The organism is Moheibacter sp., from assembly GCF_049672845.1.
Lineage (GTDB): Bacteria > Bacteroidota > Bacteroidia > Flavobacteriales > Weeksellaceae > Moheibacter.
This window is the reverse complement of sequence record NZ_JBATWT010000011.1, coordinates 288,358-344,790: the sequence shown is the minus strand read 5'-3', so window position 1 is coordinate 344,790 and position 56,433 is coordinate 288,358. Positions and strand designations below refer to the sequence as shown.

The 56,433-nt window shown below is 38.0% G+C and carries 62 protein-coding genes; 38 read left to right on the top strand and 24 right to left on the bottom strand.

Annotated elements, in window-relative coordinates; translation table 11 throughout:
* The 9 genes from WBF63_RS05695 to WBF63_RS05655 all read left to right on the top strand — a co-directional run bounded on the left by WBF63_RS05695 (position 1) and on the right by WBF63_RS05655 (position 4,583).
* Complete coding sequence (locus tag WBF63_RS05695; RefSeq protein WP_424368735.1) at positions 1-420, top strand: VOC family protein; 420 nt, start codon at positions 1-3, stop codon at positions 418-420.
* 451 nt (positions 421-871) lie between these two features.
* Positions 872-1,264, top strand: a complete 393-nt coding sequence (locus WBF63_RS05690; RefSeq protein ID WP_424368734.1) for a DUF1801 domain-containing protein — start codon at positions 872-874, stop codon at positions 1,262-1,264.
* Positions 1,265-1,281: 17 nt separating this feature from the next.
* On the top strand, positions 1,282-1,695 hold the full coding sequence (locus tag WBF63_RS05685; protein ID WP_424368733.1) for an SRPBCC family protein: 414 nt from the start codon (positions 1,282-1,284) through the stop codon (positions 1,693-1,695).
* Positions 1,676-2,053: a nuclear transport factor 2 family protein gene (locus tag WBF63_RS05680; protein ID WP_424368732.1), complete on the top strand. Its 378-nt coding sequence runs from the start codon at positions 1,676-1,678 to the stop codon at positions 2,051-2,053. Before WBF63_RS05685 ends, WBF63_RS05680 begins: the two co-directional genes overlap by 20 nt.
* A gap of 9 nt (positions 2,054-2,062) precedes the next feature.
* Positions 2,063-2,515, top strand: a complete 453-nt coding sequence (locus WBF63_RS05675) for an SRPBCC family protein (RefSeq protein ID WP_424368731.1) — start codon at positions 2,063-2,065, stop codon at positions 2,513-2,515.
* Positions 2,516-2,911 carry a VOC family protein gene (locus WBF63_RS05670; RefSeq protein WP_424368730.1) on the top strand — a complete coding sequence of 132 codons (396 nt, stop codon included), beginning with the start codon at positions 2,516-2,518 and terminating at the stop codon, positions 2,909-2,911.
* Between the two features lie 13 nt (positions 2,912-2,924).
* Positions 2,925-3,593, top strand: a complete 669-nt coding sequence (locus tag WBF63_RS05665; RefSeq protein WP_424368729.1) for a DinB family protein — start codon at positions 2,925-2,927, stop codon at positions 3,591-3,593.
* A 2-nt stretch (positions 3,594-3,595) separates the two neighbouring features.
* Positions 3,596-4,153, top strand: coding sequence for a YdeI/OmpD-associated family protein (locus WBF63_RS05660; protein ID WP_424368728.1), 558 nt, complete (start codon positions 3,596-3,598; stop codon positions 4,151-4,153).
* A 1-nt stretch (position 4,154) separates the two neighbouring features.
* Positions 4,155-4,583 carry a DUF1801 domain-containing protein gene (locus tag WBF63_RS05655; RefSeq protein ID WP_424368727.1) on the top strand — a complete coding sequence of 143 codons (429 nt, stop codon included), beginning with the start codon at positions 4,155-4,157 and terminating at the stop codon, positions 4,581-4,583.
* A 61-nt stretch (positions 4,584-4,644) separates the two neighbouring features.
* Here WBF63_RS05655 and WBF63_RS05650 read toward each other — a convergent pair whose 3' ends face one another.
* Positions 4,645-5,223, bottom strand: a complete 579-nt coding sequence (locus WBF63_RS05650; RefSeq protein ID WP_424368726.1) for a PhnA domain-containing protein — start codon at positions 5,221-5,223, stop codon at positions 4,645-4,647.
* A 40-nt stretch (positions 5,224-5,263) separates the two neighbouring features.
* The gene (locus WBF63_RS05645) at positions 5,264-6,349 is read right to left on the bottom strand and encodes a M42 family metallopeptidase (protein WP_424368725.1); all 1,086 of its coding nucleotides are present in this window, start codon (positions 6,347-6,349) and stop codon (positions 5,264-5,266) included.
* Between the two features lie 121 nt (positions 6,350-6,470).
* On the opposite strand from WBF63_RS05645, the gene WBF63_RS05640 reads away from it, so the two are divergent.
* The 4 genes from WBF63_RS05640 (at position 6,471) to WBF63_RS05625 (ending at position 9,906) form a co-directional block, all read left to right on the top strand.
* Complete coding sequence (locus tag WBF63_RS05640; protein ID WP_424368724.1) at positions 6,471-7,046, top strand: DUF4294 domain-containing protein; 576 nt, start codon at positions 6,471-6,473, stop codon at positions 7,044-7,046.
* A gap of 79 nt (positions 7,047-7,125) precedes the next feature.
* Positions 7,126-8,112, top strand: coding sequence for a 6-phosphofructokinase (gene pfkA / locus WBF63_RS05635; protein ID WP_424368723.1), 987 nt, complete (start codon positions 7,126-7,128; stop codon positions 8,110-8,112).
* Positions 8,113-8,132: 20 nt separating this feature from the next.
* Positions 8,133-9,137 carry a type I glyceraldehyde-3-phosphate dehydrogenase gene (gene gap / locus WBF63_RS05630; protein WP_424368722.1) on the top strand — a complete coding sequence of 335 codons (1,005 nt, stop codon included), beginning with the start codon at positions 8,133-8,135 and terminating at the stop codon, positions 9,135-9,137.
* 178 nt (positions 9,138-9,315) lie between these two features.
* Positions 9,316-9,906, top strand: coding sequence for an RNA polymerase sigma factor (locus WBF63_RS05625; RefSeq protein ID WP_424368721.1), 591 nt, complete (start codon positions 9,316-9,318; stop codon positions 9,904-9,906).
* Positions 9,907-10,166: 260 nt separating this feature from the next.
* Here WBF63_RS05625 and WBF63_RS05620 read toward each other — a convergent pair whose 3' ends face one another.
* Positions 10,167-10,760, bottom strand: coding sequence for a DUF937 domain-containing protein (locus WBF63_RS05620; RefSeq protein ID WP_424368720.1), 594 nt, complete (start codon positions 10,758-10,760; stop codon positions 10,167-10,169).
* 111 nt (positions 10,761-10,871) lie between these two features.
* Here WBF63_RS05620 and WBF63_RS05615 point away from each other — a divergent pair, with 111 nt between their 5' ends.
* Both WBF63_RS05615 and uvrA read left to right on the top strand, forming a co-directional pair.
* Complete coding sequence (locus WBF63_RS05615) at positions 10,872-11,900, top strand: GyrI-like domain-containing protein (RefSeq protein ID WP_424368719.1); 1,029 nt, start codon at positions 10,872-10,874, stop codon at positions 11,898-11,900.
* Positions 11,901-11,981: 81 nt separating this feature from the next.
* On the top strand, positions 11,982-14,804 hold the full coding sequence (uvrA, locus tag WBF63_RS05610; protein WP_424368718.1) for an excinuclease ABC subunit UvrA: 2,823 nt from the start codon (positions 11,982-11,984) through the stop codon (positions 14,802-14,804).
* A gap of 56 nt (positions 14,805-14,860) precedes the next feature.
* Here uvrA and rmuC read toward each other — a convergent pair whose 3' ends face one another.
* Positions 14,861-16,378: a DNA recombination protein RmuC gene (gene rmuC / locus WBF63_RS05605; RefSeq protein ID WP_424368717.1), complete on the bottom strand. Its 1,518-nt coding sequence runs from the start codon at positions 16,376-16,378 to the stop codon at positions 14,861-14,863.
* A 123-nt stretch (positions 16,379-16,501) separates the two neighbouring features.
* Between rmuC and obgE the strand changes: the two genes are divergently transcribed.
* A complete protein-coding gene (gene obgE / locus WBF63_RS05600; RefSeq protein ID WP_424368761.1) occupies positions 16,502-17,497 on the top strand; it encodes a GTPase ObgE in 996 nt (331 codons plus the stop codon).
* A gap of 403 nt (positions 17,498-17,900) precedes the next feature.
* Here obgE and ctlX read toward each other — a convergent pair whose 3' ends face one another.
* The 4 genes from ctlX to WBF63_RS05580 all read right to left on the bottom strand — a co-directional run bounded on the left by ctlX (position 17,901) and on the right by WBF63_RS05580 (position 21,377).
* Complete coding sequence (gene ctlX, locus WBF63_RS05595; protein ID WP_424368716.1) at positions 17,901-18,836, bottom strand: citrulline utilization hydrolase CtlX; 936 nt, start codon at positions 18,834-18,836, stop codon at positions 17,901-17,903.
* Positions 18,837-18,929: 93 nt separating this feature from the next.
* Positions 18,930-19,412, bottom strand: a complete 483-nt coding sequence (locus tag WBF63_RS05590; protein ID WP_424368715.1) for a hypothetical protein — start codon at positions 19,410-19,412, stop codon at positions 18,930-18,932.
* Between the two features lie 5 nt (positions 19,413-19,417).
* On the bottom strand, positions 19,418-20,332 hold the full coding sequence (locus WBF63_RS05585) for a dimethylarginine dimethylaminohydrolase family protein (protein WP_424368714.1): 915 nt from the start codon (positions 20,330-20,332) through the stop codon (positions 19,418-19,420).
* 70 nt (positions 20,333-20,402) lie between these two features.
* Positions 20,403-21,377 (bottom strand): amidohydrolase family protein, encoded by a 975-nt coding sequence (locus WBF63_RS05580; protein ID WP_424368713.1) that lies wholly within the window; start codon positions 21,375-21,377, stop codon positions 20,403-20,405.
* 113 nt (positions 21,378-21,490) lie between these two features.
* On the opposite strand from WBF63_RS05580, the gene WBF63_RS05575 reads away from it, so the two are divergent.
* Entirely contained in the window at positions 21,491-22,012 is a 522-nt protein-coding gene (locus WBF63_RS05575; protein WP_424368712.1) for a hypothetical protein, read from the top strand.
* A gap of 77 nt (positions 22,013-22,089) precedes the next feature.
* Here the strand turns inward: WBF63_RS05575 and WBF63_RS05570 are convergent, their stop codons facing one another.
* On the bottom strand, positions 22,090-22,671 hold the full coding sequence (locus WBF63_RS05570; RefSeq protein ID WP_424368760.1) for a tRNA-(ms[2]io[6]A)-hydroxylase: 582 nt from the start codon (positions 22,669-22,671) through the stop codon (positions 22,090-22,092).
* 80 nt (positions 22,672-22,751) lie between these two features.
* Between WBF63_RS05570 and WBF63_RS05565 the strand changes: the two genes are divergently transcribed.
* From WBF63_RS05565 to WBF63_RS05550, 4 genes are all read left to right on the top strand, one after another.
* Positions 22,752-24,017 (top strand): glycosyltransferase, encoded by a 1,266-nt coding sequence (locus WBF63_RS05565; protein WP_424368711.1) that lies wholly within the window; start codon positions 22,752-22,754, stop codon positions 24,015-24,017.
* Between the two features lie 108 nt (positions 24,018-24,125).
* A complete protein-coding gene (locus tag WBF63_RS05560; protein ID WP_424368710.1) occupies positions 24,126-24,371 on the top strand; it encodes an AbrB/MazE/SpoVT family DNA-binding domain-containing protein in 246 nt (81 codons plus the stop codon).
* Positions 24,365-24,685 (top strand): type II toxin-antitoxin system PemK/MazF family toxin, encoded by a 321-nt coding sequence (locus WBF63_RS05555; protein ID WP_424368709.1) that lies wholly within the window; start codon positions 24,365-24,367, stop codon positions 24,683-24,685. The genes WBF63_RS05560 and WBF63_RS05555 overlap by 7 nt, the downstream gene beginning before the upstream one ends.
* A gap of 93 nt (positions 24,686-24,778) precedes the next feature.
* Entirely contained in the window at positions 24,779-30,952 is a 6,174-nt protein-coding gene (locus WBF63_RS05550) for an alpha-2-macroglobulin family protein (RefSeq protein WP_424368708.1), read from the top strand.
* A gap of 62 nt (positions 30,953-31,014) precedes the next feature.
* On the opposite strand, the gene WBF63_RS05545 is transcribed toward WBF63_RS05550, so the two are convergent.
* Positions 31,015-31,272 (bottom strand): hypothetical protein, encoded by a 258-nt coding sequence (locus WBF63_RS05545; RefSeq protein ID WP_424368707.1) that lies wholly within the window; start codon positions 31,270-31,272, stop codon positions 31,015-31,017.
* A gap of 252 nt (positions 31,273-31,524) precedes the next feature.
* On the opposite strand from WBF63_RS05545, the gene WBF63_RS05540 reads away from it, so the two are divergent.
* Positions 31,525-32,091 (top strand): DUF4256 domain-containing protein, encoded by a 567-nt coding sequence (locus WBF63_RS05540; protein WP_424368706.1) that lies wholly within the window; start codon positions 31,525-31,527, stop codon positions 32,089-32,091.
* Between the two features lie 50 nt (positions 32,092-32,141).
* On the opposite strand, the gene WBF63_RS05535 is transcribed toward WBF63_RS05540, so the two are convergent.
* The gene (locus WBF63_RS05535; RefSeq protein WP_424368705.1) at positions 32,142-32,468 is read right to left on the bottom strand and encodes a YegP family protein; all 327 of its coding nucleotides are present in this window, start codon (positions 32,466-32,468) and stop codon (positions 32,142-32,144) included.
* 111 nt (positions 32,469-32,579) lie between these two features.
* On the opposite strand from WBF63_RS05535, the gene WBF63_RS05530 reads away from it, so the two are divergent.
* Positions 32,580-32,918, top strand: a complete 339-nt coding sequence (locus tag WBF63_RS05530) for a DUF6150 family protein (RefSeq protein ID WP_424368704.1) — start codon at positions 32,580-32,582, stop codon at positions 32,916-32,918.
* Between the two features lie 53 nt (positions 32,919-32,971).
* Here WBF63_RS05530 and WBF63_RS05525 read toward each other — a convergent pair whose 3' ends face one another.
* Together WBF63_RS05525 and WBF63_RS05520 are read right to left on the bottom strand one after the other, a co-directional pair.
* On the bottom strand, positions 32,972-33,778 hold the full coding sequence (locus WBF63_RS05525; RefSeq protein ID WP_424368703.1) for an enoyl-ACP reductase FabI: 807 nt from the start codon (positions 33,776-33,778) through the stop codon (positions 32,972-32,974).
* A gap of 66 nt (positions 33,779-33,844) precedes the next feature.
* Positions 33,845-34,255 (bottom strand): hypothetical protein, encoded by a 411-nt coding sequence (locus tag WBF63_RS05520; protein ID WP_424368702.1) that lies wholly within the window; start codon positions 34,253-34,255, stop codon positions 33,845-33,847.
* A 28-nt stretch (positions 34,256-34,283) separates the two neighbouring features.
* On the opposite strand from WBF63_RS05520, the gene WBF63_RS05515 reads away from it, so the two are divergent.
* The 6 genes from WBF63_RS05515 to WBF63_RS05490 are packed head-to-tail and all read left to right on the top strand — an operon-like array spanning position 34,284 to position 37,966.
* Positions 34,284-34,802, top strand: coding sequence for a methyltransferase (locus tag WBF63_RS05515; protein ID WP_424368701.1), 519 nt, complete (start codon positions 34,284-34,286; stop codon positions 34,800-34,802).
* Entirely contained in the window at positions 34,786-35,664 is an 879-nt protein-coding gene (locus tag WBF63_RS05510; RefSeq protein ID WP_424368700.1) for a glycosyltransferase family 2 protein, read from the top strand. Before WBF63_RS05515 ends, WBF63_RS05510 begins: the two co-directional genes overlap by 17 nt.
* A gap of 56 nt (positions 35,665-35,720) precedes the next feature.
* The gene (locus WBF63_RS05505) at positions 35,721-35,999 is read left to right on the top strand and encodes a hypothetical protein (protein ID WP_424368699.1); all 279 of its coding nucleotides are present in this window, start codon (positions 35,721-35,723) and stop codon (positions 35,997-35,999) included.
* Positions 36,000-36,788: a hypothetical protein gene (locus WBF63_RS05500; protein ID WP_424368698.1), complete on the top strand. Its 789-nt coding sequence runs from the start codon at positions 36,000-36,002 to the stop codon at positions 36,786-36,788.
* A 37-nt stretch (positions 36,789-36,825) separates the two neighbouring features.
* On the top strand, positions 36,826-37,605 hold the full coding sequence (locus WBF63_RS05495) for a HipA family kinase (protein ID WP_424368697.1): 780 nt from the start codon (positions 36,826-36,828) through the stop codon (positions 37,603-37,605).
* Positions 37,583-37,966, top strand: coding sequence for a DUF3037 domain-containing protein (locus tag WBF63_RS05490; protein WP_424368696.1), 384 nt, complete (start codon positions 37,583-37,585; stop codon positions 37,964-37,966). The genes WBF63_RS05495 and WBF63_RS05490 overlap by 23 nt, the downstream gene beginning before the upstream one ends.
* Before the next feature lie 36 nt (positions 37,967-38,002).
* On the opposite strand, the gene WBF63_RS05485 is transcribed toward WBF63_RS05490, so the two are convergent.
* Entirely contained in the window at positions 38,003-38,332 is a 330-nt protein-coding gene (locus tag WBF63_RS05485) for a hypothetical protein (RefSeq protein ID WP_424368695.1), read from the bottom strand.
* A 203-nt stretch (positions 38,333-38,535) separates the two neighbouring features.
* Here WBF63_RS05485 and lpdA point away from each other — a divergent pair, with 203 nt between their 5' ends.
* Positions 38,536-39,927: a dihydrolipoyl dehydrogenase gene (lpdA, locus tag WBF63_RS05480; protein ID WP_424368694.1), complete on the top strand. Its 1,392-nt coding sequence runs from the start codon at positions 38,536-38,538 to the stop codon at positions 39,925-39,927.
* Between the two features lie 284 nt (positions 39,928-40,211).
* Complete coding sequence (locus tag WBF63_RS05475; protein ID WP_424368693.1) at positions 40,212-41,573, top strand: pyridoxal-phosphate dependent enzyme; 1,362 nt, start codon at positions 40,212-40,214, stop codon at positions 41,571-41,573.
* A gap of 135 nt (positions 41,574-41,708) precedes the next feature.
* Here WBF63_RS05475 and WBF63_RS05470 read toward each other — a convergent pair whose 3' ends face one another.
* The 3 genes from WBF63_RS05470 to WBF63_RS05460 form a co-directional block, all read right to left on the bottom strand.
* Complete coding sequence (locus tag WBF63_RS05470) at positions 41,709-43,166, bottom strand: MFS transporter (RefSeq protein WP_424368692.1); 1,458 nt, start codon at positions 43,164-43,166, stop codon at positions 41,709-41,711.
* Positions 43,167-43,261: 95 nt separating this feature from the next.
* Positions 43,262-43,774 (bottom strand): META domain-containing protein, encoded by a 513-nt coding sequence (locus WBF63_RS05465; RefSeq protein ID WP_424368691.1) that lies wholly within the window; start codon positions 43,772-43,774, stop codon positions 43,262-43,264.
* Positions 43,771-44,064 (bottom strand): hypothetical protein, encoded by a 294-nt coding sequence (locus WBF63_RS05460; protein ID WP_424368690.1) that lies wholly within the window; start codon positions 44,062-44,064, stop codon positions 43,771-43,773. The genes WBF63_RS05465 and WBF63_RS05460 overlap by 4 nt, the downstream gene beginning before the upstream one ends.
* A gap of 108 nt (positions 44,065-44,172) precedes the next feature.
* Between WBF63_RS05460 and dnaN the strand changes: the two genes are divergently transcribed.
* The 3 genes from dnaN (at position 44,173) to WBF63_RS05445 (ending at position 48,244) form a co-directional block, all read left to right on the top strand.
* Positions 44,173-45,291 carry a DNA polymerase III subunit beta gene (gene dnaN, locus WBF63_RS05455; RefSeq protein ID WP_424368689.1) on the top strand — a complete coding sequence of 373 codons (1,119 nt, stop codon included), beginning with the start codon at positions 44,173-44,175 and terminating at the stop codon, positions 45,289-45,291.
* 83 nt (positions 45,292-45,374) lie between these two features.
* On the top strand, positions 45,375-47,810 hold the full coding sequence (gene pheT, locus WBF63_RS05450; RefSeq protein ID WP_424368688.1) for a phenylalanine--tRNA ligase subunit beta: 2,436 nt from the start codon (positions 45,375-45,377) through the stop codon (positions 47,808-47,810).
* 11 nt (positions 47,811-47,821) lie between these two features.
* Positions 47,822-48,244, top strand: a complete 423-nt coding sequence (locus WBF63_RS05445) for an META domain-containing protein (RefSeq protein WP_424368687.1) — start codon at positions 47,822-47,824, stop codon at positions 48,242-48,244.
* Between the two features lie 63 nt (positions 48,245-48,307).
* Here WBF63_RS05445 and WBF63_RS05440 read toward each other — a convergent pair whose 3' ends face one another.
* Genes WBF63_RS05440 through rlmD form a run of 3 tightly spaced genes read right to left on the bottom strand, consistent with a single transcriptional unit; the run spans position 48,308 to position 50,889 of the window.
* On the bottom strand, positions 48,308-49,024 hold the full coding sequence (locus WBF63_RS05440) for a DUF6048 family protein (RefSeq protein WP_424368686.1): 717 nt from the start codon (positions 49,022-49,024) through the stop codon (positions 48,308-48,310).
* Positions 48,984-49,469 carry a DUF6452 family protein gene (locus WBF63_RS05435; protein ID WP_424368685.1) on the bottom strand — a complete coding sequence of 162 codons (486 nt, stop codon included), beginning with the start codon at positions 49,467-49,469 and terminating at the stop codon, positions 48,984-48,986. The genes WBF63_RS05440 and WBF63_RS05435 overlap by 41 nt, the downstream gene beginning before the upstream one ends.
* A 4-nt stretch (positions 49,470-49,473) precedes the next feature.
* On the bottom strand, positions 49,474-50,889 hold the full coding sequence (gene rlmD / locus WBF63_RS05430; protein WP_424368684.1) for a 23S rRNA (uracil(1939)-C(5))-methyltransferase RlmD: 1,416 nt from the start codon (positions 50,887-50,889) through the stop codon (positions 49,474-49,476).
* 152 nt (positions 50,890-51,041) lie between these two features.
* On the opposite strand from rlmD, the gene WBF63_RS05425 reads away from it, so the two are divergent.
* The 3 genes from WBF63_RS05425 (at position 51,042) to WBF63_RS05415 (ending at position 52,499) form a co-directional block, all read left to right on the top strand.
* The gene (locus WBF63_RS05425) at positions 51,042-51,479 is read left to right on the top strand and encodes a hypothetical protein (RefSeq protein ID WP_424368683.1); all 438 of its coding nucleotides are present in this window, start codon (positions 51,042-51,044) and stop codon (positions 51,477-51,479) included.
* 8 nt (positions 51,480-51,487) lie between these two features.
* The gene (pncA, locus tag WBF63_RS05420) at positions 51,488-52,078 is read left to right on the top strand and encodes a bifunctional nicotinamidase/pyrazinamidase (RefSeq protein ID WP_424368682.1); all 591 of its coding nucleotides are present in this window, start codon (positions 51,488-51,490) and stop codon (positions 52,076-52,078) included.
* A gap of 67 nt (positions 52,079-52,145) precedes the next feature.
* Positions 52,146-52,499 carry a hypothetical protein gene (locus tag WBF63_RS05415; protein ID WP_424368681.1) on the top strand — a complete coding sequence of 118 codons (354 nt, stop codon included), beginning with the start codon at positions 52,146-52,148 and terminating at the stop codon, positions 52,497-52,499.
* Here WBF63_RS05415 and pepE read toward each other — a convergent pair.
* Positions 52,496-53,209: a dipeptidase PepE gene (gene pepE / locus WBF63_RS05410; RefSeq protein ID WP_424368680.1), complete on the bottom strand. Its 714-nt coding sequence runs from the start codon at positions 53,207-53,209 to the stop codon at positions 52,496-52,498. The genes WBF63_RS05415 and pepE overlap by 4 nt on opposite strands.
* Positions 53,210-53,279: 70 nt before the next feature.
* Here pepE and WBF63_RS05405 point away from each other — a divergent pair, with 70 nt between their 5' ends.
* Positions 53,280-54,173 (top strand): DUF6268 family outer membrane beta-barrel protein, encoded by an 894-nt coding sequence (locus WBF63_RS05405; protein WP_424368679.1) that lies wholly within the window; start codon positions 53,280-53,282, stop codon positions 54,171-54,173.
* On the opposite strand, the gene WBF63_RS05400 is transcribed toward WBF63_RS05405, so the two are convergent.
* The 3 genes from WBF63_RS05400 to WBF63_RS05390 all read right to left on the bottom strand — a co-directional run bounded on the left by WBF63_RS05400 (position 54,170) and on the right by WBF63_RS05390 (position 56,429).
* Positions 54,170-55,327: an FAD-dependent monooxygenase gene (locus WBF63_RS05400; RefSeq protein ID WP_424368678.1), complete on the bottom strand. Its 1,158-nt coding sequence runs from the start codon at positions 55,325-55,327 to the stop codon at positions 54,170-54,172. The genes WBF63_RS05405 and WBF63_RS05400 overlap by 4 nt on opposite strands.
* Positions 55,328-55,540: 213 nt before the next feature.
* Entirely contained in the window at positions 55,541-56,002 is a 462-nt protein-coding gene (locus tag WBF63_RS05395; protein ID WP_424368677.1) for an RES family NAD+ phosphorylase, read from the bottom strand.
* Positions 55,995-56,429: an antitoxin Xre/MbcA/ParS toxin-binding domain-containing protein gene (locus WBF63_RS05390; RefSeq protein ID WP_424368676.1), complete on the bottom strand. Its 435-nt coding sequence runs from the start codon at positions 56,427-56,429 to the stop codon at positions 55,995-55,997. Before WBF63_RS05390 ends, WBF63_RS05395 begins: the two co-directional genes overlap by 8 nt.
* Positions 56,430-56,433: the final 4 nt, after the last annotated feature.

The following is a 56,433-nucleotide window of genomic DNA, read 5'->3' as shown; positions in this document are numbered from 1 at the left end:
ATGATATTAAATCCTTATTTAAATTTTGCGGGAAATGCAGAAGAAGCTTTTCGTTTTTATCAGTCTGTTTTTGGTGGCGAACTTTTTATTCAGAAAATGAGCGATGCTCCGGGAACAGAAAATCTTTCCGAACATGAGCGTGATTACGCCATGCATATTGCTTTGCCAATTGGAGACGGACAATTTCTGATGGCATCTGACTGTTTGGATTCCATGGGACATAAACTCATTCCTGGAAACAATAATTACATTTCCATCACGCCCGATAGTCGTGAAGAAGCTAACCGGATTTTTAACGGACTTTCTGCAGATGGTGAAATTGAGATGCCAATGGAAGACATGTTTTGGGGCGATTACTTCGGTTCTTTTACAGATAAATTTGGTGTGCGTTGGATGATTAATTTTAATAATCAAAATTAAAAATGAATTCCAAACTCACAGCAAAGCATCCATCGGAATTCAAAAACCGGTATAGGAAGTTTTTGAAGCCATCATCAATCCGGAAATGATGTCAAATTATTTCATTTCCAAAGGAAGTGGAAACCTGGAATCCGGTAAAGAAGTTCAATGAGAATTTCCTGAATTTGAAGGTAGTTTTCCGGTTGTCATAGAGGAAATCAGGGAAAATGAATTCGTTTCTTTCGTTTGGGATCCTGAATCTCTGGTTGAAATAAAACTAGAAAGGAAGTCCGAAAACGATACGGTTGTACATGTAACAGAAAAAGGACACAACCCTGATGATGCAGGTATCAAATGGGCGATAGGACAAAGTGAAGGTTGGGCAAACTTTCTTGCCTGCATAAAAGCATGGCTGGAATATGGAATTCACCTGAGAAAAGGCGCTTTTGATTTTATGAAAAATAATTGAGTTATGAATGATATTTTCGATTACATCAACAATTTAGAAAACGAGCACGACAAATTGATTTGCAATAAGTTAAAATCAGTAATTGATTTCAGTCTGAACTTTACAGAAAGTAAACTCTGGCACGGTCATCCGGTTTGGTTCATAGAAGGAAATCCAATTACAGGATTCAGCAAAGAAAAGAAAGGAATCCGTTTGATGTTTTGGAGCGGCGCTGATTTTGACGAAGAACAACTTTCTGTTAAAGGCGAAAAGTTCAAAGATGCTTCGGTTTATTATAATTCTGAATCGGAAATCAACGAAAAGGATTTAAAACGATGGCTTAATAAATCGGAAGAAATTCAATGGGATTATAAAAATCTGGTCAAACGAAAAGGTGTTTTGGAAAGACTGAAATAGTCATTAAAATTCAGAAAATGAGCACTATAAAAATCAACAGTAGAATTGATGCGCCGGTTTCCAAAGTCTGGAAAGCCTACACTTCGCCACAACACATTGTCAACTGGAATTTTGCTTCGCCCGACTGGCATTGTCCTTCGGCAGAAAATGACCTCCGTATCGGCGGAAAATACAAAGCAAGAATGGAAGCCCGAGACGGAAGTTTTGGTTTTGATTTCGAAGCGGTGTATGACCAAATTATTCCGAATAAATTGATGACTTACACCCTAACGGACGGACGAAAAGTTATCTGTCAATTTGAAGAAGAAGATGGTCAGACAGAAGTTACAACAGAATTCGAAACCGAAAACCAGAATCCCCAAGAAATGCAACGCGACGGTTGGCAGGCTATACTTAATAATTTCAAATCTTATGTGGAGAATCTTCCTTAAAATCGAAATTAGAAATAAGAAAAATCTGGTAGAATTTTACATGGAATCCTTTCAGGAAAACGACCATGAAAAAATCCTTTCCTGTCTTACCGACGATGTGGAATGGCAAATTTACGGACATAAATCTCTGAAGGGAAAAGAAGCATTTGATGCAGAAATCGAAAACGAAAACTTTGAAGGGAAACCTGAAATTACGCTCAACCGGATGATTGAAGAAAATAATATCGTAGTGGCAGAAGGAACGGTTCTTGCAAAACCAAAAAAGAGTCAACCCGTTTTGCTCGCATTTTGTGATATATTTGAATTCCGGGACGGGAAGATTTCCAAATTGACATCTTATTTAAATCCAATGAATTAAAACATCGTTATGAAAAAATTAACTTACAGAATGGAAATCAAAGCCCCGAAAGAACGGGTTTTCGAGAAAATGATCGGAAGAGATACGTACAAACAATGGACCGCTGAATTCAATCCGACTTCTGATTTTGAAGGTGGATGGAACAAAGGAGACAAAATTCGTTTTGTAGGTGTAACGGAAGAAGGTAAAAAACAAGGAATGCTGGCAAGAATTGAAGAAAACATTCCAAATGAATTTATTTCTATTCACCATTACGGCATAGTGGACGGCGAAAATGAAGTTACTGAAGGCCCGATGGTGGAAAGCTGGACGCCTTCTTATGAAAATTATTCATTGTCCCAAGAAAACGAAATTACAAATCTTATGGTTGAAGTAGATGTAAGTGACGAATACATCGAATATTTTGATGAAACCTGGCCAAAAGCTTTGTTGAAACTTAAAGAAATTTCAGAAAATATTTAAATGGAAACACCAAAACCACCAATAGGAACGGTTGCATGGACAGATTATACTTCTGCCCATGCAGAAGAAATGCGTGAATTTTATCAGTCTGTTTTTAACTGGACTTCCGACGGAATTCCCATGAAAGACGGAGCAGATGAATATGAAGATTATGTTATGAAAACAGCTGAAGGAAATGTTGTGGGCGGCATCTGCAACAACCGAGGTAAAAATGCAGGAATTCCGGCGCAGTGGATGATTTACATTACAGTGGAAAATCCACAGGAAACTGCCGAAAAAGCGGTTCAGTTTGGCGGAAAAATTATAAAAGAATATCTTGACAAAGAAGGAAATCTCATGTATGCGATGATTGAAGACCCGATTGGCACAGTATTCGGAATTGCTAAAGCATCTTAATAATTTAAAAACTATGAAAAAATATGTATTAATTCCAATTGTGGCCATCATGTTTAGCTGCAATTCCACAAAAACAGTAGCAGAATCCCCTGCTCCACCCACAGATACAATTACAACAACTACTCCGGCAACAGGAATTCCACCGGCACACAACAAAAAGTTTATTCAGGAATATTTTGATGAAACTTATCTGCTGATTGTGAATGCAACCAATGGTCTGAGCGATGAACAGCTGAACTTCAAATCATCTCCTGAAAAATGGTCAATTATGGAGTGTTTAGAACATATAGTTGTTACAGAACCTCAGTTATTTGAATATGAAAAAGATGTTTTGTCAAAACCTGCCACACCTGAGAAAAGAAATGATATAAAACTTACCGATGACGATATTATGGTCATGATCGTTGACCGAAGCTTCAAAGCAAAAGCGCCTGCTGAAATGGCGCCCCAAGGCAAATACAAAGATGTTCAAACTGCATTAAATGATCTCCAAAAACAAAGAAAGGAAATGATGGTTCATCTGGAAGATTATACAATGGATGATTTACGCAACCGAGTACTGGAAGGACCATTTGGTTCCATTGATGCGTATCAATTCATGCTTTTTATTCCCGGACATACCGCCCGACATACAATGCAGATACAAGAAGTAAAACAAGATTCAAATTTTCCAAAAAACTAGAGATGGACAAAACAAACCGCTGGACAGAAGAACTCAGTCGTCTGGCAGAAATCCTCAACAAATCCGGGCTTGAATTAAGAACAAAATGGGGCGCTCCTGTATATACACACAAAGGAAAAAACATCGTGGCATATGCCGGATTTAAATATCATTTTGCACTTTGGTTTTACAATGGTGTTTTTCTGAAAGATTCTTACAAAGTTTTGGTTAGTGCAAAAGATGAAACAAAAGCCTTACGTCAATGGAGATTCAGAACAATGGAAGAAATCGATGAGAAAAAAATCCTGGAATATGTAAAAGAAGCCGCAAAGAATTCAGCAGAAGGCAAAGAATTAAAAGCTGAGAAATTTAAAGCGGTTGCCGTTCCTGAATTATTTCAAAACGAAATTGATACTGATTCGGAATTAAAATTGGCTTTCGAAAAATTAACGCCGGGAAAACAGAAGGAATACAATCTTTATATTGAAGAAGCCAAGCAGGAAAAGACGAAAATTTCAAGGATTGAAAAAATCAAACCTATGATTCTCGAAGGCAAAGGTCTGTACGATAAATACAAATAAAATGGCAAAAGAAAACAAGACAAAACCGACCGAAGTAAGTGTTGAAGACTTTGTAAATTCGGTAGAAAATGAACAAAAAAGAAATGACAGTTTTGCTCTAATCGAACGGATGAAACAAATCACCGGTAAAGAACCAAAAATGTGGGGACCGAGTATCATCGGATTTGGAAAGTACCATTATAAATATGCAAGCGGACATGAAGGCGATGCGCCACTCTGCGGTTTCTCACCACGAAAATCTGCCATTTCACTCTATGTATTCACAGGTCTGGAAAGACATGAATACATGTTGGAAGGATTAGGGAAATATACCATGGGAAAAGCCTGTATTTATGTAAAGAAAATTTCGGATATTGATTTGGACGTCATGGAAAGAATCATCCGTGAAACAACTGAATTTCTGAAGGAAAAATATGAAGTTGAAGAATGATTTTTATTTCCAAACAAAAAAGCCTGCGAAATGCAGGCTTTTTTATTATCAAAACTTATACTTATTTCTTTACAAATTTTGTAAGAATTACAATCGATTGACCTTCTACTTTACCCTCAATCTGCTCTACATTGTCATGGACTAATCGAATATTTCGAACTGCAGTACCAATTTTAGCAGTAAGTGAAGATCCTTTAACATCCAAATCTTTGATCAAAGTAACAGTGTCTCCATTTTGCAAAATATTCCCATTGCTGTCTTTATGAAGTAAAACCGAACCATCACCTATATGATCACCTGAAGCTTTTGCCCATTCCAGTGTTTCTTCGTCCAAATACATCATATCAAGTGCATCTGCTGCCCAGGATTCATTCCTGAAACGGTTCAGCATACGCCATGAAACCACCTGTACACCAGGCACTTCACTCCACATTGCAGAAGGAAGAATTTTCTCCCAATAGGCACTGTCAGGTTCTTCTCTTTTTTCAATCTGCGCCAGTGCTTTATCGCAAATCAAAATTATCCTTTCCGGCTCATTTCCTGAAGTCGGCAGGACTTCATAGAAATTGAGGTTTCCGGTTTCGCTGCTTAGTTCACATACTCCGCTGCTACGTTCTTTTACAATGTTTTCAAGTTTCATTTTATTTGTTTTACAAGATTATTCTCTCGAGTTCGGTAAATTAAAAATACTTAAAATCCTGTTTATTTTTTATGAATTTCACCGACTCATAAATCAGTTTAATGGTGTTTTCCACGTCTTCTTTATGAACCATTTCAACGGTAGTATGCATATAACGCAAAGGAAGTGAAATCAAGGCTGAAGGCACACCTCCATTACTGTATGCAAATGCATCGGTATCGGTTCCTGTTACACGACTGCTTGCTGCACGCTGAAACGGAATCTTTTTCTTTTCAGCAGCATCAATAATCAAATCTCTAAGATTGTTCTGTACTGCAGGTGCATAAGTTATCACAGGTCCATTGCCGCACTTCAGTTCTCCGTCTTTCATTTTATTCATTTTAGGAGTTGTTGTGTCGTGGGTAACATCGGTTACGATCGCAACATCGGGTCGAATGGTTTTGGTAATCATTTCAGCTCCCCGCAATCCTACTTCCTCTTGGACAGAATTAGTAAAATATAATCCGAAATTGATTTTGTCCTTGTTTTCATGAATCATGCGCGCCACTTCCGCAATCATAAATCCGCCTATACGGTTATCAAGCGCACGACAAACAAAATAATTATCGTTCAAAACCATGAATTCATCGGGATACGTAACTACGCAACCAACATGAACACCGAGTTTTTCAACTTCTTCTTTTGAACTGACACCACAGTCTATCCAAATAGTATCGGTTTTGGGAAGCTCGTCTTTATCACCAATTCGCACATGGATGGCAGGCCATCCAAATACTCCCTGAACTATTCCTTTTTTGGTATGGATGTTCACTCTTTTGGAAGGTGCAATAACCGCATCTGAACCACCGTTTCTGATGACATAAATCATTCCGTCTGAAGAAATATAATTCACATACCAAGAAATTTCGTCGGCATGTGCTTCTACAATTACCTTATAATCAGCTTTTGGGTTAATAATTCCATAAGCAGTTCCATAATTATCTGAACGAATTTCGTCCACATATGGTTTTATATATTCTGTCCAGACCATTTGTCCGGCCGATTCATAACCCGTTGGAGATGTTGTATTGAGGTAGTTTTCAAGAAAAGGTAAATTTTTCTTGTTGAAGAATTTTGATATAGACATTGATAGTATTTTTTACAAATTTAAAAAAATAGGAACAATATTTGCTATGGGAGGCAATATGTATTGGAAGTTCCTGATTATTATTTCATTTTTCAGTCCCCTGTTATGTGCTCAGGAAGATATGAATAAAGAAGTAACCGCCTTAACCAAAGAATTATCTGAAATGGATTCCATTTCAGATGATGATTTGATGGTTTTTGATACCATCCAACTTGATAATGCTGAAATGATGCACTTGCATTTGAGCACTGAAATGGAAAAAAAATATTATCTCTGGCTTAGAAAAAGAGTGCGTGATGTTTGGCCTTATGTAAAAGTAGCTGTGGAGGAATACAATTCCATTCAAGATACTTCCCAGTATTTCACCAATAAACGTGAAAAACGTAAATACATTAAGAATCGCCAAGAGGTTTTAGCCAATCAATTTGAAGAACAACTTAAAGAACTTTCACTTTCGCGCGGACAGATTCTCATTAAACTTATTCATCGCGAGACCAATAAAACTTCATTTGAAATTATAAAAGAACTTAGAGGCGGCATGAATGCATTTTTATGGAATTCTGCTGGTGGTGCTTTTGATTTGGATTTGAAAACAGAATTTGATCCTGCAAAAACCAGGGAAGATTTATATATTCAGGTTATTTTGCAAAAAGATTTTCACTCCGGACGATTACAACCCATAAAAGAGAGCTATTAAGCAGAATCTTTCTTTGAAAATGTTTCCTAATCACTTCCCAATTCTTTATATTTGCAATTCTTAAAAAGCAGCGTTTACAGTGCCAAACACTACCTTAAAAAAAATTGGAGTGATGACATCCGGAGGCGATTCTCCCGGTATGAATACAGCCATTCGTGCTGTTGTCAGAGCTTGTGCCTTTTATCAGATTAAATGTGTAGGAATCAGAATGGGTTATGAAGGACTTATTCAAAACCAAATGTCTGAACTTGGCGCGCGTTCGGTAAAGCACATCATCAACCGTGGCGGAACTATTTTACAAACTGCGAGATCTAAATCATTTCGTACAAAAGAAGGTAGAGAAAAAGCCTATAAAAATTTAAAAAACAATGAACTCGACGGACTGATTGTAATCGGCGGAGATGGTTCATTTACTGGAGCGAATATCTTTTATCAGGAATTCGGTGTACCCTTTATTGGAATTCCCGGAACAATAGATAATGATATTTTCGGAACTGACTATACCATCGGTTACGATACAGCTTTGAACACTGTGATTGAAGCCATCGACAGGATTCGTGATTCAGCCACTTCACACAACCGCGTATTTTTTGTAGAAGTAATGGGTCGTGACGCAGGCTTCATTGCGCTCAGCAGTGGAATTGCCTCAGGCGCACAAGATATTTTGATTCCGGAAAAAGAAGACAGTCTGGATGAATTATTTAAATCTTTGTACAAATCAGAACAATCCGGAAAAAATTCCAGCATCATTGTCGTTGCAGAAGGAGAAGAACTCGGAAATGTATATGATCTTGCAAAAGCTACTGAAGCGCGCTTCCCTGATTACGATGTAAGGGTAACTGTTTTGGGGCACATTCAGCGCGGTGGAAACCCAACTTGCATGGACAGGGTTTTGGCGAGTCGTTTGGGCGTTGCAGCTGTGGAAGGTTTACTCGAAGGAAAAACAAATTTAATGGCGGGACTTCGTTCCAATAAAATTGTGTTTACACCTATTGAAGAAGCCATCAAAAAACATAATGAAATAGATCAGGAATTAATAAAAGTCGCTAAGATTTTAGCAGTATAATAACCTTTAAAAACAAAAAAATGTCAACAATCAAAGTAGGAATTAACGGTTTTGGACGAATTGGAAGCTTAGTTTTCGGAGCACTTCTTGAAAGAGATAATGTAGAAGTTGTAGGTATCAATGACTTAATTGACGCCCACTATATGGCATATATGATTAAATATGATTCAGTTCATGGACGTTTTAAGGGAGAAGTAAAAGTAGAAGGAAACAATTTGGTTGTGAATGGAAAAACCATCCGCGTAACTTCTGAAAGAGACCCAAATAATCTGAAATGGGATGAAGTAGGCGCAGAATATATCGTTGAATCTACCGGATTATTTTTAACAAAAGAAACTGCCCAAGCTCACATCAATGCAGGTGCAAAAAAAGTAATATTATCAGCTCCTTCCAAAGATGACACGCCAATGTATGTAATGGGGGTTAATCATAAAGAATTGACTTCAGATATCCAGATTTTATCAAATGCTTCTTGTACAACCAACTGTCTAGCACCCCTTGCAAAAGTTGTTCATGATAATTTCGGAATTTTGGAAGGTTTGATGACAACAGTACACGCTACAACAGCTACGCAGAGAACCGTTGACGGCCCATCTGTGAAAGATTGGAGAGGAGGACGATCAGCTTTGCTGAACATCATCCCATCTTCAACCGGAGCTGCAAAAGCTGTAGGAAAAGTAATCCCTTCGCTTAATGGTAAACTGACAGGTATGGCATTCCGGGTTCCAAACGCAGACGTTTCTGTTGTTGACCTTACGGTTCGTTTGGAAAAACCAACTACTTACGAAGAAATCTGCGCTACTATGAAAGCTGCTTCTGAAGGAGAATTAAAAGGAATTTTGGGGTACACAGAAGATTTAGTAGTTTCTCAAGATTTCGTAGGTGATAAAAGAACTTCAATTTTTGATAAAGATGCAGGCATCATGCTATCCCCTACTTTCGTGAAACTTGTTTCATGGTATGACAATGAAATGGGATATTCAAACAAGCTGGCTGACATGTTGGTTCATGCTGCAAATGTTTAAGTTAGCTTATGATTCTATAAATATTCAAATGCTGCTTTGTAGAAAAGCAGCATTTTTTTATGAAATAAATCATTTTTTAAGAAAAATTTATATCTTTGTTTTTATTAACCCCAAAAAATTCTGCTTATAGATTAAATATTCTATCTCTTTAACACTTGTAGACAAAAAGAAGAAGAATATGGAATTCATTGATGATTCTCAATTGGTAGATTCGTACATACTTGGTGACGAATCCGCATTGGCAGAGTTAATTGAACGATATAAAAATAAAGTTTACGGCTTTATTTTTTCTAAAGTTTTAGATAAGAGTATAGCTGAAGATATCTTTCAGGATACTTTTGTCAAAGTAATTTTAACACTCAAAGAAGGAAAGTACAGCGAGGAAGGTAAATTTCTACCTTGGATTATGCGTATTGCACATAATCTTACCATTGACTATTTCAGATCAAAATCCAGAATGCCACTTATTGGAGAAACCTTTGTAGATGAAGATTTCAGTATTTTTGATTTTTTGGCCGATCCTGAGGATTGTTCAGAGACCAAAATCATCAAAGAACAAATCGACAATGATCTGCGTTTAATCATCAGTTATTTACCGGATGATCAGAAAGAAGTTTTGGAGCTAAGAATGTTCAAAGGCATGAGTTTCAAGGAGATAGCAGAAGAAACTAATGTGAGCATCAATACAGCTTTGGGAAGAATGCGTTATGCTTTGATTAACCTTAGAAAATTAATCGAAGAGAAGAACTTAATTTTAACATTAGTTTAACTTAAAATAATTTGTATAGTACAATAATTTGAGGTTTGTGCGCGTTAAAAGCATATAACTTAAATTATTTGCAAATGAAGCACAATTACTCTTTTATCGGTGATAAATTATCACCAAAACCGGAAACGGTTCAAAATATTTTAAATTTTTCAAAAACATTATCAGTTATTAGGAGTGGAATCTTGAACAAGAAAATTGTACTTGTCAAGAACTAAAAAAGGGGAAGCAAAAGCTTCCCCTTTTTTATCCGTTTTCGGAGCTTATTTTTTTCCAAAAAATCCGCCCAATAATTTACTTCCCAAATCCATCACATCATCCATAGCATTTCCATCACCATCCTGGTCTAGTAATCTTTCAATTGTACTCATTTCACGCTGATTGGTTTGAGCAGTTCCGCCTACCAAGCCACCTAAAAGAGAAGAAAGTCCACTAGCATCCAAACCGTTTTGCTTTTTTTCCTTTCCTAAATAACCCATCACGATTGGTGCAACCATTGCAAGTATTTGTGAAATCTGAGCCGCATTTAAACCGGAGGACTTCCCGATTGCATTCTCAACCTGAGACTGCTTACCACCCAAAACATGACTTAAAATTCCTGCCCCATCAGAGAAGTTGCCACCACTTAAAAAACCACTTAAATTATTTAAAATACTACCATCATGATCTCTTTCAAGAGCATTTGCAATATTTTGAGAATCACCACTATTAGCGTTTTTACTTAAAGCTGTAATTAACAAAGGTACAGCGGCAGAAATTGCCATTTGTGCCTGTTCATTTTTAATTCCTAATTGGTTAACAACTCCGCTAACCATCTGTTGACCCATGGCCCCCTGTAATAAACTTGAAATATCCATTCTTTAAATTCTTTAATTAATATTGGTTGTAATCAAATATAGTATTAAAATTCAAACCATAACCTGATTAACGTTTGAAATTTTTAATTTTGTAAAATAAACCTACATGATATGCGAAGATTTACTCAGTTTCTTATTCTATTGGTATTGGTAATTCTAATTTTACCCATTTTTCTACCCGACAAATTAAACGCAGAAGTTGAAAAAGAATTTGACTTTCCTGCCGGAATTATTTTTGAAGAATTTAACAACCTGAAAGAATTCTCTGAATGGGATCCTTGGACATCTCAGGATTCATTAACCAAACAAGAGTTTTTTATGCCTTATCGCGGTATGGGCGCAGGTTATAGATGGTCAGCCACAGATTCAAACGGTGAAATCACCATCACAAAATCGGATCATAATAAACACATTGAATATGCCTTGGAAGGATTAAATTTGGGAGAGGAATCTCAAATGAGTGTGGATTTTTTTGAAAATAGCGGGAAAACCAAAGTAAAGTGGAAAATATCTAGTAGTGAATTAGGTTATTTTTCGAGGTATTATAGCTATTTTACATCCAAAAAATTAACTAAAAAATTACAAAACGGATTAAATGTCCTGGAAGAAAACCTTAAAACATCTGCGTTAACACCAGAACAAGCGCATTCACTTTCTCCCGGAATGATAAGAACCGAATTGTTTGAAGGACAAAAACTAATCACCGTGATGAACGAAACATCACTCGACAGTGAAGAAATCACAACCGCAATGGAAGAATCATTCGGATTGCTTTTCAGTTACCTTACCGATTTTCTGAAACTTTCTCCCACAAAAATAGGTGAACCGGTTTCCTATTATGAATACCTGGATACAGCAGCTGGAAAGGCTAAATTCTATTGCGGCTATCCTCTTACTGAATCTGTGAAAATGGGTGAAGGAATGCAGCTTATGTCGCTTCCTGCAGCAGAAACCTTGGTTTGCATCCATAAGGGAAGTTATGATAAACTAACGGAAACACTTTCCAAAATGAAAGAATATGCAAAGAAAAACAATATAAAGCTTTCCAATTCCTATTGGGAAGAATATCAGAACGACCCCGAATCCACGCCAAATCCAGATGATTTACTCACCAAAATTTATATTCCGATTCAGAAATAAATTCAAAAAAAAGTGTTCCTCGGAGCACTTTTTTTTCGCCCTAAATTGATGTAAATTTGTAGCTTGATTTTGAGCGAAAGAATGAATGATTTTATAGAAGTTTACGGAGCCAGAGAGCATAACCTCAAAGACATAGATGTAAAAATACCGAGAGAAAAACTGGTAGTTATCACCGGACTGAGTGGAAGTGGAAAATCTTCCCTTGCTTTTGACACTATTTATGCCGAGGGACAAAGAAGATACATCGAAACTTTTTCGGCCTATGCCCGTCAGTTTCTGGGTGGTTTGGAACGTCCCGATGTTGATAAAATCGACGGTCTTTCACCGGTTATAGCCATTGAACAAAAAACAACATCCAAAAGTCCGCGTTCCACAGTTGGAACAATTACAGAAATTTACGACTTTTTAAGACTGCTTTATGCCAGAGCCGGAACTGCTTATTCATACAATACCGGCGAAAAAATGGTCAGCTACACTGACAACCAAATCAAAGATCTGATCAAAGAAAGATATTCAGATAAAAAAATTGCATTGCTAGCACCTTTGGTTCGCTCCAGAAAGGGGCATTACCGCGAGCTCTTTGCGCATGTTTCAAAAAAAGGATACATGGAAGTACGCGTAAACGGTGAAATTCTGGAAATCCTACCCGGAATGAAACTGGACCGATACAAAAACCACGACATTGAGCTGGTAATCGACAAACTGAAATTAAACGATAAAGTTTCAGATGAACGCCTGATGAGTTCCATCGATATGGCCATGCAACAAGGTGAAAATGTGATGATGGTCGTAGATTACGATACAAGCGAAGCACGTTTTTTCAGCCGAAATCTCATGTGTCCCACTACCGGAATCTCTTATCCGACTCCAGAGCCCAATACTTTTTCATTTAACTCGCCCAAAGGAGCTTGTCCAAAATGTAATGGTTTAGGCGAACTTAAAGTCGTGGATGTGGAAAAAGTTTTTCCCGATCCCAACCGGAATTTAAAAAACGGAATGATTGCGCCGCTTGATGAGTTAAAAAACACCGGACGAATTCGTAAACAAATCGAGTCCATTTATGCCAAATATGGTGAATCGCTTGACACTCCTTATAAAAAATTAAAAAAAGAACTCATCCATGATATTCTTTACGGATTAACCGAATCGGTAGACGTTCAATTAAAATTTGCCGACGTAAGCAAAGTCTATAAAATTGATTTTGAAGGAATTGTCCCTTTTTTGGAAGAAATCATTGAAGATAAAACCAATCCTTCCGGATGGTCGGTCACCAAAAAATTCTCAAAAAATGTAATTTGTTCCGAATGTGAAGGTTTCCGTCTGAACAAAGAATCGCTTCATTTCAAAATCGGCAAAAAACACATTGGGGAAGTCGCGCATTTTGATTTACAGTTTTTATTGAACTGGATCAACACGCTCAGTCAAAAATTAGACAAAAAACAACAAATCATTGCGCAAGAAATTTTGAAGGAAATTGAAACCAGATTGACATTTTTACTTGATGTTGGATTAAATTATTTGGCGCTCGATCGTCCTTCCAAATCTCTTTCTGGTGGTGAAGCCCAAAGAATTCGTTTGGCAACTCAGATTGGTTCTCAACTTGTCAATGTTTTATACATTCTGGACGAACCATCGATCGGTTTACATCAACGCGACAACATAAAACTCATCGATTCACTTAAAAAACTTCGTGACATCGGGAATTCGGTTTTGGTGGTAGAACACGACAAAGACATGATTCTGGAATCGGATTATGTGATTGACATCGGCCCAAAAGCAGGCCGCCGTGGCGGAAAAATCGTTTGGCAAGGCGAACCAAAAGACATTTCAAAAGCACACACGCTTACTTCGGATTATTTAAATGGTGATTTAAATATTGAAATCCCGGAAAAAAGACGGGATGGAAACGGCAAAACCATCAAACTAACTGGTGCAACGGGAAATAACTTAAAAAACGTCAATCTCGAAATTCCTTTAGGAAAATTAATTGTTGTTACCGGCGTTTCAGGAAGTGGGAAATCGACTTTGATTTCCGAAACACTTTATCCAATTTTAAGTAAACATTTTTATCGGTCTGAACTTCAGCCGATGCCGTACAAAAAGATTGAAGGACTTGAACATCTGGACAAAGTAATCGAAGTAGATCAGTCACCGATTGGGCGGACGCCTCGTTCCAATCCGGCTACATACACGAACTTATTTTCGGACATCCGAAATCTTTTCACCCAACTGCCTGAAGCTAAAATCCGTGGTTATAAACCCGGACGATTTTCATTTAACGTGAAAGGCGGCCGATGTGAAACTTGTCAGGGCGGCGGACTGAAAGTCATCGAAATGAACTTTCTGCCAGATGTTTATGTGCCTTGTGAAACCTGTAACGGCAAAAGGTTTAACCGCGAAACTTTGGAAGTTCGTTACAAAGGAAAATCCATTGCCGATGTGCTCGATATGACAGTCAATGAAGCCGTCGAATTCTTTGAACCGATTCCGAAAATTTACAGAAGTGTCAAAACTTTACAAGATGTAGGACTTGGTTACATCACGCTTGGCCAACAGTCCACTACCCTTTCTGGCGGTGAAGCACAACGTGTAAAACTCGCTTCGGAACTGAGCAAACGCCAAACTGGAAAAACGATTTACATTCTGGATGAGCCTACTACAGGACTGCATTTTGAAGATATCAGGGTTTTGATGGAAGTCATCAACACCATTGTCAATCATGGCAATACGGTCATCATTATCGAACATAATCTGGACGTCATCAAACTAGCCGATCACATCATTGATATCGGTCCGGACGGAGGTGAAAAAGGCGGAAAAATTGTCGCTCAAGGTACACCCGAAGAGATCGTTAAAAATTCAAAAAGCATTACGGGGAAATTTTTGAAAGAGGAAATGAGGTAATATTTTCAAAAAGTCAGGTAAATCAGGGAAAATTGTATTTCAGCTTTAAGTGGAATTTAATTGGTTTCATCATTTTCCAGAAGATTGGTCTGCTGCGCTTGTTCCATCAAGCTTTGGGAAATTTCTTTTTTGTTTTTAATGCCCAATTTTTTCATCTCCAAACTCTGATTCATCAGATTTCCTCTTCCTTCCGAAAGCTGTTTCAAAGCATCGTTATAAGAGGATTTTGCTTGGTCTATGTTTTTTCCTATTCGTTCCAGATTCTCCACAAAACTCACAAATTTATCATAGAGTTTGGCGCCGCGACTGGCAATTTCAATGGAATTCCGGTTTTGATATTCACGCTTCCACAAATCGGCAATGAGTTTTAAGGAAGTAATCAAATTGCTGGGATTGAGCAATAAAATCCTTTTGTCATAGGCAAAATTCCAAAGATTGGGATCGGCCTGCATGGCCGCAATATAAGCCGGTTCGCTTGGAATAAACATCATCACGAAATCCAATGATTTTCCATAATCGTCATAAGCCTTATTGGAAAGCTCAACGATGTGATTTTTGACCGAAGCCAAATGTTGATTCATTTTCAGTTGGATGATATCGGCATCATTTTCATCCACCAAATCCGTAAAAGCAGTCAAAGAAACCTTTGAATCGATGATTACATTTCTTTCGTCCGGATATTTCACTACGGCGTCCGGACGCATTTTCTTACCGGAAAATTCTGAAAAAAGTGCTTGATTATTTTCATCGGTCAACTGATATTCCATAAAATATTCTCTTCCTTTCACCAAACCGGATTTCTCCAAAATGCTTTCCAAAATCATCTCGCCCCAATTTCCCTGGGTTTTGGATTCCCCTTTCAACGCACGCGTCAATTTTTTGGCATCTTCCGAAATTTGTTGGTTCAGTTCCGCCAATTCTTTTACTTTTTCTGCCAATGAAAATCTTTCTTTATTTTCCTTCTCGTAAGCTTCATTGACCCGGTTTTTTAATTCATTCATCTTTTCCTGAAACGGCTCTAAAAGCGTTTTCAGATTGGTTTGATTAAGAGCTATAAACTTTTCCGATTTCTCTTCCAAAATTTTATTGGCCAAATTTTCAAACTGTAATTTTCCTTCTTCCTGAATCTTTTGGATTTCCTTTTTTTGGTTTTCCAACGAAAGATTAAGTGCCTCATTGATAGCAGAAAGCTCGGCGTTCTTGGCAAAAACATTTTGCTTTTCTGTTTGTAAAATTTCGATTTGACCGGATTGTTTGGAATTAAGTTCTTTTTGCTCGTTCAATTGATTTTGCATCGACTGATGTTCCGCTGTAATCCTGGACAAATTATTTTTTATGTCGTTCAAGACTTGTGCTTGTTGTTGGTTAATTTTTTTTTCGGACGAAATCGTTTCGTTTAATTCTGTAATTTTATTTTTCGAATTCTCAAAATCGGATTGAATTTTAATAAATTCATTGTTGAGCCATTCATGTTTGCTTTTCGAAACCGAAGAAGCCCGCATTATTAAATACAAAATAACGGCACCGATGATTCCGCCTACTATGAATGATCCTAAAATATATATTGTCTCCATATCCCAAAATTACAAAATGAAAACGTCAAAATATGTCATCTCAATTTTGGGTTTGGGAATTTCTAGAAATATTATTCGAACTTTACTCCCAAAAAAATAATGTAGTTTTGCATTAAATTTAAAATTTTGCATTCAAACTTTGTAGATTACATCAAGATATATTGTAAAAGTGGAAACGGTGGTGCCGGTTCAGCGCATTTACACCGCGAAAAATTCATTGAGAAAGGTGGCCCTGATGGAGGTGACGGTGGTCGTGGCGGACATATCATCATGAAAGGAAATAACAATCAATGGACGCTTTTACCACTTCGCTACACCCGACATTTGAAAGCTGAAAACGGTAAAAATGGTGGTTCTTCCCGCTCTACAGGAGCAGATGGAAACGATATTTACATCGAAGTGCCCATCGGGACGATTGCAAAAGACGAACAAGGGAATTTTCTGGGAGAAATTACAGAAAACGGACAAGAAGTAGTTTTGCTTCGCGGTGGAAAAGGCGGACTTGGCAACTGGCATTTCCGTTCGGCAACACGACAAACACCAAGATATGCCCAACCCGGATTACCAGGCGAAGAAATGCCGGTACTTCTGGAATTAAAAATTCTGGCCGATGTCGGTTTGGTTGGATTTCCAAATGCCGGAAAATCCACTTTACTTTCGGTGGTTTCCGCTGCCAAGCCCAAAATCGCAGATTATGCCTTTACTACTTTGACGCCCAATTTGGGAATTGTTGAATATAGAAATCATCAGTCTTTTGTGATGGCGGATATTCCGGGAATCATCGAAGGCGCTGCCGAAGGAAAAGGTTTGGGGCACCGATTTTTACGACACATAGAACGGAATTCGGTATTGTTGTTTTTGATTCCGGCTGATGCAAAGGATTATGCAAAAGAATATGACATTCTCTTGAATGAATTGAAAAAATTTAATCCTGAATTGCTGGACAAAGAACGCGTCCTCGCAATTTCCAAAAGTGATATGCTTGATGATGAATTGAAAAAAGAAATTTCTAAATTATTGCCCAAAGACATTCCGCATCTTTTTATCTCTTCTGTTGCCCAACAGGGTTTGCAGGAATTGAAGGACGTGCTTTGGAAAGAAATTAATAAAGAAAATTAATGGGAATACTGATTATTTGGGTCATTTTTCTGGCTATTCTCGCCTATTGGATGATAAACAAAAAACCTTTCCTAAGAAAGAAGCGGTATAAATCTCGTTTTCAAAGAATGGAAAGAGAAAAGGAAATCGATAAAATTGGAAAAGAATAATTATGTTGGGATTAACGATTACAATATTATTTTTACTTTTCATTATTGCCCTTATTATATTTCAACTTGTTTCTATGATTCAAAACATTTTAAATCGAAATAAAAAGATCAAATCAGATTTTGAAGAAGAAATTGACAAAATTGGAAAAGAATAATTTCTTTGTGAAAATTGTTTTTATAATGTTTATTTCAGATTAGGAAATCTGAAATAAAATTAGGTAATAACATACTTCCACTCTCCAACTCTCCAACACTTAAGCCTTCGGCAGAAAAACTTCCGCCATCATACAACGTGCACTCCCACCGCCTAAAGTTTCAATGGTATTGATATCCACCGCAATAATCGGATTGTATTTTTCAATGGCATCAATCTGGGATTTCGTCAAAGAATCATAAGCCGTTTGGGACATCACCAAATATTTAGAAGTTCCCATCCCTCCTACTTGCAACATATTTCCGGCGAATTTGTGCATTTGTTCTTCGGTGATATCAATGATTTCTTTTCCGGTTTCCACCAACGTATCGGCTACCATTTTCTTTTCGGATTTGTCATCGATCGTATCCAAACAAATCACTGCATATTCGTCTGCCACGCACATCATCACATTGGTATGATAAATCTGCATTCTTTCGCCATTCACAGTTTGATTGGCTTCAAAAAGCACAGGCGTGTATTCAAAATCTTCGCAGAATTCAATGAACAATTCTTCGTCCGTTCTGGGTGAAACCGCGGCATAGGCGATTTTATGTTCACGGTCGAGGATGATGCTTCCGGTTCCTTCCAAATAAATTTCATCTGACTCAGCATCGGTATAATCCATGATTTCTTCGGCTTCAAAACCTTTTTCAGCCAATAAATCCAGAACATCGTCTTCCCTCCTTTCCTGACGGCGGTTTTGGGCAAACATCGGATAGAGCGCAATCATTTTGTTTTCATGAAAGGAAATCCAGTTGTTGGGAAAAATGGAATCCGGCGTATGCGGATCGGGTGTATCCTGAAGAACAATGACGTTCACGCCATGTTCACGAAGTTTGGAAACCATATTTTGGAATTCGCTCAATGCTTTTTCCTGAATGGTTTCAGCCGTTTCTTCCGATTTATTCTGGAAATAATTGTTAACGGCCGTTTCTTCATTGAACCGGAAATCTACCGGTTCGATCATTAATATTGTGTTTGTGTATTGTTTCATAATTTTGATGGGTGTTGGGTGATGGATGATATATGTTTTGAACTAGATATTTATTTTAGACTAAAGGCATTAGCAATAAGCAAAATTAAATTTTCAGTTTTTAGATTTTATCATTTCTATATAATTATTCAGCTTTGGTTGAAATATCCAAATTCCTACTATGTAATAAGCAATTAGAATAAAATTTACAAAGGCCCCAGAAGTATTGATATGATTTGATTTCTCAAATTTTGTGTAGCTTTTTGCACACATAATCATTAAAATCAATGAACAAAGCATCGCTAAAAAATGGAATGGTAATATGATGCTAAAAATTGAATTAGCGTCGTTTGAAAATAAAATATTTATCATAAACAAAATGAATATAAAAACATAAAATAAAGGATAGAAAGTGGAAAAATACAATAAGAATTCTTTCCATTTGTTTCTTTTATTATTTTGCTTTATATCAAGTTGATAAACTATTGAAAACATCCATAAATAAAATGGCAAACCCAATAACATACAGAGTAAAAATATTTTGATTGGTTTTTGTTCAAGAAACCATTTAGAATACTTTTCAATCAGTTTTTCCATATTCTTTACTCTCTAATTAAAGGCAAAGTTGAACATCTCAGAAGTCCGCCCATGCGGGAAACGTTTCGGTAAGGAATTTCTTCAACGGTCATTCCCCAAACTTCTCGCATGTGGTTATTCAATCTTGTGAAATTCTTCTCGGAAACCACAATTTCGGGTGAAATGGAAAAAACATTCGGATTCATCCAATACATTTCTTCTTGGGTTACTTCAAAAACATTGTCACGCCCAAAAAGTGAAATCAGAATGTCATAATGCATGGGATTTAAAAATCCGTCTTTGTAAATAATCGCTTTGTTGTGTCCGACAGGCTGGAAAGTACAATCCAAATGAAGAATTCCTTTGTAAGGGTCAAAATCATCTTTCAGAAGTTCCATATCGATTACCCATTTATTGGGAAATAAATCTTTGAAAAACTGAACGGCTTCAAAGTTCGTTCGCGCCGTTTTATACTTTTTATAATCCGACTGTTTGTAACAACCGACAAACATAAATTCGTTCCACAAGATGACATCACCGCCTTCTACGTGTACATTTTCCGGTACGTGTACCACTTTGTCTTTGGCAATGGAACTGATGATTCGTTCGTAGGCTTCCTGCTCGTCTGCACGGTCGGGAATGATGTTGGCAATGATGAATTTATCGTCGATGGCCATGCCCACGTCACGCGCAAAAACCTGGTTGCAATCCTCTAGAACCCAAGGACGAAACACCTGAACTTGGTGCTTTTTCAGCACTTTTTCAAATTCGCCCATTTCAAAAGCCACATCTTCTTCTTTCGGATATTGGTTCAACTTTACGCTTTCGTAGGATTTGGAATCGTAAGTTTCTTCCAAAGTCGGTTCAGATCCCATGGAATTTGGGATTCCGAGTACAACTGCTTCGAGTTTTGATGTTTCATTCTTAACGTTAAGAATCATAATTTCTCTTATTTAAAACCAAATAGAGACAGAAAAATCTGCCTCTATCATCGGAATATTTCTAATTTTATTAATTCTCGATTCCGAGCACTTTCAAACCGTTTACGGTTGCAATATTGGCAAGTTCTTCCACATCGTAGAAGTGACAAGCTTCCAGCATCACACGAAGTTCTGTCCACAGATCTCCGTCAGAAAAAGGTTTGTAAATATCGTTGATGTTATCGGTACCAAAAGCCACACAAATTCCGGCTGGAACCATTTCATCCACCGGTGTCATTGAGTTATGGCTCGGCGCCAATCTTTCGGTTCGGTTGTGGTCAATCCAAGCCGTAGGACAAGAAATGATGTGCATATCGGCTTCTTTGATCAAATCATACAATTCCATGCGGTATTTTTTAGGATGGGCCGCAACCGAAATCGAGTGAACGGCCGTTACTTTGCCCTGCATTCCGTGTTCGATGGTTTTGCGTGCCAATTGTTCGGTTTCTTTTTCTTCGTCTGTATTGAACTGATCCACGTGTACATGAACCAATTTCCCTTTTTCCTTTGCAGTGCTCAAAAGGATGTCCAAATGTTCGTCTTCACGCCCAAAATCTTTGGCAGGAAGTCCGCCAATGATATCTACAAAGTCTGAAGAAAGATCAAACCACTGACGGGCTTTCGGGTCGATTACCCCTTTCAAAACCTGATTGGCAAAACGGATTTCGATGTCCTTTCCATAATTTTCTCTCAATCGTTGCGCCGCAATCATACTGCGGTCTTCAATTACTTCATCCACATCAATAAAAGTCCCGACTGCCTGAGCACCTTGTTCCAAAAAGTGGTTAATGGCTCGTTCCATTCGTCCGTAAATGATTTCAACTGTAGAATTTCTTTTCATATCATCCACCAAATGCCATTTTTCTTTTAGATAGGAATTGGTATAGGAAAAAGTTTCTTGGGTGAGTGAATACGCACGATCCAAATGTGCGTGGGTATTGACCCATCCTCCTTTTTCTTTGATTTTTTCAAGTACGATTTCTTTGGGGCTCATATTGTTTTGCATAATTCGGAATTTCCGCAAAATTAAGGAATTTAACGGCAGGATAAAAACTGTAACCCGATTTTTCAACAGGAATTTAAAATGATTTTTATCTTTGTGCGAACTAAATTATAAAAATGGATTCAAATACTTTGTGGACCGTAATCATCGCTTTGTTACCCGGAATTTTGGTGGCACTAATTTCTTACGGATTGATTGACAAATTTCTGAAAAGTGATACAATGAGACGTGAAATTGAAGTTCGAAAAATAAATAATTCGCAAATCATTCCTCAACGTCTCGCTGCTTATGAGCGAATGGCTTTATTTCTGGAAAGAATTAAACCCACAGGATTGACAAGACGCGTTTCGCCTCAGTCCACCGCTAAAAATTATGAAGCTATTTTGATCCAAACAGTTCAGGGCGAATGGGAGCATAATTTGAGCCAACAAATTTACGTGAACCCCGACAGTTGGAAATTGATTTATTCCGCCAAGAATGCAACCCAAAACTTCATCAGACAATGTGCGGCCGATTTAGGTGAGGATGCTACTGCAAACGAATTGCAAGAATACATCATCACAAAATCCATTTCTGAAAATGCGCCTTCAAATGATGCTTTACTGAAGCTGCAAGTGGATATTCAAGGGAATTTGTAGAGCTAAATTTTGTTTAAACTCTTCTAAAAGAATTTTCTACTTACATAGAAAGTATTGATTGAAAAGCTTTCATGAAATTATCCGTGAATCTGTTCCTTGTTACCGTAACTTTTGATCAGTTCGCCTTCAAAAGTTAACCATTCTCGCCAGCGTTTTTCCACATCAATTTCTCCTGCATATTTCCGGGCAAATCCTAAAAATACAGTATAATGATTGGCCTCGGAAACCATCAGATCATGGTAAAATTTTGCTAATTCCTGATCCTTTATATTTGTAGAAAGAACCCGAAAACGCTCACAGCTACGCGCTTCAATCATTGCCGCAAATAATAAGCGGTCGATGAAAGCCTCTTCTCGTGAGGCATTTTTCTTACAAAATTTCACCAATTGGTTGACATAATCATCTTTACGTTCACGTCCAAAGGTGTAACCGCGTTCCAAAATTATGTCATGCACCATTTTGAAGTGTTGCATTTCTTCAATCGCAATTTCACTCATAGTCGAAACCAAATCTGGAAGTTCTGAGTTATTAATAATCAAATAAATCGCATTAGAAGCTGCTTTTTGTTCACACCAGGCATGATCGGTTAATATTTCTTCCAGATTCCCTTCTGCAATATTGGCCCATCTTGGGTCGGTTGCTAATTTCAGTCCTAACATTTCTTTCTGTTTTTCTTTCAACTTTGTCAAGTTTAATCCTCAGCATGAAAATAACCTTGACAGGGTTCAATTAAAATTAAATGCAAAAATCGGATATTTACCTGATGATTCAAAACAAAGTACTGTTTATTGGGCTCGTCTGGCCGGAACCAACTTCTTCCGCAGCCGGAAAAAGAATTCTGCAGTTGGTGGAATTTTTCCTCAACCGCGGCAATGAAGTCGTTTTCAGTTCGGCTGCCGCTAAATCGGAGGCAAGTTTTTGTTTCGAACAAACTCAGCAAAGCTTGTTCAATACTGTAAAGGAAATCCCGATTCAACTCAATCATTCTTCTTTCAATGAATTTCTGAAAGAATTCAATCCAAGTATTGTGGTTTACGATCGATTCGTTTCGGAAGAACAATTCGGCTGGCGCGTCACTCAAGAATGCCCAAATGCTGTGCAGGTTCTCGACACAGAAGATTTGCATTTTCTGCGTTCAGCGCGAGAAAAAACTTATAAAAAGAAAGAAAAAATCAATTTGTATAATGAAATTACGACTCGTGAAATTGCTTCCATCTTACGTTCGGATTTGAGTTTGATGATTTCTGAATTTGAAATGGATTTACTTCAAAATGAATTTAAGATAACGCCTTCACTTCTTCATTATTTGCCTTTTTTGGAGGATTTTGTCGAAACGAATTCAGAGGAATTTAAGTCATTTGATGAAAAAAAAGATTTCATTTTCATCGGAAACTTTCTCCACGAGCCGAACTGGCAAACGGTTTTGCGTTTGAAGAAAAACATCTGGCCAAAAATTAAAGCTCAATTACCTAAAGCCAATCTTCATATTTACGGGGCTTATCCTTCTCAAAAAGTCTGGGATTTGCACAATGAAAAACAAGGATTTTTAGTACACGGAAAAGCAAAAGATGCGCTCGAAGTCATTTCAAAAGCAAGGATTTTGTTGGCTCCGATTCCCTTTGGTGCCGGACAAAAAGGGAAATTCATCGATGCGATGCAGGCCGGAACGCCCATTGCCACAACTTCCATCGGTGCGGAAGGAATGTTTTCGGATGTAATTCCGGGAATTATTGAAGACAACGAAAATATTTTTATTTCCAAAACAATAGAATTGTATCAAAAGGAAAGTCTTTGGCATAATGCACAAGAAATCGGATTTCAAATTCTCAATAAAAAATTCGATAAAAATTTATTTCAAGAAGAATTCAACCAAAAAATCATTGAAGTTCAATCCAATTTATCCCAGCACAGAAAACAAAATTTCATCGGACAAATTATGAAATCCAATGCCACAAATGCTTTGAAATATATGAGTTTGTGGATTGAGGCGAAGAATTCTAAATGAGAAAATAAAAGAAAATTTCGCAATAAATTTAGGTGAAACTAAATCAAAAAAATCACATTTAATTAGTACATTGTTATAACAATGTGATAACTTTGCTTAAAATCAAGTATGGAAACCAATATTATTAAAGTCGGAAATTCCAAAGGAATTATCATTCCGTCAAAACTTCTGAAAATGATTGGTTTGACCGACAAAGCTCGCATCAAAGTTTTGGACGATAAAATCATGATTGAACCCATTAAAAATCCGCGGGAAGGTTGGGAAGAATTAATTCTCGCGGATATTGAGAAAAATGGTGTTCTGGCCAATGAATTACCGGATGTTTTTGAGGATGAAAATTTCGAGGAATGGTAAAGCAATATGAAATTTACTGGATTAATTTAGATCCGACCGTCGGAAGTGAGATCAAAAAAACTCGTCCTTGCGTGGTCATTTCACCGGATGTTTCCAATAAATTATTGAATACGGTTTTGATTGCTCCTATAACTTCTACCCTTCGGAATTTGCCCATGCGATTTGAATTAAAATTAGAAAATAAAACAGGAAGTGTTTGTCTGGATCAAATTCGATGTGTCGATAAATCAAGGTTAACTAAAAAAATCAGTAAACTTTCGAATTCGGAAACAGAAGTTCTGAAATCAATTTTAAAAGAATATTTAATTGATTAACCAACCATTTTACATTAAATTACATCTTTATAGAAAAACCCATTTATGAAAAATTTTCTTTTTCTCATCATAATTTTAACCTTCTCATTTTCAATGGCACAGAAAAAATTTGATTATAATTCCAAATGGAAAGAAATCGAAAAGCAGGAACAAGACGGTTTATTGAAAAGCGTTTTACCTGCAGTCAATTCGATTTATGCGCAAGCAAAAAAAGACAAAAATTCGCAAGAAATCATTCGGGCTTTGCTTTATCAGTCCAAAATTGCAATTGCCACTTCCGATGATGATGATACTGAATTACAGATAGTTGAAAACTTCCAAAAAGAAATTTTCGAAGCCAAAGGAATAGATAAATCGGTTTTACAATCCATGCTGGCTGAATTGTATTTCAATTATTATCAGGAAAATCAATGGAAAATCAACCAAAGAACCGAAACTGCCGAAAGCACCGGAAATGATTTCCGCTTCTGGACTGAAAATATTTTTCAGCAAAAATCCGCTGAATTATATCAACAATCCATTGAAAATCAAAAAGAATTGCAAAATGAACCGATTGGGAATTGGGATTATCTGCTGACAAAAGCTGAAGAAACTCGTTCGCTCCGTCCAACTTTATATGATTTTCTGGCGCATCGGGCGATTAGATTTTTTTCTTTCTTTTTATATGTTTCTCCTTATTCAAGTTCGGTGGGGACTGAAGCGTATTTTTCTCTTTTAGATTTAGCAAATTCATATGGAGATGGTAAAAAAATTAATAGAAAGGATTTTTTAGTATCAACATATAAAAACCTCTCCGCCTTCCATCTCCAAAAAAACAATCCAAATGCGTATTTGTACAACCAATTTGAATTATTGAAAGCGGAAGCCAATGACAGATTTTCAGAGGAATATTTGAATGAATTAATTGCGCTTTCCAAGAAATTTCCAACTACGGAGTACAACGCTTATATCTTGTTTGAAATTGCGAATTTTCATTTGACAAAAGCGGCCAACGAAGAGCCAAAAGCCTTTGATAAAAAGAAAGCATCGACCGAAAAAACTTTATCGGTTCTGAATGAAATCCAGTCAAAATATCCAAAATCTCCGATTTTAATTGAAGCAGAAAAACTTCAAAAACAAATTCTTTCGCCGGATTTTAAAATTCAGGTTGAGTCTTATATTTCGCCGGATTTGAATACGCCAATGGTGGTTTCGCATAAAAATCTGGACAAATTGTATTTTAAAATTTTTAAATATGACGGGGATACAAAAAAGCTCAATGAATTCCGAAATGCAGCCGATAAAGACAAACAAAATAAATTAGATCAATTATTAAAAGCTTATCCAAAAGAAAAAGAATTCCAAATCGAATTAAAAACTTTTGATGATTACCAGGAACATTCCACCATCGCCAAACTCGATCCGCTGAAATCCGGTCGTTATCTGGTTTTGGCTTCCAATAATGCGGATTTCCAAGTCAGTTCTGAAGGCTTTGTTTTTCAGTACCAAATTCTGGATGTTACCAATTATTCCATCGTTTTTCGAAACAATGAAATCTTGGTAACCGAACGGGAAAGCGGAATTCCTGCTGTGAATCAAAAAGTAGATGTTTTTCAGTACCAAAAGAATTCTTATACTAAAATCAACACGCTTACCTCCAACGAATTTGGGATTGCCAAATTTTCTGCGTCCGATAATTACGGCAGAAATTACCAGTTTAAAATTCAGGGCGAGGACGTTTCGTTTCAAAACTATATGTACCGGAATTCATCTTCATCCGATGAAAGAACGACGACCCACATCAAATTCTTTACCGACCGCGGCATTTACCGTCCCGGGCAAACCGTTTACTTCAAAGCCATTCTATATCAAGAAGATGAAAATGGAAAACGCAATGTCATTCCAAATGAAGAATTAGGAATTTCGCTTTATAATCCAAACGACGATGAAGTTTCTTCTTTGGAACTGAAAACCAATGAATTCGGTTCAGTTTCCGGCGAATTCATTTTACCTACTTCCGGATTGACAGGTCAATTTTATTTGGAAGACGACACCAGCAATTCAAATGAATATTATTTCAGCGTAGAAGAATACAAACGCCCACGATTTGAAGTGGAATTTGAGGATGTGAAAGACACTTTCAAACTCGAAGAAGAAGTTACCGCCAAAGGAAAAGCTATGGCTTATTCGGGCGCCAACATCGACAATGCCAAAGTCGTTTACAGAGTGTATCGACAAGCGGTTTATCCTTATTGGCCTTGGTGGAAACGCGGCTATTTTCCTCAAAGTGAACCGGCAGAAGAAATCACGCACGGCGAAACAATGACCGACGCAGACGGGAAATTTGAGGTAAAATTCAATGCAAAAGCTGCTCCGGTCGTTTCGAGTAGCCTCAACGACCGGAGTTCGGGGGCTGAGGATACTCGAAGCCCCAGAACCTATACTTATCGCATCGTTGCCGACATCACAGATCTCAACGGCGAAACCAGTTCGTCCGAACAGTCGATTACGGTGGGCGATCTTCGTTTTATGCTGAATATTCCGGTGGCGGATCGAATTGAAATTTCAGAATTCGACTCCATTCCGATTGTGACGAATAATCTCAACGGACAATTTGTTCCGGCAAAAGGAAAAATCACGCTGACCAAAATCAATCCGCCTTCAAGGGTTTTACGCGATTCGCCTTTGCAACAGACCGATTATGAATTGTATCCGAAAGATGAATTCATCAATTATTTCCCACACGAAGCTTATGGCGATGAAAACCAAAAAGAAAACTGGGCAAAAGAAACTCCGGTTTTGAATGAAAATTTCGACACAGAAAAATCCAAATCCCTGAAAATCAATCCAAAAAACTGGAAAGAAGGAACTTATATTTTACGTGGATTTATTCTGGACGGAAAAGATACCATTCCAAACGAGCGTTTGGTTTATCTCTACCGAAACGAAAAGAAATCGCCCGTTGACAACGAACTTTTCACGGCGACTTTGAACAAATCTACTTACAAACCCGGCGAAACAGCTGTGCTTAATTTGACTTCCGCAACGGAAAATTCAGAAGTTTTGGTTCAATTGGAAGCAGACGGAAAAATCATCCAATCGGAAAAAATCAAATTGAACAATGATGTGAACAACTTTAGTTTTCCGATTGAGGAAAAACACCGTGGGAATGTCTTTCTGCATTATTATTTCGGGAAATTCAACACCGCAAAATCGGGAACGATTACAGTAAATGTTCCGCAGGTCGATACTTCGCTGAAAATCACTGCCGGAACGCTTCGGGATAAACTTCAACCCGGACAGGAAGAAATCTGGGAACTGACCGTGAGCGGCGAAGGAAAAGATAAATTCCTGGCCGAAATGCTGGCGACGATGTACGATGCTTCGCTCGATCAATTCAAATCGAATTCCATCCATTTCCCGATGGGCACGAAAACCAATTATTCTTCATTTCGATGGAATACCTATCAGAGTTTCGGAACGAATTATTTCAATAATTTAATTCGAAACCCTTATCAATATTATTATCCGAATATTCACTTAGCTTTTGATGAACTCAATTGGTTTGGATTTGGTTGGAACCAATACGAGCAGAGAAGATATATGATGATGAAATCAGTGGCTCCGGTTGGAAATGTAGCGGATGCACTTGAAGGTCAAGTTGCCGGAATTGCTTTGGAGGAAAGTTCTGTGGAATTGGAAGTTGTCACAACAAAATCAAATGCATCTGTAATACTTTCAGAATATGAAGACCCTATTTTAAGAAATTATCCTGATGCATTAATTGTTGTTGATGGAAATATTGTAGATAGAAACATAGTTGAAACAAAGGGAATTACTGACATTGTTGGAATTAGCTTTTTAAGTGAAGAAGATGCAATAAAATTATTTGGAACTAAAGGAGCAAAAGGTGCTATAATTGTTACTACAAAAAAATCAGATGATGTTTTAAATCAGGTTCAAGCAAGAAAAAATCTTCAAGAAACCGCATTCTTCTATCCCAATTTACGCACCGACGAAAAAGGAAATGTAAAAATCCAGTTCACCACGCCGGAAAGCCTGACTTCTTGGAAGTTTATGGCGACGGCGCATACACCTGATTTACGAACCGGATATTTCGAAACCACGATCAGAACCCAAAAAGAATTGATGGTCGTTCCCAATCCGCCACGATTTTTGCGCGAAGGCGATCAAATTACTTTCTCTTCCAAAATCACCAATCTTTCCGACAAAGAATTGAGCGGCCAAGCCAAACTGATGTTGTTTGATGCGTTTACTATGCAGCCGGTAGATACTGAATTTGGCAATACAAACGCCACGAAAAACATTTCCGTTTCCAAAGGCAACAGCACAGAAGTCTCCTGGACGCTGAACATTCCACAAACCCGACAGGCCATTGTGTATCGGGTGGTGGCTTCGGCAGGCGATTTTTCGGACGGCGAAGAATCGGCTTTACCGATTTTGTCGAACCGGATGATGGTAACCGAAACTTTACCCATTCATGTTCGTGAAGGTCAAAACAAAACTTTCACTTTGGATAAATTAAAAAACAATACATCGGAAAGTTTGGATCATTTCAAATTGACTTTTGAAATGACGACCAATCCGATTTGGTATGCGATTTTCTCTTTGCCGTATTTGCGCGAATATCCATACGAATGTTCGGAACAGGTTTTTGCGCGGCTTTACGGAAATATGATTTCGCAGCACATCATCCATTCCAATCCGAAAATCAAAGCGGTTTTTGATGATTGGAATGCCAAAGGCGAATTGGTTTCAAAACTCGAACAAAATCAGGAGCTGAAATCCCTTCTTTTGGAAGAAACGCCTTGGGTGCGCGATGCACAAAGCGAAGAAGAACAAATGAAACGAATTGCGGTTTTGTTTGATTTGAATAAAATGCGAAACGAACTTCAATCCGCTTACCAAAAATTAGCAGCCAAACAAAGCGGTTCAGGTGGATTTCCTTGGTTTGAAGGCGGTGACGACAGTCGCTACATCACCACGCACATCGTTTCCGGTTTTGGGCATTTGAAAGAAATGGGCATTGATTATGAATCCAATTTCGATATCAATTCCGAAAAAATCTTGGAAAAAGCCATTGAGTTCATCGATAAGGAAATGGAAAAAGAATTTGACAAATATTTGAAAAACAATAAATTGACACCATCGGTTTACAATGGAATTCAATATTTGTATGCAAGAAGTTATTTTCTGGAGAAATATCCGATGAGTAAAAAAGCCAATCAGGCAAAAGATTATTTCCTGAAGGAATTGGACAAAGGAAAATTTGAACAAGGCTTGCAAACCCAAGCCATGTTGGCTATGATTTTCAATCGTTTCGGAAAAAAAGATTTGGCCGTTAAAATACTGAATTCAATCAAAGACAATTCGGTGGAAAGCGACGAAATGGGAATGTATTGGAAATCCAATGTAGCCGGATGGTTCTGGTACCAAGCACCGATTGAGACACAGGCGATGTTGATTGAAGCTTTTGACGAAGTTTTGAACGATGTAGAAAGTGTAGAAAGCATGAAAGTTTGGTTGTTGAAAAACCGTCAGACCAATCAATGGAGTTCTACCAAATCCACTACCGAAGCGGTTTTTGCCCTAATGAGTACCGGAAAAGATTGGGCCAATGCCGAAGAAGGGATTTCAGTGAAAATTGGTGGCGAAAATTTAGATTTAAAAAAATTGGAAAAAGCACCACAAAGCGGTTCAGGTTATGTAAAAACAAGTTGGGACAAAGACGAAATCCAACCGGAAATGGCGAAAGTCGATGTGCAGAAAACTTCTCCGGGCGTAGCTTGGGGTGCGATGTATTGGCAATATTTTGAAGATTTGGACAAAATTACCTCGGCCGAAACAGGCGTGAAATTCCGTAAAGAATTATTCCTGAAAAAGAATTCAGAAAACGGACTGGTTTTGACCAAAATTACTGAAAATACACCCATTCAAATCGGAGATTTGGTTACGGTAAGATTGGAAATCCAAACCGACAGAGAAATGGAATTTGTGCACATCAAAGACATGCGTGCCAGCGGATTTGAACCGACCAATGTTTTATCGACATACAAATGGCAGCAAGGAATGGGTTATTATGAAAGCACCCGCGATGCGGCTACCAATTTCTTCATTGACCGCATGCCGAAAGGAACTTATGTTTTTGAATACGATGTGAGAGCCAACAACGCCGGGAATTTCTCGAATGGAATTACTTCGCTTCAAAATATGTATGCGCCGGAGTTGAGCGCCCACAGCGAAGGAATTCGTGTTCAGATTAAATAATTGAAAGAATCCAGACACAAAAAAGCCGGATTTCTCCGGCTTTTTAATTTATTAGAATTTTATTATAATCCCATGCTACAAGCTTGTTGCAAACCGGCTTTGATATCTGCCCAAGACTCTCCGTCTAAAGGAACATTTTCATTCTGTCCCATTGCAGTAACAGTATAATAATCGTTACCTTCTTCGTAGCAATATTCCATTGTCAAAATAAGATTACATTCAAAACAGTCTTTTCCTCCTCCTTTATCGTCATCGCTTGAACAGTTAACGAAAGCAAGAGATCCTGCTACAGCCAATAAAATAAATGTTAATTTTTTCATGTTAATTAAATTAAAATAGTTCTTGTTTAAAATAAGCTGCAAAAGTATCCTTTTTTTTTGATTTACAAGTGATTATCTTTTTTTTAACATGTAATGTTTGGTACCCAAAATTAAAAGCCAAGGCAAAGTACTAAATACCAACAGTTTATATGCAATTTAATGAAGTTCTAAATTACTTTTTGCTTTAACTCTTTGAGAAAAGTTTTCAAATCAATAAATTTATTTCTTCTAAAAAAACTCAAATTATTGGTTATGGCAAAATCATCCTCAAAAGTTTCCACTCAAGAAAAAGAAGAAATTTTAAACATTCTTAAATCCCGTTTTGAAACAAACAAACAACATCACAAAGGTTTAGAATGGGACAAAATTGAAGAAAAACTCGGGGAAAATCCCGACAAAATTTGGTCATTAATTCAAATGGAAAAAACCGAAGGTGAACCTGATCTGGTGAAATTTGACACGAAAGAAAAGGTATATATTTTCATGGACTGTTCACCCGAAAGCCCCAAAGGCCGTAGAAGTCTTTGCTATGACAGAAAAGCGCTGGACGCCCGAAAGCAACACAAACCTACCAATAGCGCCATGGATATCGCAAACGAAATGGGAATTGAAATTCTTAACGAAAACCAATATCGGGAATTGCAAGAAACCGGTGAATTTGATTTAAAAACATCGAGTTGGATTTTAACGCCCGATGATGTGCGATCCAAAGGTGGTGCACTTTTTTGCGATCGTCGCTATGGAAAAGTTTTCACGTACCACAACGGCGCAGATTCTTATTATGCCGCGCGAGGATTCCGAGGAATATTGAAGATATAAAAATTCCGGCCTTTTAAAAAAAGCCGGAATTTCAGGTTTGAAAAAAATTTTCAGCTCTCTACTTCTTCCACAGAAGCATCGGGTGCATTGGTCATCACAGATTGGATTCCGTTTTTGGCACCTGATTCGCTTTCGTACATCTGACTGGTTCCAATCACTTGTCCGTTGGATGCTTTCAGATTGAACATCCACTTGTCGTTTCCGCTTTGTTTCAATTCAAACATAGATTCATCTTGAGAATTTTTCTTTACGGATTCAATTCCGTTCTGACATCCAGATTTCTGGGCATAACCCTGACTGGCCAGAATATTCTGTCCGTTTTTGGCTTTCAGCCGGAAACGATATTCACCGGCTTTGTCCTGATACATTTCAAACATGCTTAAATAATTTTTAGTTGAACTTCTAATATAGAAAAATTAGCTTATTGTCAAAAATTATATAATTGTAAACTTTAATTTCTAACTTTAAATTCGAAATAAATTTTAAAAATGAAAACAATCTTTACACTCTTTTCTTTTCTGATATTTAGTTCCATTTCCGGATTTGCTCAAATCGTTTTCAGCTCAGACTGGAAATCAGAAGCCGACGTGAAAGTCTTCGTGACGGAATGGAAAAGTGAAGCCGATTTAATCGTGTATAGCACCGAATGGAAATCAGAAGCCGGACAAAACAATGGAATCTGGTTTTTTACCGAATGGAAATCAGAGGCAAAAAAGAAGATATATTTCACAGAGTGGAAATCAGAAGCTGATGTCATCGTATTTTTCACCGATTGGAAAAGCGAAGCCGGCTGGAAAAATAAATCAAGGCAACATTATTTTTACTAAACAAAAAACCTCAGAAAATCAATCCTGAGGTTTCTATTTTAATTAAATTTATTTTATAAAAAACGATCCGCCACCTGCTGCGAAACACCTGTGGTGGAATATCCGCCGTCGTTATAAAGATTTTGCATCGTTACTTTTTTGGTCAGATCAGAGAACATCGTCACGATGTAATTCGCACAATCATCGGCCGTTGCATTTCCAAGTGGCGACATTTCATCGGCAAATTTCATAAATCCGCCAAAACCTTTCACACCTTGTCCGGCAGTCGTTGGTGTCGGAGACTGAGAAATCGTATTGACACGCACATTTTTCTCGGTTCCCCAATAATATCCAAAACTTCTCGTAATCGACTCCAAATACGCTTTGTTGTCTGCCATATCGTTATAATCCGGATAAACTCGCTGCGCCGCAATGTAAGTCAGAGCCAGGATGCTCCCCCACTCGTTCATCGCATCTTTGTCCCAGGCTGTTTTCATCACTTTATGGAAAGAAACCGCCGAAATATCCCAACCTTTGGTCAGGAAATTATAATCCATATCGGTATAGTGTTTTCCTTTCCGCACGTTGACACTCATGCCGATGGAATGCAAAACAAAATCCAGTTTCCCGAATTTCTCAATCGCTTTGTCAAACAAATTGGAAAGATCTTCCATAGAAGTAGCATCAGCTCCGATTACTTCCGAACCGGTTTTTTCTGCCAATCCGTTCAATTCCCCCATTCTCAGAGCAACCGGCGCGTTGGTCAAAATAAATTCTGCTCCTTCTTCGTGGCATCTTTCAGCCGCTTTCCAGGCAATCGAATTGGCATCAAGCGCACCAAAAATAATTCCTTTCTTTCCTTTTAATAATCCGTATGACATATTCTTAAATTTTAAATCAATCCCAAAAGTAAAGAATTTTGTTGGAAAATGGACGTTCTATTAACTTTATTCAATCTCCAAGAATTCTTCCAACTCAGGATGATTGAACAAATGCGAATAAATCTCCATTTTTTCGGATTTAAACAAACAAATTTCTTCCAAAAACAACCTTGTGAAATGCTTGGAATCCAAATCCAAAATCCCGAAACTTTCTGTGGCTTCATTTTTCAAAATAACGCCTTTTCGCATCTGTGCTTCGGCATTTAAGCGGTAATTTACCAAATCATTTTCATAAATATCCCGATGGAATTTATCCTGAATTCCTACAAATTTGTCAATCTGATTGTAATTCGGTTTGCCGCGCATCCACCAGAGCGGTTCACGGCCTTTGAACAAAAGTCCGTCAGCGGTTTCTTCAGCATATCCGATGATCCGTTTATTGAGTCTTAAGCGGTATTTGTTATTTTGGTTAATCATCTTTGGTAAAAATCGTAATTTTGCGCTTATGTACAAAGTTGTTCCCAAAAAACGTTATCAACATACTTTGGATTTGGTTGATAAATTTTTCTCACCTGATGAAAAAATCCTGGATTTAGGAATTGAAAATCCATTATCCAACCTGATTCGTGAAAAAGGATTTCAGGTGACCAATACAGATGGTGAAGATCTAGACGATCATTACGAACACTTAAAAGAGATTGATACTGATGTGGTTACAGCTTTTGAAATCCTGGAACATTTGCTCAATCCTTATTCGGTTTTAAAAAATTTACCCGGAAAAAAACTTTTGGTTACGGTTCCCTTGAAACTTTGGTTTGCGGATCCTTATCGAAATATGAACGACATCCGCGACTGGCATTATCATGAATTTACCGATTGGCAGTTAGACCGACTTTTGGAAAAATCGGGATGGGAAATAAAGTTTAGAAAGAAATGGACCAATCCTTCCGGAAAAATTGGAATCCGACCTTTTTTGAGAAGAATTACACCACGCTATTACGCGGTTTATGCCGAACGATATTAATTTAAAATACAGCATCATTTTACCGGCGCACAATGAAGAAAAATTCATTGGAAATGCGTTGAAATCCATTGTTCAACAAACTTATTTGCCCAAAGAAGTCATTGTTGTCAACGATAATTCTACCGATGCGACAGAAGAAATTGTTCAAGGATTTGTTGAGAATTATTCCTTCATCAAAATGACTCATTCTGAATCGAATCAAACAACTCACGAACCTGGAACTAAAATTATCAATGCTTTTTACAAAGGTTTTGAAAAACTAAATTCTAATTGGGATGTAATTGTAAAACTTGATGCTGACGTGATTTTACCTTCTGATTATTTCGAAAAAATCATACAGACATTTCAATCCGATAAAAAAATCGGAATTGCGGGCGGAATTGCAATGATCGAAGAAAACGGAAATTGGATTTATGAAAAAATCGGAAACAAAAAGCAAGTCCGTGGTCCTTTTAAATCCTATTCAAAAGATTGTTTCGAGAAAATCGGCGGACTGAAAAAATCAATTGGTTGGGATACGGTGGATGAACTTCTTGCAAAATATTATGGTTTTGAAGTTAAAGTTTTGCCCGAATTGGAAGTTAAACTTCAAAAACCAACGGGAAAAAACTACCAGAAAATCCACGGCAAAAAAACCGGCGAAGGTTTCTATAAAATGGATTATGGTTGGTGGATTTCAGTCATTGCAGCTCTGAAAGCAAGCACAATTAAAAAAAGTCCTCTACTTTTCTTTACGATGATGAAAAGCTTTTTAAAATCAAGTCTGAATGCTGATTCTAAAATAGTTACAAAAGAAGAAGGCAAATTTATCCGATCGCTACGCTGGCGCGGTATTCTTAAGAGATTTATAAATCGTACCTAAGCAATTGTTAAATAAAAAAATACTCACATACTAAATGCATTAATTTGCCGTTAGGCATGCAGAGAAACGATCTCACATTAGTAGTTTTTTTTAGCTTTTTGGGTGTTGTTCTCGCTCAGGAAAAATCCAATGAGATTCAGGTCATCATAGATGACGAGCAAGAAGAACACCCGGGAAGCGTCTACATAAAGCCAATTGGCATTAATCACTTAATTTTTATTGAAAAACCTGAAATGGAATATATCCCTTTCTGTATATTTTATGGAAATTTGCAAAGTTCCGCAGAAATTTCCCTACTCAAATCCACTGTTGAACCCAATCTTAATTCCATTTAAATGAAAAAGTTCCTGTTTTTCTTTTTGTTGATTTTAATTGGCGGATTTATTCAAGCACAGGAAAAAGACATAAAAGGCGTTATTATTATTGATTTAAATGATGCTTCACCCGAAGGAATTTATATCACCAATTCACGAACAAAATTCTCAACGATTACAGATCTGACAGGAAGTTTCACCATCAAAGCGGAAGCAGGAGATAGTTTGCTGATTCGCTCTTACTTCTACGAATCAAGAAAGTTCTATCTGACTGAAAATCTGATGAAAAATGATTTTATCAAGATTCACCTCAACCTTCAGCCTATTGCACTGGATGAAGCCGTTCTGACTCAGAAACTGACCGGATTCCTTGATAAAGACGCGAAATTCAGTACCAAATATGATGTGGTCGATAAACTCTATCAGGAATTGGGTGTGAATCCAGATGCAAGCAAACTCAGAGACTCTTCAAATTTCACTATGTGGCAAGATGTTTCTCCGTTTTATCTAAACGTTGAAAAGCTTTTTGAAACTATGAATGGTGACCTGCGCAGGCGACAAAACCTCTATGCTTTTGAAGGAAAAGAATCCAAAATTTTGCACATCAGAGAATATTTCGGAGACGAATATTTCATCGGAGAACTGGATATTCCAAAGGAAAAAATCAGGGAATTCATCTTTTATTCATACGAATCTTCTCAGATTCCAAGTTTTTACCAAAACGGAAATTTCTTTTATATCATGACCGAACTCGCCAAAATGGCACCGGTTTATCTCTCACGACTGAATGCCTGGCAACCCAAGAATTAAAAAATTTATCGTAATATTAAACCCGATTTAATCCAATATGAAATTACGTTCTGCTCATCTGACGCGCTATATTTTGCCACTTCGCGAAGGAGGTTCGCTTCCTGCCTTGGCCGAAGCCGATGATGACTTCAAATACGTGGTCAAATTCAAAGGTTCGGGGCACCGCGAGAAATCCGTCATTGCCGAACTTCTAGGTGGTGAAATCGCCAGAAAACTAGGTTTCAAAGTTCCTGAACTTGTCTTTCTCCATCTAGACGAAGCCTTTGGCAGAACCGAAGGCGACGAAGAAATTCAGGATTTATTACAGGCCAGCCAAGGAACGAATTTAGGTTTACATTTCCTTTCAGGTGCGATCAATTACGATCCGAATGTCATGAAAATAGATGCAGAAACTGCCTCGAGAATTGTTTGGCTCGATGCCTTCATTACCAATGTGGACCGCACCTTCCGAAATACCAATATGCTGATGTGGAACAAGGAATTATGGCTGATTGACCATGGTTCTAGCTTTTATTTTCACCATAGTTGGGACAATTGGGAAAAACAGGCAGAAAGTCCTTTTTCGTTTATCAAAGACCATGTTTTATTAGGCGAAGCAAGCGAAATCGAAAAAGCAGATGCCGATTTAAAACCTTTAATTACGGACGAATTCATACATAAATTGGTTGAATTAATCCCCGATGAATGGTTGAATTGGGATTATGATAAATCGCCCGCCGAACTGCGTCAGGTCTATGCTGACTTTTTAAAAATCAGAAAAAATAATTCCGGAATATTTATAAAAGAAGCTCAAAATGCAAGACAAAATCTTATATGAATATGCCGTAATCCGGGTTTTCCCCAAAGTAGAACGGGAAGAATTCATCAATGCAGGAATTCTGATTTATTCCAAGCAGGCAAAAAAACTATTGGTCAAAACCTATTTCAACGAAAAGAAATTTCATGCTTTTGAAACCGAACTCGACGAAGAACAAGTTCGATTAAACCTGAAATCCTTTGAGCTCATTGCCATGGCTGATCCCAACGGCGGCCCGATTGCCAAAATGGATATGCCTTCCCGCTTCCGCTGGATGACCGCAGTGCGAAGCTCATGTATTCAGACTTCACGTCCTCATCCTGGATTTGCCGATGATTTGGAGGAAACTTTGGAAAGGTTGTTTGAGGAGTTGGTTTTGTGAAAAACGAATTTCGAAATTAAAGCTAAGAAATTCGATTCAAAGAAAACTCACAAACTTAAACTCCGCTACGCTCATGGCGTCGGCGCCTGAAAATAAATCTTCCAGAATTCTGATGCACTGGTTTCTATTGCAGATGGCTTGATGAACCCCATGTTTGGACAAATCGGGAATTTCCACCAGCCACATAAATGTATTGTACTTACTGAATTGCACCACGATGTCTTGTTCATTGACAATCCCAAAGGTACTCCCGTCATCTTCCGGAAGCTCTTCAAAAATCTCCAAAGCCTGTTCAAAAACAGCTTCCAACGGGAAGTCCATCGGTACTTTGACATTTTCTGTGATATTTTCAAAAAACAATTTCATAATTTAAGTTTCAAGTTCAAAGTTTAAGGTTTAATGTTTTCCCTGTCTGATTAAATTTGAACGTTTTTAAAAATTCCATCCTCCAACACTCATCATCCATCCTCCTTCCAAAAATATAAAATTCCACATAGTTTCTACAACATTGAGAAAATTCCTTTAAGAATTCTTATTTTAGCCGTCAAATCAGATTAAAATAATTACAGATGAAATTTGACATAGCAGTAATCGGAAGCGGACCCGGCGGATATGTAGCAGCAATTCGTGCAGCGCAATTGGGCAAAAAAGTAGCCATCATCGAAAAAGCCGAATTGGGCGGAATTTGTTTGAATTGGGGTTGCATCCCAACCAAAGCTTTACTCAAAAGCGCACAAGTATTTAAATACTTAACCCACGCAGAAGATTTTGGTTTCAACAAACCTGAAAATATTTCTTACGAATTCTCAAACATCGTGAAAAGAAGCCGTGGCGTAGCCGATACCATGAGTAAAGGCGTTCAGTTTCTGATGAAAAAAAATAAAATCGAAGTCATCAAAGGAGAAGCAACCGTAAAACCCGGCAAAAAAATCATGGTGAAAGGAGAAGACGGCGTTTCAAACGAAGTTTCTGCTGACCATATCATCATCGCAACCGGTGGTCGTTCCCGCGAATTGCCGAACTTACCACAAGACGGAAAAAAAGTAATCGGATACCGAGGCGCTCTGAACTTGGACAAACAACCCAAAAGTATGATTGTAGTAGGAAGTGGTGCGATTGGTGTTGAATTCGCACATTTTTACCATACATTGGGCGTGGACGTAACCATTGTTGAATTTATGCCGAGAATCGTTCCCGTAGAAGACGAAGACATCTCCAAACAATTGGAAAGATCCTTCAAGAAAAACGGTGTGAAAATCATGACCAGCTCCGAAGTTACATCGGTCGATACTTCTGGCGAAGGCGTGAAAGCTACTGTCAAAACCAAAAACGGCGAAGAAGTTCTGGAAGCCGATATCCTTCTGTCCGCAGTTGGAATTGTTGCCAATATTGAAAAACTTGGACTCGAAGAAGTCGGAATTCAAACCGAAAAAGGGAAAATCAAAATCAACGATTTCTGTCAGACCAGCGTAGCCGGGTATTACGCCATCGGTGATGTTGTGCATGGTCAAGATCTTGCGCATTTAGCATCGGCTCAAGCCATTTTATGTGTGGAGAAAATCGCAGGAGAACACGTAGAAGCCATTGATTTCAACAACGTTCCGGGATGTACGTATTGTTCGCCTGAAATCGCATCTGTAGGACTTACCGAAGCCAAAGCCAAAGAAGCCGGCTACGATATCAAAGTCGGAAAATTCCCCTTTTCGGCCAATGGTAAAGCAGTGGCCAATGGCGCTTCTGACGGATTTGTCAAAGTCATTTTCGATGCCAAATACGGCGAATGGCTAGGTTGTCACATGATTGGCGACGGCGTTACCGAAATGATTGCCGAAGCGGTTGCAGCGCGGAGATTAGAAACCACTGCTCACGAAATTATGAAGTCCATTCACCCGCACCCAACTATGTCAGAAGCCATTATGGAAGCTGTGGAAGACGCCTATGGACACGCTATTCATATCTAAAATTGTATTAAGTACAAAGTATTAAGTATTAAGACTTCTTTTTTTGAAATCAAACATACAAACGGCAGGATTTATTTCTTGCCGTTTTTTTTTGCGCGTAGCGTAAAAAAACACTCCGTAGGAGTGAATCGTTGGTAAAAAAGATTCGTTGGTAAAAAAGATCGGTAAACAAAAAGGGATACGAAGAAATAAATTTCCTAAAGTCGAAACATCCTTAGAATTCCGTCCGCATTTTCGAACTTCTAAATTCTAATCTTTACCTTTGCACCTTCAAAGAAAAATAAATGAAATATTACAACAACATACTCGAAACCATTGGCAATACGCCATTGGTAAAAATCAACAAAATCACGAAAGAAATCCCTGCATTGGTATTGGCAAAAGTCGAAACTTTTAACCCCGGAAATTCCGTAAAAGACCGAATGGCTGTCAAAATGATTGAAGATGCAGAAGCCGACGGAAGATTGAAACCCGGCGGAACCATCATCGAAGGAACTTCTGGAAATACAGGAATGGGACTGGCGTTAGGTGCGATCATCAAAGGATATAAATTGGTTTGTGTGATTTCCGACAAACAATCCAAAGAGAAAATGGACATTTTGCGCGCCGTGGGCGCAAAAGTTGTGGTTTGTCCGACTGATGTTGAACCGGAGGATCCGCGTTCTTATTATTCGGTTTCCAAACGTTTGGCCGAAGAAACACCCAATGCATGGTATGTGAACCAATATGATAATCCTTCCAATGCCATTGCACATTACGAACAAACCGGTCCTGAAATCTGGGAACAAACCGAAGGGAAAATCACCCATTTTGTAGTGGGTGTTGGTACAGGTGGAACGATTTCAGGTGTTGCTAAATATTTGAAAGAAAAGAATCCAAACATCAAAATTTGGGGTGTTGACACCTATGGATCTGTATTTAAAAAATACCATGAAACCGGAATTTTTGACGAAAATGAAATCTATCCTTACATCACCGAAGGAATTGGAGAAGATATCTTACCTAAAAACGTTGATTTCTCTTTGATCGACGGATTTACCAAAGTAACCGACAAAGATGCTGCAGTTTACACACGCCGATTGGCCAAAGAAGAAGGAATCTTTGTAGGGAATTCGGCCGGTTCGGCCATCAAAGGAGTTTTGCAGTTGAAAGACGAATTCAAACCTGACGATGTAGTCGTGGTTTTATTTCACGACCATGGAAGTCGATATGTGGGAAAGATATTCAACGATGACTGGATGCGCGAACGCGGATTTCTGGACGAAGAAATCACAACCGCAGCCGATTTGATCAAAGAACACATCGACCAGCCTTTGGTTACGGTTCGTACCGAAGAATTGGTTTCGCACGCCATCGACCGATTGAAAAACTTCGAAATTTCTCAAATTCCGGTCGTAGACAATGAAGGATTTGCAGGTTCACTGGACGAATCCAAATTATTCAAATTATATTTTGAAGATGCGGAACTAGCCAATCGTCCAATCCGATCCATAATGGGAAAACCTTTCCCGGTCGTAAAGGCAAACGCTCCGATTGCTGAAATTTCTAAATTAATCGACAAAGACACAACGGCTGTTTTGGTGGAACTGGACAATGGAAAATACCAAATCATTACGAAACACGATATCATCAAAGCAATTAATTAAACTTAAATAGTGAAAATTTAAAACCCACGACCGACATCGTGGGTTTTATTTTATTCTCAATAGTTGTCTAAATCTATTATTCCTTCTAAATATCAACCAGATTAAAACAGCAAAATCCTATTACTACAACTGCTTTCATTGTTCCGCCTTTTTTCCTTTTGGAATGGTTTTCAGAATAGTTAGAATAGCCAAAATGACCATGAACAGATTGAATGCTAAAGCTATCATACCTGCTTCACGAAGGACGATATTGTCCTGCCGCCCAACAAAGTCCACTATTTGATGCAGGAAGTCATTGGAGAAATTCGCACCGCTAAAGCCTACAAAAATTCCGGCTGAAATCGCCACGCCAAGCGCAGCTCCCAACGAGGAAGCCATTTTGTAAATTCCCGATCCGGCTCCGGCCTGGTCTTCGGGTAAATTGGAAAGTGCGGCATCGGTCGAGGGCGTGGCATAAAACGCCAATCCCAATCCGAATAAAGTATAAGAAATAACCGCCAGGATTTTATAGGTAGCAATGCCCATATAAGTCGGCATTAGCAAAAGAATGGAAACAGCAACAATGATAGCGCCCCAAAGCATCGGTTTTCGTGGCCCAAATTTTTGGAGAAGTTTCTCACCGATTCGGATGAATGCCACAATGGCAATCGCATAGCCCAAAGTTAATAGTCCTGCGGATTCTGCGGTGAGATTTCCGGCGAGTTGTAAAAGCATCAGCGACACAATCAACATTCCGGCAACACCGTTCAGTAGGAAATTGGAAATCGTCGCACCTGTATAAGTTGAATTTTTGAAAAGTTTAAAATCAATGAAGGCATTGTCTTTTCCGTTTTCAATCCGATAAAATAAATAGCCAAAAATTAGAATGACAGCTATCAAAGCAATGGAAATCGGACTTGTCCAGCCCAACTCACTACCCTGACTTACAAAAACCTGCAAAGCAATCATCACGACCACGAAGGTCAGAATCCCTAAAATATCTTGTTTCTTTTTCTCGCCTTTTTGTTCGACTTTGCTTTCAGGCGTTCCTTTTACCATGAAAAATCCGATGAGTGAAATTACTGCCGAAGCAAAAAAGATATAACGCCAACCTACATTTTCGGCCATTAAACCTCCAAAAAGCGAACAAAATCCAGAACCACCCCAAGAACCAATGGACCAAAGGCTGATGGCTCTTTGTCTACTTGCGCCTTCCCAATAAGCTTTAATCAACGCCAAACTCGCCGGCATGATACAGGCACCTGACAATCCTTGTAAAATTCGTCCGGAAATCAATACCGGAGCCGATATACCGCCTTCCGGTGTAAATCCTACCAATAGCGAACCGAGGATACTTAGGATAAATCCAATGAGAATCATTTTGACCCGACCTATTTTGTCGGCCAGCCCTCCCAAAACCACAATGAAAATACCTGAAAACAAGGCTGTGATGGAGACCGCGATATTCATAATTGAATTGTCAATGCCCAAATCTTTGGCCATTACAACATTGATATTCAGCGTAGTTTGGGCAAACAACCAAAAGGCCAAAACCCCAAAAATAATTCCAAAAAGGAGTTTATCGTTTCCTTTGTATTGTACCGTTGTATCCATTCGAGATTTTTTTTAATGTCTTAAATTTAGACAAAAAGGAAACACAAACAGTAGAAAAGGCTGTGGAATTGGATTATGATTATATTAAATTCCCGCTATCGCTCTACCTTTTCAAAAACTTTTGTAAAGGAAAGCATCACCACATCATCGGCCGAAAGGATCAATTTTAATCCGTCATCCATCACAGCATAACGATTAACTGAACCCAAAGTATTGACAAATGCAGCCTCGTCAACGCCTTCGCAGAACATGCGGGTAGAAGCAAATTTATCGGTCTTGAAATTGATTTTGCGTTCGTCAAATTCATATTCCCCGGCGATATTGTTACATCCATTATTACCGGCCACTTTATGGTCATCCACAATATTCAGATAGGGTTTTTGAATTTTATAATGGCTGATGTCCCTTCCGCTTGTCGGAGAAAGATAATCGAGTTGCCATTTTCCAAGCAAGGGATCTTTGGGCTGCACCAGCGAAGCGCCGGCATTTTCTGAATTTTCCATAACAGTGGTTGTTTCTTCTGTGTTCTGAGTGGTTTCAACTGTGGTTTTCTGTGTATTGCAACTCATAAAAATCAGTGCGATTGATAAAGTGATTATTTTTTTCATTTCTTCGAAATTAAATTGTTTAAGATTCCTTCAAAAATTCCGTCTATGGTTTGTCTGACAATTGAACCCGGAAAATTCAAGTGTTCATATCGCTGCCGTTTCTTTTGTTTTTCTTCCCAAGTTTCATCGTCCCAAGACTTAATTCGTAAATCCAAATCGAATTTCTTGAAATCCTGATTTAGTTTTAAATCGAATTTAGGAATATAAACAGAATCATTTTCAACACCTATTTCTTCCTGCGCAAAAGCAAAACTTGTCAAAAACACCAAAGCGAATGAAAAACTCTTCATTTAACAAAAATAGCAATAGAAATGTTCATAACAAATTAACAAAATTCTTTCAATTCATCATAAAAGATTTATTTTTGTCAATTAGTATTTTAGAAAAGTCAAAAACGTATGAAATTCATCGTATCCAGTAGCAGTTTACTTAAAAATGTAAACCTCATAAGCGGGGTTATCAATTCCAGCAACACATTACCGATTTTAGATAATTTTTTGTTTGAACTGGAGGGCAATCAATTAAAAATAACAGGATCTGATTTGGAAACCACTATTACTACTACAATTGAAGTAGAATCGGGTGATACAGCCAAAATCGCGGTTCCTTCCAAAATTTTGTCTGACACTTTGAAAACTTTCCCGGATCAGCCTTTGACATTCATTCAGAAAGAAGATAATCTGATGGAAATTGTGTCTGAACAAGGAAATTATCAGATTGCGTTGGAATCGGCCGATGAATATCCGCAAGCGCCTGAAGTTCAGGAAGCAGTTGCTTCTACTTTGCAAGCCGGAATTTTGTCGGAAGCCATTTCCAAAACGCTTTTTGCAACCGGAAATGACGAACTTCGCCCTGTGATGACCGGTGTTTTCTTCCAAGCCGGAAAAGACAATTTCAAATTTGTGGCAACGGACGCACACCGTCTTGTAAAATACACACGTAAAGATTTGCAGTCTGCCGAAGCAACTGAGTACATCATGCCGAAAAAGCCACTGAATCTTTTGAGAAATATTTTGGCAGGAAGCAATGAAGATGTAAATATTGAATACAACCAGACCAATACAAGATTTTCTTTTCAAAACATCGTTTTGACTTGTCGATTGATTGACGGAAAATATCCTAATTATGAAGCGGTAATTCCAAAAGAAAATCCAAACGTATTGACGATCAACCGAAATCTTTTCCTGACTTCACTGAAACGTGTGGCCATTTTCTCCAATAAAACCACCAATCAGGTTCGTCTGAAACTTTCGGGAAGCTCACTGGTTATTCATGCAGAAGACGTAGATTTTGCAAGCAAAGCAGAAGAAAGACTTCCTTGTGATTATAATGGTGCCGATATGCAGATTGGTTTCAATTCCAAATTTCTGATTGAAGTTCTGAACAATTTACAATCAGACGATATCACATTGGAAATGTCCGAACCAAGTCGTGCCGGAATCATCAAACCGGTTGACGGACTGGAAGATGGAGAAGAAATCCTGATGCTGGTAATGCCTGTGATGTTGAATGCTTAATCATGAAATAGGAAAGCTGGATTCTGATTAGTAAAATTAAGTTTACTATTCATCAATCAGTTATTCACTAATCACAAAAGAAAATGAAAATATCCTATAATTGGCTTTCGTCGTATATCAAAACCGATCTGGAAGTCCAAAAAATCGGTGAAATCCTGACCAATACCGGCCTGGAAGTAGAAGCTATCGAAAATACCGCAAGTGAACTTCAGGAACTAAAAGGTGTGGTTGTGGGAAAAGTTATCACGCTTGAAAAACATCCAAATGCCGATAAATTAAAAGTGGCAACCGTTGACGTTGGAATCGGAGAAAATCTTCAAATCGTTTGTGGCGCACCCAATATTGCCGAGGAACAAAAAGTTCCCGTGGCCACAGTCGGGACGGTTTTGAAAGCAGGCGACGGAACTTCTTTTACGATCAAAGAAGCCAAATTACGCGGCGTTGATTCCTTTGGAATGATTTGTTCCGAAGCCGAATTGGGCGTGAGCGATAACCACGACGGAATCTGGGTTTTGGAACCTGCATACAAAATCGGGACGCCTATTTCCGAACTCATCAAGAAAACAAATACCGATACGCTGATTGAAATCGGGCTTACGCCGAACCGTACCGATGCGATGAGTCATTTCGGTGTGGCGCGTGATCTTCACGCTGCATTGAACGTATTGAAGCAAAAGTCAGAACTGGTTCCGGTCTCGACTGAAAGCTTTGACAATCTGAAAACTTCAGGTAAAAATCCGATTGAAATCGAAATAAAAAATCCTGAGCTGGCGCCTCGCTATGCCGGATTGTATCTGGAAAATATTGAAGTCAAATCTTCTCCCGATTGGTTGCAGGAAAGACTTCGAACCATTGGTCTGAATCCGATTAATAATGTAGTTGATATTACCAATTATGTTTTGCACGATTTAGGGCAACCACTGCACGCATTCGATGCCGGAAAAATCTCAGGAAAAAAAATTATCGTTCAGCAACTTCCTGCCGGAACGGAATTTACAACACTTGATGGTGTAAATAGAAAATTAAACGGTTCGGAACTGATGATTTGTGATGCAAACGGCGGAATCTGCATGGCCGGAATTTATGGTGGAATGAATTCGGGAGTAACCGAAACCACTAAAAGCATTTTTCTGGAAAGTGCTTATTTTGATCCGGTTTCCGTCAGAAAATCTTCAAAATCGCATGGATTAAACACTGATTCTTCTTTCCGATTCGAACGAGGAGTCGATCCCAATCTGACACTAACAGCCTTGAAAAAGGCAGCTATGATGCTGGTAGAATTTGCAGGTGCACAGATTGTTGGCGAGATTTCTGATTTCTACCCCGCTCCGATTGAGAACTTTAAGACGGTTTTGCGTTACCATAAACTCGATCAGTTATTAGGCGAAAGACTTCACCGTGAACAGGTAAAAGGAATTTTGGAATCTTTGGATATTCAAATTATTTCGGAATCCAACGAAACACTTGAACTTTCCATTCCGCCTTATCGTGCCGATGTACTGCGCGAAGTAGACGTGATTGAGGAAATTTTGAGAATTTACGGGTACAATAAAATCAAAACACCGGCAAAGATTTCGTTTACTCCGGTTAAAAACACAGAAAAAGACGCGCAGAAAATCGAAAATGCAATTGCTCAAACACTGATTGGAAGAGGATTTCACGAGGCGATGAACAATTCAGTGGTGAAAGCAGGCTATCAGCAAATTTATGGTTTGGATGAAAGCAAATCCGTAAAACTTCTGAATCCTTTGAGTTCTGATTTATCGATTATGCGTCAGTCGATGTTGTCCGGACTATTGGAAAACACGGCCTACAATATTAACCGCAAAACTTCGGATATCAAATTATTTGAATTCGGGAAAATTTATAATAAAACGGCAGAAGGACATCAGGAAAATTATAGATTGGCCATTTTGATGTCCGGAAATAAATCCGCAGAAAACTGGAATAATCCGGGTGCAAAAGCTAACTTCTTTACTTTAAAAGGTGCTGTTTCAGAAATTCTGAAAAGACTTGGAATTTCTGAAATCCAGGAAAAGCCTTTTGTTAATACGGTTTATTCAGATGCTCTTTCAATAGAAATCGACGGAAAAGAATTGGGTACTTTGGGAATTGTACACAAAAACATTTTGAAAAAAGCAGATATTTCGCAGGAAGTTTTCTTTGCAGAACTGAACTGGGAGTTACTGGTAAAAATTTCGTCAGAATTTCGTTTAAAATTTAAAGAAATTTCAAAATTCCCTTCTGTAAATCGGGATTTAGCCTTACTGATTGACAAAACTATTTTGTACAGCGAATTGTATAATTCCACTCAAAAATTAAACATCAGTTTATTGAAATCAATGGAATTATTTGATGTGTACGAGGGCGATAAATTACCCGAAGGGAAAAAATCCTATGCGATGAGTTTCGTACTTCAGAATGAAGAAAAAACGCTGAGCGATGTTGAAATTGAAAACGTTATGAATGAATTAATTCGTAACTTTCAGCAAAATTTCAATGCGGAATTGAGAAATTAAAATCAAATCAGATGAAAAAAATATTCGTTTTAATGGTGGTTTCAGGCTTGTTTTTCACAGCTTGTAAAACTTCGCCGGTTACTGATTTCAATTCAGTTAAAAATCTGATCGAGTCCAACACATGGCTTTTACAAGATGAAAGCGGAACTGTCGTAAGTTATAATAATCAAGAGGTTACGATGAGTTTCACGAATGACAACGGACTTCAAGCAGTGGGTTTTGCAGGTTGTAACCGTTATTTTTCCAGCGTTAGTCTTCAGCCCGGAACGATCAATTTTGGTCAGGCGGGTTCCACGATGATGGCTTGTCCGGAAATGGACGGTGAGCAAGCTTTCCTTGATTTGCTTTCGCAAGTAAATACTTACGAAGTGACAGCAACGGAACTTAAACTTTTTCAGGATAAAATTCTTTTGCTGAGATTTAAAAGAAAATAATTCATTCAAAACTCTATAGAAATCCCTGTCTCAATCGATGGGGATTTTTTATACTTCTGAATTCTAAAATAATTTATAAGTAATTCCCCAGAAAACGCTGAAGTTAATCGGGCCGATGTCCTTTCCATAACCGGGAATTACCAAAGGATCGAGCCCTTGCTGTTTTTTACTTCCCAGATAAATTTCTGGACGAACCGAAACGTCCGCATAAAAATTACTCAGCAAACGAACCCTCGCTCCTCCCACTACTTCAACCCAATACGCGCTTACATTTTCTGCCGGGAAACTTCCGTATTCGTCCACTTGATTACCCGAAGCTCTGATGGGATATGCGTTCACCGTTTGTTCGTACATCGCATACGCAAAGCGCATTCCGGTGTAAAATCCATTCGATGCATCTTCATAATCCTGGGAAATAAACCAGTTAAAACCCAGCTTGAAAAACATTCCGTTTACATCGATGTCCCAATCCAGTTCGTCATAATGATTTTTCTCGTAGCCTAATTCAGCAACAGCATTCCACTTTTTGTAAACCCGATAAGAAATCATGGCTTGCCCACCCTGTTTATCGGTAAAAGCCGAAAGAACCGGATTGAATAAATCCACTCCTACAAAAAGATTTCCGGCTTTTTTCTGCGGATTAAAAATACTATCGGTAATGGATTCTGTTTCCCGAACCAAAGTTTGGGTTTCAATTGCAATTGTATCTTCCTGCGCCCAAATTGGAGCAGAAAAAAGATTAATTGCTAAGGCGAATATATAAATTGGTAATCGTTTCATCTGTTAAAACATTGGTTTCACCGGGTTCAATGGACTGAATATGGTTGTAAGTGGACTGATAACTCAGGTCTTCATACGTAATGCGAAATCCGCAAGCTTTGGAAACATATTCCGATTGGGTATTGTAATTCACCGTCAAAATATCTCGTTCAATATTGCTTCTGCGACGCAATCTGTAAAACATCTGCGACTCATCGAGTCCGCCCAAAGGCAGTTTGATACTGTCGGTAAAGGCCTTGAGATAAAGAGTATCGGGATCTGCGAAATCCGCTGTAGGTGAAGCTTCGATGGTCAAAGTATCGGCAAGGTTTTCCGTACCAATATTGTTTCGCATCACAACCGTCAGAAAAGGCGTTCCTTCTCCAACACAAACATCGTCTTCTTCACAGGAAACCGCAAAACCAAGGGAGATAAGGAGTCCAAAAATGAGATTTCTTTTCTTCATAATTCTAATGAATTCGTTCCAAAAGTACAACATTTTCGACATGGTGCGTCTGTGGAAACATATCCACCGGTTGAACTTTTTTGATTTCGTAATGCGATTTCATCAATTCCAAATCCCTTGCTTGAGTCGCGGAATTACAACTCACATACACCACACGTTCTGGGTGAATTTTCAAAATCGTTTCTACCACATTTTTGTGCATTCCATCACGCGGCGGATCGGTGATAATAACATCGGGATGACCGTTTTGAGTGATGAATTCATCGGTAAAAATATCTTTCATATCGCCGCAATAAAACGTACAATTATCAATTCCGTTACGCAAAGCATTTTCATTTGCAGCATCAATCGCTTCCTGAACAGCCTCCACTCCTACTACTTTTTTTGCTTTTTTGGAAACGAATTGCGCAATCGTTCCCGTTCCGGTGTACAAATCATAAACCGTTTCATCGCCTTTCAATCCGGCAAAATCACGGGTGATTTTGTACAATTCATAAGCCTGAGCGGGATTGGTCTGATAAAAACTTTTCGGCCCGATTTTAAATTGTAAATCTTCCATTTCTTCCATAATGAAATCCTGACCCGAATACGTCTGAATGTCCAGATCATAAATCGAGTCATTTCCTTTTGGATTAATGGCATACAGCAAAGAAACAATCTCCGGAAATTTCGATTTTAAATTTTCCAAAAAAGCTTCACGTTTCTCTGTTTCTTCCCGAAAAAATTGAACCAAAACCATAAATTCACCTTTTTGATTGGAACGAATCATCAAAGTTCGCAGAAAACCATCCTGATTTCTCAAGTCAAAAAAATCATATCCGTTTTCATTGGCAAAACGACGAGCTTCGAGCCGAATGGCATTCATCGGTTCTTTTTGCAAATGACATTCTTTGATGTCCAAAACTTTGCTCCATTGTCCGGGAATATGAAAACCGAGCGCATTTCGGTCATAAGTTTCATCGGTATTTCGGATTTCATCCAGCGTAAGCCAACGCGAATTGGAAAAAGTAAATTCCAGTTTGTTGCGGTAATAATATTCTTCCGGCGAACCCAAAATCGGTGTGATTTCCAGATTTTCAAATTTCCCGATGCGAAGTAGATTATTTTCCACTTCATCTTGTTTGAATTTCAATTGAGCATCATAACTCAGATTTTGCCATTTGCATCCGCCACAAACTCCAAAATGAATGCATCGGGGCGTCACTCTATGTGGCGAAGGACGGAGAATTTCAACCGCTTTTCCTTCCATGTAACTCGATTTCTTTTTAAAAACCGAAACATTTACTAAATCGCCAGGCACCGCATCCTGAATCAAAACCGTTTTTCCTTCGTCTGTTTTCCCGATGGAAATCCCTTTGGCTCCCGCACGAAGCACTTCTATATTTTCCAGAAAAATCTCTTTCCGCTTTTTTCTTGCCATAGGGCAAAGATAGGATTTATCAGAATGTTGATTTGGTAGGATTTTTAAAATTATCAGGAATGAAAATAATTTAGGATGATTCGCAATCCAATAATTCATTTCTTATTTCATTTTCTATATTTTAGCGTTCTATTTTATTAATCACAAAAACTATGAAAACATTTTCTATTATTTTTTCACTGATTTTTCTTTTGAGTTGTAATCTAAATACTACTTATTCCAACCGTGAATCCGATAAAAGAGAAGCTGAACAAATAACTAATAAGCTTTATCACTACCTTGAAATGCAGGAACTTGAGAAAGCAGAAAGTTTGTTTAGTGAACAATTCTTTGAAGTGACAGACCGGGAAACTCTGAATAAAATATTTGCAAAAACTCTGGAGGAATGTGGAAATCTGACCAATTTCACTCTCGAAGAGTGGACTACTTTTATAGTAAAAGGAACCGACTCTAAGTCTGAATATGTCTTGGTTTACAGAATTACAAGAGATAAAAAGAATACAACCGAACGAATTGGACTGATTAAGGAAGAAGATGAAACAATAAAAATTGTGAGTTATCACGTGAATTTTGATATGTTGGATGAATAAAATCATATATGAAAACCCTAATTATAGTTGACATTCAAAACGATTTTTTGGAAGGCGGAAGTTTGGCTGTTCCCAACGGAAATGATGTAATTCCGGTTTTGAATGAAATTCAAAAAGATTTTGAATTAATTCTGGCTACACAAGATTGGCACCCGCAAAACCACAAAAGCTTTGCTGCGGAGCATCCCGGAAAAAATGAATTCGAAGTAATTGACTTGAACGGTTTGCAACAAGTCCTTTGGCCGGTGCATTGTGTACAAGGAAGTTTTGGAGCTGAATTTCATAAAGATTTAGAAAAAAATAACATAGAAGCCATTTTCCGAAAAGGAATGGATCCTGAAATCGACAGTTATTCAGGCTTTTATGACAATGGAAAACGAAAAAATACCGGACTTTTTGGTTACCTGAAAGACCGAAAGGTTTCAGAAGTTTTCGTCGCCGGATTAGCAGCCGACTTTTGTGTCTATTTCACAGCAAATGATGCAATCGATTTGGGATTTAAAACCACCATCATCGAAGAAGCTTCCAAACCCATTGATGATGAGAATTGGGAGAAACTAAAATTGGATTTCAAACAAAAAGGAGGAAATATTGTTTGACGAATTTACCAGATTTTTTTGGTCATTCTTTATTTTGTAAATTTAAACTTTACTAAACAACTGAATCATGGCAAACTGTCTGGAATGTGGTGATAAAATCATTGGTCGATCCGATAAAAAATTCTGCAATGATGGCTGTCGCAATAACTACAACAATAAGCTGAATCAGGATTCAAGCAGGCTGATGCGAAACATCAACAATCGTTTGCGTAGAAATTTTCGCATCCTTTCTGCTCTTAATTTCAAAGATGGAAAAGCCAAAACCACACAAGAAAAACTCATCCTTGAAGGTTTTGATTTCGAATATTTCACCAACCTGAAAGTTTATAAAAACGGAGCTGAATATCGCTTCGTGTACAATATTGGATATAAATTTCTAGAAGACGACTGGTTATTGGTAGTCAAAAATGAATTGGATTAATCCCAGAAATCATACAATTCTTCTAGTTCTACCGCTTCTACTCCACTTCGAAACAATCTCGCTGTGAAATTTCCTTTCAGTTCAATTTTTCCGTTTTCAATTTCCAACCAGCTTCCTTCACGCAATCCCAAAACAGGCTGTGAATTGAATTTGTGAAATTCTTTGATTCGGGTTTCCCGGGTTTCGCCTTTGTGTGTCGAATTCAAATCGGGATCCAGATAATGAGGATTGATGTTAAAAGGCAAAAATCCCAAAGCTTCAAAACTCGGCGGATACACAATCGGCATATCGTTGGTCGTCCCGATCGTCATTCCCGTAAGGTTCGTTCCCGCACTGCTTCCCATGTAGGGCGTTCCTTCGGAAACCACTTTTTTCAAAGTTTCCATCAAGTCGAGTTCGTACAAGGTTTTCAACAATAAAAACGTATTTCCACCGCCCACAAAAATAGCTTTGGAATTTAAAATCGCATCTTTCGGATTTTCAAATTCATGAATTCCTTTGACTGATACATTCTTCTGGTCAAAAGCTTTTCGAGGCGCTTCCGTATATTCATCGTAAGTCACGCCCGAAGGACGCGCATAGGGAATGAATAAAATTTCATCGACATTTAGAAAATCGGTTGCTTCGTCCAGAATGTATTCCAAATAACCGCTTCCGTGAATGGTACTCGTACTGGCGGCCAAAATTTTATAGTTTGAATTTAGTTTCATTTGTTCGCAATTTAATAATTTCAAAAATTATGGAAAGGTTTTTGGTAAATTAGCCGCGTAAATTCCTTTTATGCTTAAATCTATTTGTTCCCTCATTTTGATTGGCATCTTATTGCCAATCAATGCCCAAACTGACAACGATCCGGTTTATATCAATTATAATTTCTTTCCGAAACGCGATATGACGAAACAGGACGAAACTGCCGTTTACAGTCAGTTGGAAGCCAATTTAATTCTCCCTGGATTGAATTTAGGCGAAAAAACAAAAGTTTATACCAATCTGAATTATAAAATTTCCCAATACGATTTCGATCAAAACACAGAAGGAGTTTTTCCTGAAAAATTGAATGACATTCGGCTGGGATTCATTGTGATGCACAAATTTTCCGATCAATGGCAAGCGATTCTTGCGCCACGCATCAATGCCCGAAGCGATTTCAAAGAGAAATTCGGTAAAAGAGATTTGTTTCCAAGTGTGCATTTATTGGGAATTCGCACTTCGCCCGCCAATGAAAATTTTTCCTACGGACTTGGGGTGAGTTACAATAACGAAGGTATCAAAAACCTTGTGATTCCTTTGGCGATTTTGCAATACAAAACCGAGGATATCCGTGTTTACACCATCATTCCGAGTTTTGTGTATGCGATGATGACACCCTCAGAAAAACTTGAATACGGTCTGAGTATCAATCTGGAGTCGGGATTGTATCATATCAATCGATTTTCAATGGATGACTCGCCCAATTATCTGAGTACTCAAAACATAACAATTGCTCCGACTTTGGGTTATCAGTTTGCCAAAGATTTATGGTTTAATTTTAAAGCCGGTTACGTACTTCCCGGAAAATATCGTCTGCTCGATGCCGATTTCGATTCCCTTCCCGGAATGGAAAAAAATCAATTCAAAGGCGGATTTTCGATTATGGGTGGCGTAAGTTTGAGAGTAAAAGATAACCTGAATTAATATTCCATAAAATCTTTTTCCAGCAATTGTTTCAAAGGTCTTTGACTCAAAGTATCAGGCAAATTTCGAAGTAAATAATTTCGTGTGGAAATCAAAAATTGATTTTCAACTTGGGCAAATTTTCCAGCAATACGGGAAGTTTTGATGATGTAATGCGTACGTTTCAAACGTCTTTTTTCGAAGTTTTCGCAAGCCATTTGCCAATCATTTTTTCTTAATTCATCCTGTAAAACCGCCACATCTTCTATCGCCATACAAGCACCTTGTCCCATATTGGGCGTCGTGGCGTGCGCTGCATCGCCAATCAATAAAACACGGTCAAAATGATAACGGAAAATCGGTTTTATATCCACAATCGGGTTGCTTATCAGGTCTTTTTTGGCTGTTAAATTTAATATTTCAGGGATTATTTGATGGTAATTTTTAAATTGTTTTCGCAATTCTTTCAAACCAAATTCAGGAACCCCATCTTTCAAATTCGAACCGATGCAAGCGTACCAATAAATCCGATTTTCAGTCAAAGGTGTAATGCCAAACCGACCTTTGTTGCCCCAAGTTTCAATGCTTTTATGCAAATTTTCCTTTGGATTTTCCACCACGCCACGCCAACACCAATAACCGGCATAACGTGGTTTGGATTTCGGATAAAACAACTGACGAATTCGGGAGTTTACACCATCGGCACCGATCACAAAATCAAATTCACGAATTTTTCCGTCTTCGAATTCGATTTCAACTTTATCATTAAGAATTCTTAAATCAATAAGTTTTTTATTGGTTTCAATTTTATCAGGATGAATTTTACTCAATAATAATTTGTGCAAATCCGCCCGATGAACCGCAAAATTATCAGTATTATAACTTTGTTTAATTCGTTTCGTATCGGCAGAAATTATGATTTTTCCCTTGGCATCTGAAATTTCAAAATCTTTTAAATGGTTGCAAATCGAAATTACTTCCTCATCCAAATTCAAATATTCAAAAGCTTTGATGGCATTTGAAGCCAAACCCATTCCGGCTCCAATTCCGCGGATTTCTTCCGCGGATTCAAAAACACGGACGTCGAAACCCAATTTTCCCAACATAATGGCCGCCGTAAGTCCGGCGATTCCGGCTCCCACAATGGCAATGCTTTCTGATTTTGGTAAATTCATTCCCACGAAATTACTTAGAATTTAACCGTTAAAAAAAGATTTAAATCAGGCCGAAAATCCGTGACGAATAAGTTTTACCATTAAGAAGTGTGAAATTTCATTTATTTTTAAAGATAGGTTGAGTATCAACAAGTTGATTTAAGAATTCCTTAATTCATTTATAAATTCTTAGAAGAATTCAATTATAACTTACAGATTATCAAAAACTTAATATTAAATCAATCTTTCGTCCCAGTTAAAATCCTCTTTTGATTTGATTTTTACTTTTCGCCTAAAATCAGGATGTTGAGTATTGATTAAATAATTAAATTCTTTGGGAACCAAAGCAGAAGGAATTTTCAAAATCAACTTTTCCATCGATTGATACCATTTCGAACCGAGGTTTTGCAAAACTGGATAAGCTGAAACCGAACGCCAGTTTTCAGGCAAATCTTCCACAGAAATTTCCAGAATATCAGCTTCAGAAATAGCAAGTTCAATCACCAGAATTTTATAAGATTCGTCAATGTTAATAAAAGCCCGATGCGCCGTCAATTCAAGCACAGACAAAGCGGGTGAACTTCCCGAATAAATTACATATTCCTCGTTTTTATTCCATCGGTTGGCCACTCCGGAGGCCTTCAAAGATCCGGCATATTTTTCTTTTCGGATGTCGAAAACCAGAAGTTTAGACATTTTCACCGAATTCCATTGCTGTCAAGCGATTGTCAATAAGCTGGATCCCAGAAATCGTGTCCATAAAATCCATGGGAGCTTTGTTGTCGAGAAATGGATTGGGAAGTGTAAGCCAGTTTTCGAATTCGTCTTTGGTGGAAAAAACTTCCATACCGTGTTTGTACAAAGATAAAATCGAAACGATATGCTCCTTTGTGTTTTCCTTGATTTCGGTGTCTTTGGTTTTGTAGTTTCGGTAAGTGCGGGTGGTAATGTTTAGCCATTTGGAAATGATTTCATCACTCAGGCCAATGAGTTCGTCCAAAATCTGAATAAAACGGTTTTGAGTCTGGCTCAAATACATATACATCCCCGAAGGCTCATTTACGCAGGGTAATTCCGACTCGATTCGTTTGTATTTTTTGGTTTCCATTTTTTCTCTCTTCACAAAT

Coding starts and splice junctions, on each gene's coding strand:
- WBF63_RS05695 (WP_424368735.1), top strand. CDS start 1: ATGATATTAAATCCTTATTTAAATTTTGCGGGAAATGCAGAAGAAGCT.
- WBF63_RS05690 (WP_424368734.1), top strand. CDS start 872: ATGAATGATATTTTCGATTACATCAACAATTTAGAAAACGAGCACGAC.
- WBF63_RS05685 (WP_424368733.1), top strand. CDS start 1,282: ATGAGCACTATAAAAATCAACAGTAGAATTGATGCGCCGGTTTCCAAA.
- WBF63_RS05680 (WP_424368732.1), top strand. CDS start 1,676: ATGTGGAGAATCTTCCTTAAAATCGAAATTAGAAATAAGAAAAATCTG.
- WBF63_RS05675 (WP_424368731.1), top strand. CDS start 2,063: ATGAAAAAATTAACTTACAGAATGGAAATCAAAGCCCCGAAAGAACGG.
- WBF63_RS05670 (WP_424368730.1), top strand. CDS start 2,516: ATGGAAACACCAAAACCACCAATAGGAACGGTTGCATGGACAGATTAT.
- WBF63_RS05665 (WP_424368729.1), top strand. CDS start 2,925: ATGAAAAAATATGTATTAATTCCAATTGTGGCCATCATGTTTAGCTGC.
- WBF63_RS05660 (WP_424368728.1), top strand. CDS start 3,596: ATGGACAAAACAAACCGCTGGACAGAAGAACTCAGTCGTCTGGCAGAA.
- WBF63_RS05655 (WP_424368727.1), top strand. CDS start 4,155: ATGGCAAAAGAAAACAAGACAAAACCGACCGAAGTAAGTGTTGAAGAC.
- WBF63_RS05650 (WP_424368726.1), bottom strand. CDS start 5,223: ATGAAACTTGAAAACATTGTAAAAGAACGTAGCAGCGGAGTATGTGAA.
- WBF63_RS05645 (WP_424368725.1), bottom strand. CDS start 6,349: ATGTCTATATCAAAATTCTTCAACAAGAAAAATTTACCTTTTCTTGAA.
- WBF63_RS05640 (WP_424368724.1), top strand. CDS start 6,471: ATGAATAAAGAAGTAACCGCCTTAACCAAAGAATTATCTGAAATGGAT.
- gap (WP_424368722.1), top strand. CDS start 8,133: ATGTCAACAATCAAAGTAGGAATTAACGGTTTTGGACGAATTGGAAGC.
- WBF63_RS05625 (WP_424368721.1), top strand. CDS start 9,316: ATGGAATTCATTGATGATTCTCAATTGGTAGATTCGTACATACTTGGT.
- WBF63_RS05620 (WP_424368720.1), bottom strand. CDS start 10,760: ATGGATATTTCAAGTTTATTACAGGGGGCCATGGGTCAACAGATGGTT.
- WBF63_RS05615 (WP_424368719.1), top strand. CDS start 10,872: ATGCGAAGATTTACTCAGTTTCTTATTCTATTGGTATTGGTAATTCTA.
- uvrA (WP_424368718.1), top strand. CDS start 11,982: ATGAATGATTTTATAGAAGTTTACGGAGCCAGAGAGCATAACCTCAAA.
- rmuC (WP_424368717.1), bottom strand. CDS start 16,378: ATGGAGACAATATATATTTTAGGATCATTCATAGTAGGCGGAATCATC.
- ctlX (WP_424368716.1), bottom strand. CDS start 18,836: ATGAAACAATACACAAACACAATATTAATGATCGAACCGGTAGATTTC.
- WBF63_RS05590 (WP_424368715.1), bottom strand. CDS start 19,412: ATGGAAAAACTGATTGAAAAGTATTCTAAATGGTTTCTTGAACAAAAA.
- WBF63_RS05585 (WP_424368714.1), bottom strand. CDS start 20,332: ATGATTCTTAACGTTAAGAATGAAACATCAAAACTCGAAGCAGTTGTA.
- WBF63_RS05580 (WP_424368713.1), bottom strand. CDS start 21,377: ATGCAAAACAATATGAGCCCCAAAGAAATCGTACTTGAAAAAATCAAA.
- WBF63_RS05575 (WP_424368712.1), top strand. CDS start 21,491: ATGGATTCAAATACTTTGTGGACCGTAATCATCGCTTTGTTACCCGGA.
- WBF63_RS05570 (WP_424368760.1), bottom strand. CDS start 22,671: ATGTTAGGACTGAAATTAGCAACCGACCCAAGATGGGCCAATATTGCA.
- WBF63_RS05565 (WP_424368711.1), top strand. CDS start 22,752: ATGCAAAAATCGGATATTTACCTGATGATTCAAAACAAAGTACTGTTT.
- WBF63_RS05560 (WP_424368710.1), top strand. CDS start 24,126: ATGGAAACCAATATTATTAAAGTCGGAAATTCCAAAGGAATTATCATT.
- WBF63_RS05555 (WP_424368709.1), top strand. CDS start 24,365: ATGGTAAAGCAATATGAAATTTACTGGATTAATTTAGATCCGACCGTC.
- WBF63_RS05550 (WP_424368708.1), top strand. CDS start 24,779: ATGGCACAGAAAAAATTTGATTATAATTCCAAATGGAAAGAAATCGAA.
- WBF63_RS05545 (WP_424368707.1), bottom strand. CDS start 31,272: ATGAAAAAATTAACATTTATTTTATTGGCTGTAGCAGGATCTCTTGCT.
- WBF63_RS05540 (WP_424368706.1), top strand. CDS start 31,525: ATGGCAAAATCATCCTCAAAAGTTTCCACTCAAGAAAAAGAAGAAATT.
- WBF63_RS05535 (WP_424368705.1), bottom strand. CDS start 32,468: ATGTTTGAAATGTATCAGGACAAAGCCGGTGAATATCGTTTCCGGCTG.
- WBF63_RS05530 (WP_424368704.1), top strand. CDS start 32,580: ATGAAAACAATCTTTACACTCTTTTCTTTTCTGATATTTAGTTCCATT.
- WBF63_RS05525 (WP_424368703.1), bottom strand. CDS start 33,778: ATGTCATACGGATTATTAAAAGGAAAGAAAGGAATTATTTTTGGTGCG.
- WBF63_RS05520 (WP_424368702.1), bottom strand. CDS start 34,255: ATGATTAACCAAAATAACAAATACCGCTTAAGACTCAATAAACGGATC.
- WBF63_RS05515 (WP_424368701.1), top strand. CDS start 34,284: ATGTACAAAGTTGTTCCCAAAAAACGTTATCAACATACTTTGGATTTG.
- WBF63_RS05510 (WP_424368700.1), top strand. CDS start 34,786: ATGCCGAACGATATTAATTTAAAATACAGCATCATTTTACCGGCGCAC.
- WBF63_RS05505 (WP_424368699.1), top strand. CDS start 35,721: ATGCAGAGAAACGATCTCACATTAGTAGTTTTTTTTAGCTTTTTGGGT.
- WBF63_RS05500 (WP_424368698.1), top strand. CDS start 36,000: ATGAAAAAGTTCCTGTTTTTCTTTTTGTTGATTTTAATTGGCGGATTT.
- WBF63_RS05495 (WP_424368697.1), top strand. CDS start 36,826: ATGAAATTACGTTCTGCTCATCTGACGCGCTATATTTTGCCACTTCGC.
- WBF63_RS05490 (WP_424368696.1), top strand. CDS start 37,583: ATGCAAGACAAAATCTTATATGAATATGCCGTAATCCGGGTTTTCCCC.
- WBF63_RS05485 (WP_424368695.1), bottom strand. CDS start 38,332: ATGAAATTGTTTTTTGAAAATATCACAGAAAATGTCAAAGTACCGATG.
- lpdA (WP_424368694.1), top strand. CDS start 38,536: ATGAAATTTGACATAGCAGTAATCGGAAGCGGACCCGGCGGATATGTA.
- WBF63_RS05475 (WP_424368693.1), top strand. CDS start 40,212: ATGAAATATTACAACAACATACTCGAAACCATTGGCAATACGCCATTG.
- WBF63_RS05470 (WP_424368692.1), bottom strand. CDS start 43,166: ATGGATACAACGGTACAATACAAAGGAAACGATAAACTCCTTTTTGGA.
- WBF63_RS05465 (WP_424368691.1), bottom strand. CDS start 43,774: ATGAAAAAAATAATCACTTTATCAATCGCACTGATTTTTATGAGTTGC.
- WBF63_RS05460 (WP_424368690.1), bottom strand. CDS start 44,064: ATGAAGAGTTTTTCATTCGCTTTGGTGTTTTTGACAAGTTTTGCTTTT.
- dnaN (WP_424368689.1), top strand. CDS start 44,173: ATGAAATTCATCGTATCCAGTAGCAGTTTACTTAAAAATGTAAACCTC.
- pheT (WP_424368688.1), top strand. CDS start 45,375: ATGAAAATATCCTATAATTGGCTTTCGTCGTATATCAAAACCGATCTG.
- WBF63_RS05445 (WP_424368687.1), top strand. CDS start 47,822: ATGAAAAAAATATTCGTTTTAATGGTGGTTTCAGGCTTGTTTTTCACA.
- WBF63_RS05440 (WP_424368686.1), bottom strand. CDS start 49,024: ATGAAACGATTACCAATTTATATATTCGCCTTAGCAATTAATCTTTTT.
- WBF63_RS05435 (WP_424368685.1), bottom strand. CDS start 49,469: ATGAAGAAAAGAAATCTCATTTTTGGACTCCTTATCTCCCTTGGTTTT.
- rlmD (WP_424368684.1), bottom strand. CDS start 50,889: ATGGCAAGAAAAAAGCGGAAAGAGATTTTTCTGGAAAATATAGAAGTG.
- WBF63_RS05425 (WP_424368683.1), top strand. CDS start 51,042: ATGAAAACATTTTCTATTATTTTTTCACTGATTTTTCTTTTGAGTTGT.
- pncA (WP_424368682.1), top strand. CDS start 51,488: ATGAAAACCCTAATTATAGTTGACATTCAAAACGATTTTTTGGAAGGC.
- WBF63_RS05415 (WP_424368681.1), top strand. CDS start 52,146: ATGGCAAACTGTCTGGAATGTGGTGATAAAATCATTGGTCGATCCGAT.
- pepE (WP_424368680.1), bottom strand. CDS start 53,209: ATGAAACTAAATTCAAACTATAAAATTTTGGCCGCCAGTACGAGTACC.
- WBF63_RS05405 (WP_424368679.1), top strand. CDS start 53,280: ATGCTTAAATCTATTTGTTCCCTCATTTTGATTGGCATCTTATTGCCA.
- WBF63_RS05400 (WP_424368678.1), bottom strand. CDS start 55,327: ATGAATTTACCAAAATCAGAAAGCATTGCCATTGTGGGAGCCGGAATC.
- WBF63_RS05395 (WP_424368677.1), bottom strand. CDS start 56,002: ATGTCTAAACTTCTGGTTTTCGACATCCGAAAAGAAAAATATGCCGGA.